49 protein-coding genes and 1 pseudogene (1 of these 50 running past the window's edge) are annotated in these 57,671 nt (G+C 58.2%); 22 read left to right on the top strand and 28 right to left on the bottom strand.

All coding sequences use genetic code 11. From position 1 onward, the window contains the following. Positions 1-215: 215 nt before the first annotated feature. From ACM110_RS14825 to ACM110_RS14835, 3 genes are all read right to left on the bottom strand, one after another. Positions 216-1,658 (bottom strand): catalase, encoded by a 1,443-nt coding sequence (locus tag ACM110_RS14825; protein WP_416128341.1) that lies wholly within the window; start codon positions 1,656-1,658, stop codon positions 216-218. Between the two features lie 99 nt (positions 1,659-1,757). Next, on the bottom strand, positions 1,758-2,132 hold the full coding sequence (locus tag ACM110_RS14830) for a response regulator transcription factor (RefSeq protein ID WP_416128342.1): 375 nt from the start codon (positions 2,130-2,132) through the stop codon (positions 1,758-1,760). A 158-nt stretch (positions 2,133-2,290) separates the two neighbouring features. Further along, positions 2,291-2,821 carry a hypothetical protein gene (locus ACM110_RS14835; protein ID WP_416128343.1) on the bottom strand — a complete coding sequence of 177 codons (531 nt, stop codon included), beginning with the start codon at positions 2,819-2,821 and terminating at the stop codon, positions 2,291-2,293. A gap of 326 nt (positions 2,822-3,147) precedes the next feature. On the opposite strand from ACM110_RS14835, the gene ACM110_RS14840 reads away from it, so the two are divergent. Next, positions 3,148-4,581: a mechanosensitive ion channel family protein gene (locus tag ACM110_RS14840; RefSeq protein ID WP_416128344.1), complete on the top strand. Its 1,434-nt coding sequence runs from the start codon at positions 3,148-3,150 to the stop codon at positions 4,579-4,581. Between the two features lie 31 nt (positions 4,582-4,612). Here ACM110_RS14840 and ACM110_RS14845 read toward each other — a convergent pair whose 3' ends face one another. From ACM110_RS14845 to ACM110_RS14875, 7 genes are all read right to left on the bottom strand, one after another. Then, complete coding sequence (locus ACM110_RS14845) at positions 4,613-5,320, bottom strand: AraC family transcriptional regulator (protein ID WP_416128345.1); 708 nt, start codon at positions 5,318-5,320, stop codon at positions 4,613-4,615. Between the two features lie 48 nt (positions 5,321-5,368). Next, complete coding sequence (locus ACM110_RS14850; RefSeq protein WP_416128346.1) at positions 5,369-6,790, bottom strand: sensor histidine kinase; 1,422 nt, start codon at positions 6,788-6,790, stop codon at positions 5,369-5,371. A 300-nt stretch (positions 6,791-7,090) separates the two neighbouring features. Then, positions 7,091-7,351, bottom strand: coding sequence for a transmembrane sensor/regulator PpyR (locus tag ACM110_RS14855; RefSeq protein ID WP_416128347.1), 261 nt, complete (start codon positions 7,349-7,351; stop codon positions 7,091-7,093). A gap of 60 nt (positions 7,352-7,411) precedes the next feature. Next, positions 7,412-8,614: an NAD(P)/FAD-dependent oxidoreductase gene (locus ACM110_RS14860; RefSeq protein ID WP_416128348.1), complete on the bottom strand. Its 1,203-nt coding sequence runs from the start codon at positions 8,612-8,614 to the stop codon at positions 7,412-7,414. 236 nt (positions 8,615-8,850) lie between these two features. Continuing rightward, positions 8,851-9,225, bottom strand: a complete 375-nt coding sequence (locus tag ACM110_RS14865) for a response regulator transcription factor (protein ID WP_416128349.1) — start codon at positions 9,223-9,225, stop codon at positions 8,851-8,853. Positions 9,226-9,324: 99 nt separating this feature from the next. Continuing rightward, positions 9,325-9,978 (bottom strand): response regulator transcription factor, encoded by a 654-nt coding sequence (locus ACM110_RS14870; protein WP_416128350.1) that lies wholly within the window; start codon positions 9,976-9,978, stop codon positions 9,325-9,327. 102 nt (positions 9,979-10,080) lie between these two features. Continuing rightward, positions 10,081-11,559 carry a sensor histidine kinase gene (locus ACM110_RS14875; protein WP_416128351.1) on the bottom strand — a complete coding sequence of 493 codons (1,479 nt, stop codon included), beginning with the start codon at positions 11,557-11,559 and terminating at the stop codon, positions 10,081-10,083. A 385-nt stretch (positions 11,560-11,944) separates the two neighbouring features. Here ACM110_RS14875 and ACM110_RS14880 point away from each other — a divergent pair, with 385 nt between their 5' ends. Then, complete coding sequence (locus ACM110_RS14880) at positions 11,945-12,919, top strand: LysR family transcriptional regulator (protein WP_416128352.1); 975 nt, start codon at positions 11,945-11,947, stop codon at positions 12,917-12,919. Here the strand turns inward: ACM110_RS14880 and ACM110_RS14885 are convergent. The 6 genes from ACM110_RS14885 to ACM110_RS14910 form a co-directional block, all read right to left on the bottom strand. Then, on the bottom strand, positions 12,895-13,323 hold the full coding sequence (locus tag ACM110_RS14885; RefSeq protein ID WP_416128353.1) for a nuclear transport factor 2 family protein: 429 nt from the start codon (positions 13,321-13,323) through the stop codon (positions 12,895-12,897). The genes ACM110_RS14880 and ACM110_RS14885 overlap by 25 nt on opposite strands. 26 nt (positions 13,324-13,349) lie before the next feature. Then, a complete protein-coding gene (locus ACM110_RS14890) occupies positions 13,350-14,081 on the bottom strand; it encodes an SGNH/GDSL hydrolase family protein (RefSeq protein ID WP_416128354.1) in 732 nt (243 codons plus the stop codon). 106 nt (positions 14,082-14,187) lie between these two features. Next, entirely contained in the window at positions 14,188-14,628 is a 441-nt protein-coding gene (locus ACM110_RS14895) for a hypothetical protein (protein WP_416128355.1), read from the bottom strand. A gap of 129 nt (positions 14,629-14,757) precedes the next feature. Beyond that, positions 14,758-15,321 (bottom strand): chorismate mutase, encoded by a 564-nt coding sequence (locus ACM110_RS14900; RefSeq protein WP_416128356.1) that lies wholly within the window; start codon positions 15,319-15,321, stop codon positions 14,758-14,760. Positions 15,322-15,402: 81 nt separating this feature from the next. Further along, the gene (locus ACM110_RS14905; RefSeq protein ID WP_416128357.1) at positions 15,403-15,696 is read right to left on the bottom strand and encodes a hypothetical protein; all 294 of its coding nucleotides are present in this window, start codon (positions 15,694-15,696) and stop codon (positions 15,403-15,405) included. A gap of 55 nt (positions 15,697-15,751) precedes the next feature. Continuing rightward, positions 15,752-16,321 carry an acyl-CoA thioesterase gene (locus tag ACM110_RS14910; protein WP_416128358.1) on the bottom strand — a complete coding sequence of 190 codons (570 nt, stop codon included), beginning with the start codon at positions 16,319-16,321 and terminating at the stop codon, positions 15,752-15,754. 105 nt (positions 16,322-16,426) lie between these two features. Here ACM110_RS14910 and ACM110_RS14915 point away from each other — a divergent pair, with 105 nt between their 5' ends. Beyond that, positions 16,427-17,383, top strand: coding sequence for a GlxA family transcriptional regulator (locus ACM110_RS14915; protein ID WP_416128359.1), 957 nt, complete (start codon positions 16,427-16,429; stop codon positions 17,381-17,383). A gap of 67 nt (positions 17,384-17,450) precedes the next feature. On the opposite strand, the gene ACM110_RS14920 is transcribed toward ACM110_RS14915, so the two are convergent. Beyond that, positions 17,451-17,858 carry a hypothetical protein gene (locus ACM110_RS14920; RefSeq protein ID WP_338581792.1) on the bottom strand — a complete coding sequence of 136 codons (408 nt, stop codon included), beginning with the start codon at positions 17,856-17,858 and terminating at the stop codon, positions 17,451-17,453. A 236-nt stretch (positions 17,859-18,094) separates the two neighbouring features. On the opposite strand from ACM110_RS14920, the gene ACM110_RS14925 reads away from it, so the two are divergent. Further along, positions 18,095-19,768 carry a hypothetical protein gene (locus ACM110_RS14925; RefSeq protein WP_416128360.1) on the top strand — a complete coding sequence of 558 codons (1,674 nt, stop codon included), beginning with the start codon at positions 18,095-18,097 and terminating at the stop codon, positions 19,766-19,768. A gap of 22 nt (positions 19,769-19,790) precedes the next feature. On the opposite strand, the gene ACM110_RS14930 is transcribed toward ACM110_RS14925, so the two are convergent. After that, positions 19,791-21,377, bottom strand: coding sequence for a winged helix-turn-helix domain-containing tetratricopeptide repeat protein (locus ACM110_RS14930; protein ID WP_416128522.1), 1,587 nt, complete (start codon positions 21,375-21,377; stop codon positions 19,791-19,793). A gap of 261 nt (positions 21,378-21,638) precedes the next feature. Here ACM110_RS14930 and ACM110_RS14935 point away from each other — a divergent pair, with 261 nt between their 5' ends. Together ACM110_RS14935 and ACM110_RS14940 are read left to right on the top strand one after the other, a co-directional pair. Continuing rightward, positions 21,639-22,391 carry an SDR family oxidoreductase gene (locus ACM110_RS14935; RefSeq protein WP_416128361.1) on the top strand — a complete coding sequence of 251 codons (753 nt, stop codon included), beginning with the start codon at positions 21,639-21,641 and terminating at the stop codon, positions 22,389-22,391. 43 nt (positions 22,392-22,434) lie between these two features. Beyond that, positions 22,435-22,848, top strand: a complete 414-nt coding sequence (locus ACM110_RS14940) for a cupin domain-containing protein (RefSeq protein ID WP_416128362.1) — start codon at positions 22,435-22,437, stop codon at positions 22,846-22,848. A 97-nt stretch (positions 22,849-22,945) separates the two neighbouring features. Here ACM110_RS14940 and ACM110_RS14945 read toward each other — a convergent pair whose 3' ends face one another. Continuing rightward, on the bottom strand, positions 22,946-23,338 hold the full coding sequence (locus ACM110_RS14945; RefSeq protein ID WP_416128363.1) for a response regulator transcription factor: 393 nt from the start codon (positions 23,336-23,338) through the stop codon (positions 22,946-22,948). Between the two features lie 281 nt (positions 23,339-23,619). Here ACM110_RS14945 and ACM110_RS14950 point away from each other — a divergent pair, with 281 nt between their 5' ends. The 4 genes and pseudogenes from ACM110_RS14950 to ACM110_RS14965 all read left to right on the top strand — a co-directional run bounded on the left by ACM110_RS14950 (position 23,620) and on the right by ACM110_RS14965 (position 33,541). Further along, positions 23,620-29,112: an AAA family ATPase gene (locus ACM110_RS14950; protein WP_416128364.1), complete on the top strand. Its 5,493-nt coding sequence runs from the start codon at positions 23,620-23,622 to the stop codon at positions 29,110-29,112. Between the two features lie 185 nt (positions 29,113-29,297). Then, a pseudogene (locus ACM110_RS14955) lies at positions 29,298-29,690 on the top strand (lecithin retinol acyltransferase family protein); the annotation flags it as partial. A gap of 109 nt (positions 29,691-29,799) precedes the next feature. Next, the gene (locus tag ACM110_RS14960; RefSeq protein WP_416128365.1) at positions 29,800-30,444 is read left to right on the top strand and encodes a response regulator transcription factor; all 645 of its coding nucleotides are present in this window, start codon (positions 29,800-29,802) and stop codon (positions 30,442-30,444) included. Positions 30,445-30,643: 199 nt separating this feature from the next. Beyond that, entirely contained in the window at positions 30,644-33,541 is a 2,898-nt protein-coding gene (locus ACM110_RS14965) for an EAL domain-containing protein (RefSeq protein WP_416128366.1), read from the top strand. Between the two features lie 9 nt (positions 33,542-33,550). Here the strand turns inward: ACM110_RS14965 and ACM110_RS14970 are convergent, their stop codons facing one another. After that, positions 33,551-34,618, bottom strand: a complete 1,068-nt coding sequence (locus tag ACM110_RS14970; RefSeq protein ID WP_416128367.1) for an NAD(P)/FAD-dependent oxidoreductase — start codon at positions 34,616-34,618, stop codon at positions 33,551-33,553. Between the two features lie 174 nt (positions 34,619-34,792). Beyond that, on the bottom strand, positions 34,793-35,194 hold the full coding sequence (locus ACM110_RS14975) for a hypothetical protein (protein WP_416128368.1): 402 nt from the start codon (positions 35,192-35,194) through the stop codon (positions 34,793-34,795). 277 nt (positions 35,195-35,471) lie between these two features. Between ACM110_RS14975 and ACM110_RS14980 the strand changes: the two genes are divergently transcribed. Both ACM110_RS14980 and ACM110_RS14985 read left to right on the top strand, forming a co-directional pair. After that, the gene (locus ACM110_RS14980; protein ID WP_416128369.1) at positions 35,472-35,966 is read left to right on the top strand and encodes a cupin domain-containing protein; all 495 of its coding nucleotides are present in this window, start codon (positions 35,472-35,474) and stop codon (positions 35,964-35,966) included. Between the two features lie 36 nt (positions 35,967-36,002). After that, a complete protein-coding gene (locus tag ACM110_RS14985; protein WP_416128370.1) occupies positions 36,003-36,461 on the top strand; it encodes a metallophosphoesterase family protein in 459 nt (152 codons plus the stop codon). A gap of 202 nt (positions 36,462-36,663) precedes the next feature. On the opposite strand, the gene ACM110_RS14990 is transcribed toward ACM110_RS14985, so the two are convergent. The 4 genes from ACM110_RS14990 to ACM110_RS15005 form a co-directional block, all read right to left on the bottom strand. Then, on the bottom strand, positions 36,664-36,999 hold the full coding sequence (locus ACM110_RS14990; RefSeq protein ID WP_416128371.1) for an antibiotic biosynthesis monooxygenase family protein: 336 nt from the start codon (positions 36,997-36,999) through the stop codon (positions 36,664-36,666). 41 nt (positions 37,000-37,040) lie between these two features. Continuing rightward, complete coding sequence (locus ACM110_RS14995) at positions 37,041-38,015, bottom strand: zinc-dependent alcohol dehydrogenase family protein (protein ID WP_416128372.1); 975 nt, start codon at positions 38,013-38,015, stop codon at positions 37,041-37,043. A 62-nt stretch (positions 38,016-38,077) separates the two neighbouring features. Next, positions 38,078-38,380: an ArsR/SmtB family transcription factor gene (locus ACM110_RS15000; RefSeq protein WP_217873097.1), complete on the bottom strand. Its 303-nt coding sequence runs from the start codon at positions 38,378-38,380 to the stop codon at positions 38,078-38,080. Positions 38,381-38,734: 354 nt separating this feature from the next. Continuing rightward, positions 38,735-39,439, bottom strand: coding sequence for a TIGR02594 family protein (locus tag ACM110_RS15005; RefSeq protein ID WP_416128373.1), 705 nt, complete (start codon positions 39,437-39,439; stop codon positions 38,735-38,737). Between the two features lie 367 nt (positions 39,440-39,806). On the opposite strand from ACM110_RS15005, the gene ACM110_RS15010 reads away from it, so the two are divergent. Together ACM110_RS15010 and ACM110_RS15015 are read left to right on the top strand one after the other, a co-directional pair. Beyond that, positions 39,807-41,708 carry a S8/S53 family peptidase gene (locus ACM110_RS15010; protein WP_416128374.1) on the top strand — a complete coding sequence of 634 codons (1,902 nt, stop codon included), beginning with the start codon at positions 39,807-39,809 and terminating at the stop codon, positions 41,706-41,708. Between the two features lie 13 nt (positions 41,709-41,721). Then, positions 41,722-42,543 (top strand): hypothetical protein, encoded by an 822-nt coding sequence (locus tag ACM110_RS15015; protein WP_416128375.1) that lies wholly within the window; start codon positions 41,722-41,724, stop codon positions 42,541-42,543. Positions 42,544-42,927: 384 nt separating this feature from the next. On the opposite strand, the gene ACM110_RS15020 is transcribed toward ACM110_RS15015, so the two are convergent. After that, the gene (locus tag ACM110_RS15020; RefSeq protein ID WP_416128376.1) at positions 42,928-44,361 is read right to left on the bottom strand and encodes an IS1182 family transposase; all 1,434 of its coding nucleotides are present in this window, start codon (positions 44,359-44,361) and stop codon (positions 42,928-42,930) included. A gap of 119 nt (positions 44,362-44,480) precedes the next feature. Between ACM110_RS15020 and ACM110_RS15025 the strand changes: the two genes are divergently transcribed. Further along, entirely contained in the window at positions 44,481-44,714 is a 234-nt protein-coding gene (locus ACM110_RS15025; protein WP_416128377.1) for a hypothetical protein, read from the top strand. Between the two features lie 247 nt (positions 44,715-44,961). On the opposite strand, the gene ACM110_RS15030 is transcribed toward ACM110_RS15025, so the two are convergent. Further along, positions 44,962-45,234, bottom strand: a complete 273-nt coding sequence (locus ACM110_RS15030; protein ID WP_416128378.1) for a hypothetical protein — start codon at positions 45,232-45,234, stop codon at positions 44,962-44,964. A 442-nt stretch (positions 45,235-45,676) separates the two neighbouring features. Between ACM110_RS15030 and ACM110_RS15035 the strand changes: the two genes are divergently transcribed. From ACM110_RS15035 to ACM110_RS15050, 4 genes are all read left to right on the top strand, one after another. After that, positions 45,677-47,038, top strand: a complete 1,362-nt coding sequence (locus tag ACM110_RS15035; RefSeq protein WP_416128379.1) for an MATE family efflux transporter — start codon at positions 45,677-45,679, stop codon at positions 47,036-47,038. A gap of 209 nt (positions 47,039-47,247) precedes the next feature. Continuing rightward, positions 47,248-47,916, top strand: a complete 669-nt coding sequence (locus tag ACM110_RS15040; RefSeq protein WP_416128380.1) for a phosphoribosyltransferase — start codon at positions 47,248-47,250, stop codon at positions 47,914-47,916. Between the two features lie 166 nt (positions 47,917-48,082). After that, positions 48,083-48,652, top strand: a complete 570-nt coding sequence (locus ACM110_RS15045; RefSeq protein WP_416128381.1) for a YceI family protein — start codon at positions 48,083-48,085, stop codon at positions 48,650-48,652. Between the two features lie 39 nt (positions 48,653-48,691). Further along, positions 48,692-49,744, top strand: a complete 1,053-nt coding sequence (locus tag ACM110_RS15050; protein ID WP_416128382.1) for a DUF2235 domain-containing protein — start codon at positions 48,692-48,694, stop codon at positions 49,742-49,744. Positions 49,745-49,893: 149 nt separating this feature from the next. Here the strand turns inward: ACM110_RS15050 and ACM110_RS15055 are convergent, their stop codons facing one another. Continuing rightward, on the bottom strand, positions 49,894-53,268 hold the full coding sequence (locus tag ACM110_RS15055; RefSeq protein WP_416128523.1) for an Ig-like domain-containing protein: 3,375 nt from the start codon (positions 53,266-53,268) through the stop codon (positions 49,894-49,896). Positions 53,269-53,629: 361 nt separating this feature from the next. On the opposite strand from ACM110_RS15055, the gene ACM110_RS15060 reads away from it, so the two are divergent. The 3 genes from ACM110_RS15060 to ACM110_RS15070 form a co-directional block, all read left to right on the top strand. Beyond that, positions 53,630-54,139 (top strand): sigma-70 family RNA polymerase sigma factor, encoded by a 510-nt coding sequence (locus ACM110_RS15060; protein WP_338581764.1) that lies wholly within the window; start codon positions 53,630-53,632, stop codon positions 54,137-54,139. 3 nt (positions 54,140-54,142) lie between these two features. Continuing rightward, positions 54,143-55,096 (top strand): FecR domain-containing protein, encoded by a 954-nt coding sequence (locus tag ACM110_RS15065; protein ID WP_416128383.1) that lies wholly within the window; start codon positions 54,143-54,145, stop codon positions 55,094-55,096. A gap of 119 nt (positions 55,097-55,215) precedes the next feature. Next, positions 55,216-57,671 carry the 5' portion of a TonB-dependent siderophore receptor gene (locus ACM110_RS15070; RefSeq protein WP_416128384.1) on the top strand. Its footprint extends 31 nt past the window's final position, so only the first 2,456 of its 2,487 coding nucleotides appear in the window; the start codon lies at positions 55,216-55,218; the stop codon falls past the right edge of the window.

Here is a 57,671-nt window from a genome sequence, read left to right on the forward strand (position 1 = left end):
TGCATTCTTTATCGGCGCTTGGGTGAAAGGAGGAGGGGCGAAATCTCCCACGGATCTGTACTGCGCTAACAGTCAGAATCGAGCCTTGTCCCTCCTCCTCCCTTCAAGTCCTAGCATACAAGCGAGCTTGCTCGCGATGACGGTGTACCAGTCGCCATTGAAGGTGACTGATACTCCGCTATCGCGAGCAAGCTCGCTCCCACAGGGTTTTGGGTTTACCGGGCGAGTTCGGCCAACGCTCTCGCAACCCCAGCCCCATAAAACGGATCGGCCTGAGTGCAGTGAGCAACATGCCGCTGCTGCACTTCCTGCGATACGCCACTGAGCGAACGCGCGGTGTTTTCGAACAGCGCCTGCTTCTGCGATTCCGACATCAGGCGGAACAGATTGCCCGGCTGTTCGAAGTGGTCCTCATCCACCCGATGATCCCAATGCCCGGCAGCGCCGGAAATCTTCAGTGGCGGCTCACGCCAGTCCGGCTGGTCGGCCCATTGGTCATCGCTGTTGGGCACGTACGCCAACTGGCCACCGTAGTTGCCATCCACGCGCATGGCGCCGTCACGATGGAAGCTGTGCACCGGGCAGCGGGCGGCGTTGACCGGGATCTGATGGTGATTGACGCCGAGCCGATAACGCGCCGCGTCGCCATAAGCGAACAGGCGCGCTTGCAGCATCCGGTCCGGTGAGAAGCCGATACCGGGCACGACGTTCGATGGCGAAAATGCCGCTTGTTCGACTTCGGCGAAGACGTTTTCCGGATTGCGGTTGAGTTCGAAATAACCCACTTCGATCAACGGGTAATCCTTGTGTGACCAGACCTTGGTCAGGTCGAACGGATTGACTTCGTGGTCGTGGGCCTGGTCTTCGGTCATGACCTGGATATAGAACGTCCAGCGCGGAAAGTCGCCGGCTTCGATGCTGTCGAACAGATCCCGATGATGACTTTCCCGGTCGCGGCCAATGAGATTTTGCGCTTCCTCATCGCTGAGGTTTTGCACGCCTTGCTGGCTCTTGAAGGTGAACTTGACCCAGTGCCGCTCGTTGTTGGCGTTGATCAGGCTGAAGGTGTGGCTGCCGAAACCGTGCATGTGCCGATAGCTGCGCGGAATGCCGCGCTGACTCATGACGATGGTCACTTGATGCAATGCTTCGGGCAGTGACGTCCAGAAATCCCAGTTGCTTTGCGCGTTGCGCATGCCGGTGCGCGGGTCCCGTTTGACCGCGTGGTTGAGGTCCGGGAAACGCAATGGATCGCGAAAGAAAAACACCGGGGTGTTGTTGCCCACCAAATCCCAGTTGCCTTGCTCGGTGTAGAACTTCAAGGCAAAACCACGAATATCACGCTCGGCATCGGCGGCACCGCGCTCGCCGGCAACGGTGGAGAAACGGGTGAAGATCGGCGTTTGCTTGCCCACCTCCGAGAACAGGCGGGCCTTGGTGTAGCGCGTCACATCGTGGGTCACGGTGAAGGTGCCGTAGGCGCCGGAACCTTTGGCATGCATGCGCCGCTCGGGAATGACTTCGCGGTCGAAGTGAGCGAGTTTTTCCAGCAGCCAGATATCCTGCAGCAGTGCCGGGCCACGAGGGCCGGCGGTCTGGATATTGAAGTTGTCGACGACGGGAGCGCCGTTGATTGAGGTCAGTTTGTTTTTGGGCATGGCACAGTTTCTTTAAGTTGATGTTTTAGTTGAGTGGGGATCGTGAAAGTCTTAACTAATCGAAAATGGATAAAGAAAAGGTAAGTTGTTTAATCAATATCAAGCCCGGCGCTTCAAGGCCCGTTCTATGCACGCCAGCAGCGCATCGGTATTAAAAGGTTTGGAAAAGTAACCTTCAGGTTTTCGCACACTGGCGCTGAACTGCGGCGGCAGCCCCGGTTTACCGGTAATGAACAGCGTGGGGATATGGGTATTCCTGGCCGCCAGCGCTTCGTACATCTTTACCCCGCACATGCCGGGCATCTGAATATCCGAGATCAGGCAGTGGGTCTGCTCCGGTCCGTTGGACTCAAGAAACGCATAGGCGCTGTTGTAGGTCTTTACCGTGTAGCCGTAAGAGCGCAATAAACTGTCCAGTGAGACAAGAATAAGTTCGTCATCATCAACAACTGAAATAATAGCTGAGTTGAACATGTAGAAACCTTGCGTCATTGCGAGTGGCGCTAAGTGGCGCCCGCCATACTTGCAAGATACGCGCTCCAAAAAAGCGGAATAGTATACTTGTGTATGTTTGGTTGGTTTTTCGCCTTAGTTGCGACGGGTTATCAATATCAAGTCTTGAGATAGAGCCTTCACCATGGTTGTTCATGGCTGAGGTTATCCTCGATCAACAACAGAAACCGCGCGGTGTGGCGCGTGCATTCTTCGAAAAAACGTTTGCTGGCATTGTCCTTGTTGGCGATGGCGCATTCCCGGTAATCACGCAGCAAGGCATCGAAAGCCCGCAGGCGGCGCGTTCCCTGGCAAATGCCTGTCAGGCAATCGGCAAAACACTGTGCCTCGTTTGTGTCATTCAGGGCGTAAAGCGATGCGCTTTCGACATATCCGCCCAGGTCAGTGATGCCGGTGACGAGGAATTCGGCATAGTCGGTATTGGTGCGCACCAGCCGGTGGAACAGCTGTTGAACCGGCAGGAAGCTGACGTTGTGCAGTTTCTGCTGACCCCGTTTGAGCTGAGCGAGAATGCCCAGCGTGGTGCTCAGCGTTTGCGTCAATGCGTCGATGATCTCGACGCGCTCGGCGATGGACAGGAACGTGTGCGCACCATAACGGCTGATGCGCATCGGATGACTGACGATGTACAGCTTTTGCAGTGCGTTCATGACAACCGTCCTCAGGCCAGCGCATCGGCGCGATGAGTTGATTCATTCGAGGTGACCAGCGTAAATCGACAGGGTCCGGATAACACTCCTACCTCAAGACAGCGCGCTAGCACATGGGGGTCAGCCTCGTCATACCTGGGTATGAACGGTTAGCACTGAGGTAGGAGTGCCTGGCGCATTCGGGCAACTTACAGTGCCTGAACATTCCGATGCACAAGGCTGGCCGCCAGCCTTCGCGGTGTTTTCTCCCATCGGCGCTAATCTGTTTTTGACGGCAATCGCCCGCAGGTTCCTGACTGCTGAAAAGGGCAGTGGAGAAATCATTGATGTTCACGTTCCTGCAAATTCACCCCTTGATCTGCGGTGTCATCCTGGTCGTGATCGACCTGGCGCTCTGGCAACTGATCGGCGCGACGCGGCACAACCTGCGCCTGTGCGTTCGCATCGGTATTTTTGTGGCGTTCAGCTGGGTCATGACCTTGGCCGGCATCAGCCCGTTGCAACCGCCACTGTGGCCGGACGACGCCGTCCTCAACCTGATGGGCACGGTGCTGGGCATTGGCTGGTGGTTGTTCGCGGCCCGCACCGTGACCATCATCGTTGGCTATGGCCTGACGTCCCGGGCCGGTCACAGCGCGCGTTTGCTGTACGACCTGCTCGGCGCCGTGATTTTCCTGATCGGCATCGTCGGCGCCGCCGCCTACGTTTTGCAGTTGCCGGTCAAGGGCTTACTGGCGACGTCCGGAGCGATGGCGATCATTGTCGGCCTTGCGTTGCAAAGCACCTTGAGCGACGTGTTTTCCGGCATCGTGCTCAACACCACCAAGCCTTACCAACTCGATGACAGCATCTCCATCGACGGCACCCAGGGCAAAGTGGTCGAAATCGATTGGCGCTCGACCCACTTGATGACCGATATGGGTGGCATTGCGGTAGTGCCCAACTCGGTGGCGGCAAAGGCGCGGATTATCAATTTCAGTCGGCCGGGTGATGTGCATGGGGTCAGTGTGATCATCGCCGTGCCCAGCAGTGTGCGCCCGCGCCGGGCCATCGATGCCCTGGAAAAAACCTTGCGCGGCACCCGCGCGCTATTGCCGGCGCGCACGGCCAAAGTCACGGTCAAAGCCTCGCACCTGGATTACACCGAGTACGAGCTCAAGGGCTTCATCGCCTCGGCCAAAAGCAAAAATGAAATCTGCAACCTGATGTTCGACCTGGCCCATCGTCACCTTGAAGCCGCGGGTGTCAGCTGGGGCCACGGCCAGGACGAGCAGCACTGGAACCGTCAGCGTCGGTTGCTGGAGGACGTGCGGATATTCCGCTCGCTGAGCAATGATGAGCGTGATCGCCTGGCCGATGAAATGAGCCCCGTGGACTATCAGGCCGACGAGGTGATTCTGGCATTCGGCGAGGTTGCCGATTGCCTGATGATCATCAGCACCGGTGTGGTATCGGTGGCGATTCATGACGACGAAAAACTGGTGGAAGTCGGGCGCATGGGGCCGGGTGAAGTCTTGGGCGAGGAGGGCATTCTTGCCGATAAACCTTCGCGAGGGGAGTTCCGCAGCATCACCAGCGGACGTCTGTTTCGTATCGAGAAAAATCTGTTCGGCAGCCAGTTGGAGCATCTCGCTGAATTGAAAACCGCCCTGAGTAATTTGCAGGATCAGCGTCAGGAAATCCGTCAGACCCTGGTCATGCAAAAAACGGTGGAGGTCAAGAAAACCGGTTTGCTGCAGTGGCTGCTGCAAAGAAAGTGAACGCGGCCTTGCCCGATGCAAGGCCTGCGGATCAGGCGGCCGGATATTGCGACTGCAACAGCGGGCTCCATTGCTCCTGATTGTCCGGGCGACGGTAGTACACCACCATGCGCCTTGCGACCTGCATCGCCACTTCACGACCGTTGTCGGCCTCGACCATCGCCAGCGCCAGATCGATCCCGGCACTGACCCCGGCGGATGTCCACACCGAGCCTTGCTGGACGAAAATCGCCTCGCGGTCGAGCTCCACCTGCGGGAACATCCGCTCGAACATGTCGGCCATCAGCCAGTGAGTCGCCACACGCAGGCCATCGAGCAAACCGGCGCGGGCCAGGAAAAACGAACCGCTGCACACCGATGTGGTGCGCCTGGCCGTGCCGGCAGCGATGCGTAGCCAGTCCACCAGCGGCGCGCTCTCGGCCATGACCTGGCGCATGTGTGGCGAGCCGGGAACGATCAACGTATCAGGTGGGCTATCGGCCAGTTCACTCAGGCGCCGGGTTTCCACCACCAGACCTTCACCGGTGCGGATCGGCCCGCCGTCCAGACTGGCCGTGTGCAAGGCATAACCAGGCAAACCGAGCTCAGCCAGGCTGCGGGTCGCCGCCCAGAAAACGGTCTGGGCACCAGTCAAATCGAGCAAACCCATTTGCGGATACGCCACGAAGATGACGGTGCGCGGTTGCGCGTGCGCAGGGTTTTGGTGTTCAGAGCGGTGGTTCATTTCATCGATGGACACTGCTTGATCTCCGTGTCGCCGCGTAGCGGCATCAGGTGTGGATGAGGGTTATTCATCGTGTCTCAGGGTGGTCAGCGGAATTGCAAGCAGGAACTGCGTGCCGACTCCCACGGTGCTACTGACCCAGATGCGCCCGCCGTGGAACTCGATGATCGAGCGACAGATCGAGAGCCCCATCCCCAGGCCGGTGGGTTTGGTGGTGAAGAACGGATCGAAGAGCGATGGGAGAATGTCTTGGTCGATGCCGGTGCCGGAGTCGGCGATTTCGAGCACTGCCTCGTTGTCCTGCACGGAGGTCTGAATCCGTAGCGTTCGAGTGCGGTCATGCACGTTGGCCATGGCCTGGCAGGCATTGATGATCAGGTTGATGATGACTTGTTGCAGTTGAATCCGGTCGCCCTTGATATGCGCGCCGGGAGCGCCCAGTTGTGAGTGTGGGCGGACCTGGTGGTTGCCTATGTCATGTTGCATGAGCGTCAGTGAGTCACTGACGATGTCGTCGAACGCTTCTGCCTTGCGCTGCACTTCACTTTGACGCGACAGCGCCCTGATACAGGCGATGACATCGGAAACCCTGGCCGAATTTTGAATGATCCGGTCCAGTGAACGGCGTGCTTCTTCGAGGTTCGGTTCGGGACGGTTGATCCAGCGTTTACAGGATTCCCCGCTAGTGATCACCGCCGCTAGAGGTTGATTGATTTCATGGGCGATGGACGCCGCCAGTTCGCCCATGGACGTCACCCGCGTCACGTGCGCGAGCTTGGCCTGGGAGTGAAACAGTGCTTCTTCGGATTGTCTGGAGGCCGTCACGTCCATCAACGCGCCAACGTATTCAATGCGCCGTCCATGATGAAACAACGGGTTGGCGATCATCTGCACGTACTTGATCCGGCCATCCGGCATGACCAGCCGATGTTCCACTTCGATCAGGCTTTGCTGGCGCGCGGCCTGCTCCAGCACGCTATCGAAAATGGCCCGGTCATCGGGGTGAGTGCGCCCCCGGACCATCGCCAGCGTCGGTGTCTCGTCCAGCGGGTATTCGAAAATGCGCGAAGCTTCGTCCGACCACGAAACGATGATCTCGTCATTGATGGTGAAGCCGATACTGCCGGTGTGACTGAGTTTTTGTGCGCCCAGGAAGAACGCCTCTTTGCGGCGCAACGTGTTGGTCGCGCGTTTGCTGCGCAGGGCCAGCAGGGTAATGGTGGTCAAGGCGATCAGGCAGCGCACGAATCCGGCAATCAACCGGTGATCACGATAGCCTGCGTCGGCAATAAAAGTGGCGGTCAGAATGGCTACGCAACCCAGGGCGACGGCAAGGAAGACAGGAACAGGAAAGAAGTTCGCCGACATGAACACCAGGGTGATGTAAAACAGCGTCGGAGCCACATCGAGGTCGAGATAGGCGTTGGTCATGAAGATCATGCATCCGGCTGCAATGGCGGCCAGCCAGGCGACGGCATCTGACATAAAAAGTTTCTTGCAACGTTTAATGATAGACATTTGTTCTTCCGGATTTGCTATCGAACGGCAACTCGCAAGGCATCGGTAATGCCGGGCAAACTCTTTGTGAGGGGTGTTGGTGTTGTGGTGCAAAAGCGCTGCTGAAACGGGCTGGTCATCCATCCTTTGGAGCAAATGTTTAGCGCGATGTGGGGGCGATTTGACTTGAGAAAAAACGCCCGCCAGAAAAACCAGTGGCGGGCGCTTGGGAAATGTCCCGGGCCAGCAAGGAGTGGGCTGGCCGGGATACAGGCGTTGAGCTTCACATCACCTGGCAAGGCCGGGCGAATCGATGCTTTGCTGGCGCCGCAGGCGATGCAGCGTCAGCAGGCGCATCACATAACCGAACTTGATGGCCGTCGGGCCAAGAATCGTCATGGCATGGGCCATCACCACGCTGGGCAGCGACAGGTATTGATCCAGGCCGTAGGCCAGAATCGCCCCGACCACTAACGCGATCAGTCCACCGATGAGCATGGCGTGGGACAACTTCAAAACCTGATACGGATGCTCAAAAAAACCATACATTTCGATCACCTCCGTTTTGAAGTGTCACGGCCGTGGCAATCACGGCCGCATCCGTCGTCTTCAGGCCACCGGAATCAGCGGGTCGGCTGCCGCCAGTGCAGTGGCACGATCAGCCGCCGGCGGATAGATCCAAACGGTGTTGATCTGCGTCTTGAGGTCCTTGGCTTCCTTTTTTACCAGTTTCACCTGGCGATCCCAACCTTCGGTGAACACCGCGCCCCAAGTGCCCAGGTCCAGGCAGGTGACGTACTTGGGTTGGCTGTAAGCCATCGGCTCGACGCCCAACAGCTCCGCGGCGACGTTGTTACCGGCATAGCGGCCCAGCGCAATCGCATGCTGGCAGGACATCGCCGCGAAGTTGCCCAGGTCATCGGTCGCGGCGTAAGCCACGTCGCCTGAGGCGTAGACATCGGCGTGACCGCGTACTTTCAGGTTCTGATCGACATGCAGGCGACCCTGATGATCGCGGGTGCCTTGCACTTGCTCGGTCAGCGAGTTGGCGCGGAAACCGACGGTCCAGATCACGGTGTTGGATTCAATGCGACGACCGTCGGCGAGGGTGACGCCGTTGGCATCGACCGAGGCAACGGTGGCGCCGACAACCCACTCGATGCCCAGATATTCCGAAGCCTCGACGATGGATGGACTGATGCCTTCGCCCAGGGCTGAACCGATTTTTGGCGAGCGTTCGACCACGATCACACGGATGTCGGCGTTTTCACCGAGCACGGCACGCAGGCGTGCCGGCATTTCGGTGGCGGTTTCGATGCCGGTGAAACCACCGCCGGCCACTACCACGGTGTTGCGGGCGGTGCTGTCCGGTTTGTCTTTCAGCGATTTGATGTGCGCTTCCAGGCGGCTGGCAGATTCGATTTCGTCGACATCGAACGCATGTTCCAGCATGCCTTCAACGGGTGGACGCTGCAGCTTGCTGCCGGCGGCCAGCACCAGGCGATCGTAGCTCAGCTTGCCCTCGATGCCCGCGGCGTTGGTGTAGCTGACGGTTTTGCTTTTCTCGTCGATGGTCTCGGCCGAGCCTTTGACGAATTTCACGCCCACCGCGTCGAACAAATCGTTCAGTGGTGCCTTCATGGTGTGCACGTCAGGCTCGTAGAAGCGCGGGCGGATGCGCAGTTCGGCCTGAGGAGCCAACACGGTGATCTCGACGTCATTTCGATCGTGCTTGTCCAGCAGACGGGCGGCGCTCAATGCGCTCCATACCCCACCGAACCCTGCACCAATAATCAAAATTTGCTGTTTCATTGTTTAGCTCCTGAAGAACAATCGAGGGCGTAAAAAAGAATGTGCGATGTAAGCGCCATCGCGGCGGTTGACCATTTGCGACGCAAGAAGGCATCACTCAACAGTCGGGTTCGGCTTGATCTGGAACAGATGTTATTCGAGGGGTCTGGATCTGACACTGCTACATAGGGTCAGCCGAAGTATGACTAGGTATTAACGGGCTATACCAAGGTGTTAGTTGCTTGAATCGGCAGGTGTTAGTTGCGTCGGTCAAGGACCGTTTCGATGCAGGCGAGCAACTTGTCGGTGGGAAAAGGCTTGGGGAAAAAGGCAATGGGTTTCATGGCACCGGTGCGCGGCGTGCGTTGTGCGTAGGGGTTGCCGGTGATGAAAATCACCGGGATATGAATGCCTTTGGCCGCCAGCTCTTCATACATGGTGATGCCGTCCATTTCCGGCATTTGTATGTCGGAAATCAAACAGGACGTATTAACCGGGCCATCGGAGAAGAGAAACTCATGCGCGCCCTCGTAGGTTCGCACCGTATAACCATAGGATCGCAATAAACTGTCCAGCGCCATTCGAACGGATTCATCGTTATCGACAACGGCAATCATTGCCTTATTGCACATAGTGGTGTCCTGCCTGGTAGCACAGAGCAATAAGTTGGCTCTGCGCCATCCTTGCAAGATACGCTGTCCTGAAAGGGCGCACAGTATACGTGGGTATAGTCACCTGATTGCTGGCTGGGCCGAGATCACCTCTGACATGCGCACCAGATCGGCAAACGAACGCGCGCCCATTTTGCGCATGGCCTGTCCGCGATGGATTTTTACGGTGATTTCGCTCAAGCCGATTTCACCGGCAATCTGTTTGTTCATCAAACCCGAGGCGGCCAGGGCCATGACGGTTTGTTCCCGCGCGCTCAGCGTCTGGTGACGTGAGCGCAATTCATCGGCGTGGCGTTCTGACTCGCGTCGCTGTTTGTCCCGGCTATGGGCGGCGCACACCGCGTCGATCAGGTCCTGTTCGCGAAAGGGCTTGGTCAGGAAGTCCACGGCGCCGGCTTTCATCGCTCGCACGGTCATGGCGATGTCGCCGTGGCCGGTGATGAACACGATGGGCACGTTGATGCCGGCGGCGGCCAGTTCGTTTTGAAAGTCCAGGCCACTGCTGCCTTGCAACCTCACATCCAGCACCAGGCAACTGATCGTGTCCGGACGCGGGTACTTCATGAACTCGGCGACCGAACCAAACAACTCGACCCGCAGGCCGATGGAACGCAACAGGCTGCCGAGGGATTCGCGCAGCGGCGCATCGTCATCAACGATGAAAACCATGGACTCGTTTTGGGTGATTTTGTTGAGTGGGTTCTGTTCGTTCATTGCGGGTTCCCAAGGGTTGGACGTGCAACCGCCCTCGCTTTATTCCTGGCGAGGGGCGCTACATTAATTGTCAGCCGGGCAGGCGGCACTCATACCTGTGTATTAAATGGCCGCTGCGTAACCTTGATCGTTGGCAACACGTATCGGCAGGGCAAACAGAAACGAGCTGCCCTGGCCGTTTGTGCTGGTGGCCCAGATCCGCCCCTCGTGGAAATCGATGATCGAGCGGCAAATGGAAAGGCCCATGCCGAGACCGTTTGCCTTGGTGGTGAAAAATGGCGTGAACAATTGCGGCAAGACTTCGGCGGGAATGCCGGGGCCTTGATCGGCCACTTCGAGAACTGCTTCGTTGTCCTTCACCCTGGTGCGGATGCACAGCGCCCGCTCGCCAGGGCTGACCGCGTCCATGGCCTGGCAGGCATTGATGATCAGGTTGATGATCACTTGCTGCAATTGCACGCGGTCGGCGCTGACCTGGCCGCCGAACGCGGTCAGCTCGATTTTCGGGGTGATCTTGTGATGCGCCAACTCATAGCGGACCAGGCTCAGGGTCTCGCTGACGATATCGTTGAGTGATTGGTTCTGGCGCAGCGGGCCGCATTTGCGCGACAAGGCCCTGACGCGGTGGGTGATTTCGCTGGCCCGGTTGGAACTGGCGATGATCCGATCAAGTGACTGACGTACTTCGGATACATCGGGTTGCGCGTGGCCGAGCCAATTGCGGCAGGCTTCGGCACTGCTGGTGATCGCCGCCAGCGGTTGATTGACTTCATGGGCGATGGAGGCGGCCAGTTCGCCCAACGTCGTCACGCGGGTGACATGGGCCAATTGGGTCTGGGCGCGACACAGTGCTTCTTCGGCCAGTTTGCTGGCGGTCACGTCCATCAATGCGCCCAGGTACTCAAAGCTGCCGAGCGGTGTGGCGAACATGTGCAAATACTTGATGCGCCCGTCAGGCATCAGCAACCGGTGTTTGACCTCGATCAAGGTTGCATGGCGTGCGGCCTTGTCAAAACCGGCACGTACCAGCGGCAGGTCATCAGGGTGGGTTCGCGCCAGGAACAAGTCCACCGAGGAAGGTGCGCCCGCCGGGTATTCAAGTATCCGTGCCGCCTGTTCCGACCAGCCCATTTTCCCAAGGTCTGCACGAAAGCCGAAGCACGCGGTCTGGGTCAAGCGCTGGGCACCGACCATGTAGACTTCCTTGTGGCGCAGGTTGTCGGAGACCCGTTTGCTGCGCAGCGCCAGAAAAATGATTGCCGCCAACACGGTCAAGCTGCGCAGCAAGTCCGTGACCGAGTCCCAGCGGTTAAATCCACCGTGATACAGGCACATCGACGTCAGCACCAACATGCAGAACAACGCGACCACGATCACCGCGTTGATCGACAACAGGTTGATCGCCATCAGCAACAACGCGATGTAGAGCGTGGTGGCAGTGAGGTCGGACTGGGTTTCGGTGTTGATCAGGATCCCGCATGCCACGACCAATCCCATCAGCCACACCAACAGGTTTTCCACCGGCTTGAGGTTGAGGCCGAGCAAGTGACGAGAGGCCCTTTGACCTGAGTTGTACAGCATCTTGCTGTAGGTTCCTTTTGCGGAGGCGGGCGCGCTGCGTGCGTTGGCAGGTTTTTTTGTTGGGATTTCGATCATGCGCGCCTCGGTGGTTTGTTCGGGCTGGGGGCGGAGAATCGGTTCAGTATCCTAGAAGCACGGGCTCGCACCCCGTTAGGACAAAAAACCCGAAAAAACTGCCATGGCGGCGAATCGCGCGTCAGTGGAAAATCGCGGAAGTGCTTCATTGGATTAAGTTTTTTTTGCGGGGGTTATACGGAAGTATCAACGCACTCACCTAATGCATGATCGCGCTGTCCGCAGGTACGACAGACCTTTTGCACCCGCCGCCATACCCTGTTCAGGCACCTTCCCGAACTCAATGGCCGCGTGCCGGGTAGCGAACCTCATGAACAGAAATGAACTGCGTCGTGCCGATATCAACCTGCTGGTGGTTTTCGAGACGATGATGCATGAGCGAAATGTCAGCCGCGTCGGCGAAAAGCTGTTTCTGGGGCAGCCCACCATCAGCGGTGCCCTGGGCCGGTTGCGTGTGTTGTTCGATGATCCGTTGTTCATACGTTGCGGGCGATTGATGGAGCCGACCGCACGGGCCGAGGAAATCTTCGCCAACCTGGCTCCGGCGCTGGACGGCATTGCCGCCGCGTTGAGCCGTTGCCAATCGTTCGATCCGCGCACCAGCGAAGCGACGTTTCATGTCGGACTTTCCGATGATGTCGAGTACGCGTTGCTGCCACGATTGTTACGGCAACTGCGGGTCGAGGCGCCGAACATCAAATTGATTGTGCATCGGGTCGATCAGCAGCAGATGTCGCAAAGACTGGTCAACGGCGATATCTCAGTAGGCATCAGCCATACCCTCGACCTGCCGGCGAATGCCCGACGCAAAGGCTTGCGGCCGATCCGGCCAATGCTACTGCGGTTTGACAGCCGGCCCGGGCCGTTGGGCCTGGACGAGTTCTGTCGGCGCCCGCATGTGGTGGTGTCGTCCGTGGGCAGCGCCTCGGATGACACCGACCATGCCTTGAACCTGCTGGGCCGGCAACGCAAAGTGGTGCTGACCGTCCCGCAGTTCAGTGCATTGCCAGGGTTGCTGGCGCAAAGCGACATGCTCGCCATCGTGCCGGATTACGTGGCCAAGGCAATGGCGTCTGCGCCGGGAATGAGAGCCGAGCCGGCGCCGTTGCAACTGCCGGCACCGGAGCTTTCGATGGTCTGGCGCGCAGCTGTGCACGATGACTCTGGCCAGCGCTGGTTACGTTCGCGCTGCAGTGCGTTGCTTTGTGAGCCGGTCGAGCTGCAGGTCGTGCCGAAATCTCGACCGGTGTTGCACAACAATCAGGCTTTGCTGGCAGCCAGGTAAGCGCCGAGACGTCGACCCATTTCTTCGCCCAAGGCCTGCAAACCACTCATTGGCCGGACCATGACCTCGAAGTCGACGATTTTTCCCTGTTCGTTGAAGCGGATCATGTCGATGCCCTTGAGTTGTTTACCATCAACCTTGGCGCTGAATTCGAGGACCACATTCAGGCCGTCGGCGGTCGCCAGTTCACGGTGGTAGGTGAAGTCCTCGAACACCTCGAACACCGTGTTGAGAATCATCGATACCACCGGCGCGCCCGGATACGGCGTGTGCGCCATTGGCGAGCGGAACACCGCTTGCGCGTCCAGCAACGCAGGCAAGGACTTCAAGTCGCCGGTGCGGATCATCGCGTGCCACAGGTTCAAGGACTCTGCGGCTTTGGGGTGCAATTGCAGTTCAGACATATTCAACTCCTGTTTTTTGTTGTTGTTCAAAGCGTGCCTGATGCGGTGTGACCAAACTGTCGGGCGATGACCTGCGCGGCGTCGTCAGCCCACACACTGTAGATGGCCGGGCCCGGATGAAAGCCGTCTCGCGCCATCGCCCCGGCCACGGGGGCCAAATGGGTCGTCAGCATCCTACAGCGATCCCGACGATCCGCCAGTCTCTCAAGATGTGCATTGAAACGCGCCGCGCGGTTACCGAGATACCAGCGCAGCGGTTGCGGTAGCGCGGGAAACAGGTGCATCGGCGGAAGAGGGGAGATGACGACCAGCTTGACCCCGAACTTGTCGAGCAGCACGTCCAGCAACTGCTGTTGCCGGGCGATCCACTGCGTATCGGTGATCGTGCTGGTGACATCGTTGACGCCGATGGACAGCAGCGCCACATCGAAGGGTTGCGCGGCGTGTTGTTCGAGCAGTTCCAGCAGCGCTTGCGAATCCAGACCCGACCGCGCCCAGAGCGTCCAGCCAACCTGATAATCCTTGGCCAGACGACTGACCACCTGGCCGCTCAGCGCTTCAGCCTGAGTCGACGCCCCGACACCCGCCGCCGCACTGTCCCCGAGAACCAGCAAACGCAGGGCCTCGCCATTGCCGACCAGCCCTTGGCGCTCGCCCTCGGCCTCCGGCAATTTCGGCGTGACGCGCCGCGTGTACATGCCCTGCATCAGCAACACGGGGCCGAGCATGATTTTGGTCAGGGCTTCGGTTTTGCTCATGCGCAGGTTTCCGGAAAGGGGAGCCTAGATTCGCTTAAATTCCGCCCACGAAAAAGCCCGGCTGATCAGGCCGGGCTTTTCGTGGTATTGCGGTGAAGCATTTCGTTTAGGCGACGGTGTTGCCTTGCAGGCGATCCGAGCCATCAGCGGCGACGGTGTTGCCTTGCAGGCGATCCGAGCCATCGGCGGCGACGGTGTTGCCTTGCAGACGATCTGAGCCATCGGCGGCAACGGTGTTGCCTTGCAGGCGGTCCGAGCCATCGGCGGCAACGGTGTTGCCTTGCAGGCGGTCCGAGCCATCGGCGGCAACGGTGTTGCCTTGCAGGCGGTCCGAGCCATCAGCGGCGACGCGGTTTTCGTTCAGGCGATCAGAACCGCCCTCAGCTACACGATTCTGGATCAGACGATCCGAACCACCTTCAGCCACACGGCTTTCAATCAGTCGATCCGCGCCGCCTTCAGCGACGACAGGTTGAGCAGAAGTAGCGGCGAAAGCGTTAACTGCGAAGATCGAGAAAGCGATGCTGAGGATGGTTTGGCGTTTCATGATCGTGTGCTCCGGGGTGTTGTTGGTTGGTATGGAGCTGATGTTACGCCCTGGAGTTTTTAAGAGAACTTCATTGAGTTAATGGTGACTATTGACGCAGTCAATGGTTGCCCTGCGCCGTATTCGTGGTCATTGATCGGTGACGCACAATTCTCCGGTAGCGCGGATCAGGGCCTGGCCGTGCAGAGCATCCTTGATCAGGGCGGAGCGCTGTTCGGCCAGCCACGCCGGGCATTCCGGGTCGACGCGGTAGGGCACGAAATCGGCGTACTCCTGCAACAGACGGGTTTGCAGTTCATCGAGTTTGGGGCGGATCTGATTGAGGTCTGGTCGTGGTACATCGGGCGCCTTGTGCGCCGCCTGCCACTGCGCGATCAAACCGTACTGCACCAGTTTGTTGGCTTCGATCTGCGCGGCGATCAATTCTGCGGCTTCGTCCGGGTCCACTTTGCGCTCGACGGCCTGCTTTTTGGCGTTGGCAATCACCAAGGCTTCCCGGGCGGTATCCTGGATCGGTTTGCCACTGTCCCACTTGGTCAATGCCACCTGATCAGCAATGTTCAGGCGCTCGTTGATCGTGTTCAGCAGCGGTTGCAGGGTTTCGGGTGCAGCGGTAGCGGCCTGGGTGCCGTTGGCGAGCAAGCCGAGCAGGGCACAGCTCAGCAATTGCGGCAGGCGTGGGCAGTGGAACATAAGCAAACCTCTTGGGCATGGGATGCGCATCAGGTCTTATGTATCACAGCTGAGCCCGAGGCATGAAACACGACAGTGTATTCAACCCGTTACAGTGGCGGCCAAAAGCCGTTCAATCTGCGCCAGCTCCCACGTGCTGAGCAAGCTCACCGGGTCGGTGCCGAAGCGCTGTCCGCCGTTGAATTCGCGACCGTCCGGGCTCTGGCAATGCAGGCAGTGGTGCAGGTGTGTGCCGTCGACATCGAGGCTAAAACGCCAATACTCGATGTCGACCTGCACCGTACCGGATTGATCTTCAAGGCGCTTGAACGGGCGCAAGTCCAGGGCTGCATCGCGCAATTGCTGGTAAACCTCGCGGGCGGTCAGGGGCGGCACGGGCGTCTCCGGGCGGTGGGTGAAGGCGACAGGATAGAGCGTGCCCCTGAGGCTGTCATTCGACGGTCTGTGCTTGCCGGTTACGCGGTGCCTCTTCGTCCCGCAGCTGAAGGCTCATGTCATCGCAGCTTTGCGACCAGTCTGTCAGCCACTGTGGCATTTCCATAGATTGCTCCGACAACCCCAGTTCGCGAGCAAATTCGCCGGGCGGCACCGTGCCTTTCGCTGCACGGAACAGGCCGCGCATCACCACCACGCCGACCACTCGGCCATTGCTCACGAAACGGTGCTCCATGAAGCTCCACTTGTGATCCCAGCCGAGCATCCGCGTGTGAATTTCAAACGCTTCGAACAGCTTTAATTCGCGACGAAACTTGCCCCAGGTATCGCCGACGATGGGCACCGCCTTGTTGCGCAGCGCCACACGAAAGGCGCCACTGCGCAGCACGTAATCCATGCGCCCGATGTCGGCCAGGGTGAAATAGCGTCCATTGGTGACGTGCCGGTTGAGGTCCAGATCCAGCGGCCACACCCGCATGTGCACGACTGTGGTGGTTAAGGCATCCACGGGCTTGCGCCACGGACGACGAAACAGCATGAGGAACAGTCGGAACCAGAGATTCATAAGTACGCCGATGATTAAGTGATGGCTGCACTTTAGGCGTCGGGAATCGGCTAAGGTAGGTGCGCAAATGACTTTTTCCATGCGAAAAGCGCAACAGGGGTTTTTATGCACATCACCTTGCTTCTGGCCGATCAATGTTCCGCCGCCAGCGCGACCCTGGCCCTGGAAGTGCTCAGCGCCGCGAACCTGTTCGCCGACGATTCACCGTTCGAGGTGGTGAGTGCATCGCTGGAAGGTGCGCAAGTCGCCGCGTGGGGAGGCCAGACGTTACGCGCAGACCGGTCCATCGCCGAGATCCCGCGAACCGATCTGGTGCTGATCCCCGGATTCCTTTTCACCCTGAAAGACGCCTTGCCGACCTTCGCCGCGTATGGCCCATGGCTGCGTCAACAACACGCGCAGGGCGCGGTGGTGGCGTCGATGTGCACGGCGGCCTTCATGTTGGGCGAAGCGGGGTTGCTGGATGGCGTTCGCAGCACCACGCACTGGGCGTTTGCCGACCTCTTTCGTCGCCGCTACAGCGCGGCGTGTCTTGAGGAAACGCAGATCATCTGCGAAGACCAGCGCGTGATCACCAGCGGCGGCGCGAGTGCCGCCATGGACCTGCTGCTGCATCTGGTGCGTCGCTTTGCTTCACTGGAACTGGCGCAGAAGTGCGGCAAGTATCTGCTGGTCGACTCGGTGCGCAGCGAGCAGTCGGTGTATGTGATGTGGTCATTGCCGAAAAACCATGGCGATGGTGAAGTGCTGCGGGCGCAAAACTGGCTTGAGGCTCATTTTGACCAGCCGTTGCTGATCGATGACATTGCCCAGCAATTCGGTTTCGGCGTGCGCAACTTCAAGCGGCGCTTCAAGGACGCGACGGGCTACACGCCAATTACCTACCTGCAAACCCTGCGTCTGGAGAAAGCCAAGCAGCTGCTGGAATCCACCCGCATGACCCTGGACAGCATCACTTACGCGGTGGGATACGAAGACGGTAACTCGTTCCGCAGGCTTTTCCGTCAGCGTGTGGGATTGTTGCCGGCGGCGTACCGCAAGAAGTTTCAAGCGGTCGCATGATGTCGAACACGAAAAAGCCCGGCTGATCAGGCCGGGCTTTTTGCGGGTGAAGCGGTGAAGCAAGGTGTTATGCAGCGCGGTACTTGATCAGGCGATCGGCACCGCCTTCAGCGACAAGGTTGCGCAGCAGACGGTCGGAGCCATCGGCGGCCACTTCGTTACCTTTCAGGCGATCCGAGCCATCGGCCGCTACGGTGTTGCCTTGCAGACGATCCGAGCCATCGGCAGCCACTTCATTACCTTTCAAACGATCCGAACCATCAGCCGCTACGGCGTTACGCTTTTCCAGCAGGCGATCCGAACCACCTTCAGCGACACGATTCTGAATCAGACGATCCGAACCACCTTCAGCCACACGACTTTCGATCAGTCGATCCGAGCCGCCTTCAGCGACCACAGGTTGAGCAGAAGTTGCGGCGAAAGCGTTAACTGCGAAAAGCGAGAAAGCGATGCTGAGGATGGTTTGGCGTTTCATGATCGTGTGCTCCGGGGTGTAATGGGTTGGTATGGAGCAGATGTTACGCGGTGGATTTTTTAAGAGAACTTCATTGAAGTGATGGTGAACATCGACAACATTGATAGGGTAAACGACATACCCCTTGTGGGCGTGATGATGCGGCGTAGCCTGTCGTCGGCTGCACGGCCCGGCCAGTAGCGCGGGGGTATGCTGGTTCTTCGCAGGTTTCATGCTCTGATCGAGAGGATAAACCGATGCACGACTACTACGATTTGGGCGCCTACAGTCGCCCGGTGACAACGAGTTCGCCGCAAGCCCAGCTCTGGTTCGATCGTGGCCTGCTGTGGTGCTACGGCTACAACCACGACGAATCCATCCGCTGTTTCCAGAAAGCCCTCGAACACGATCGCAATTGCGCGATGGCCTACTGGGGCATCGCCTACGCCTCGGGTCCCAACTACAACAAACGCTGGGACGCCTTCATCGAACAAGAGCTGAAGGAAGCCGTGGCCCGGGCCCGACTGGCGACGCAAATCGCGCTGGTGCATCTCGACGGCGCAACGCCGGTGGAGCAGGCGTTGATCCGCGCGCTTCCGCAACGCTATCAGGCCGAACAGACCAACAGCGTTGACGAACTCTTCAGCTGGAACGATGCCTACGCGGCGGCCATGCGCGATGTTTACCAGTCCTTCCCCGATGACCCCGACGTGGTGGCGCTGTTCGCCGAAGCGCTGATCGACCGCACGCCGTGGCAGTTATGGGATCTGAAAACCGGCGAACCGGCAGTGGGTGCCGACACCGTTGAAACGGTGGTCGTGCTCGAACGAGCGTTGCAACGCATGGAGCAAAACGGCGACGCGCCGCACCCCGGCGTGCTGCACATGTATGTTCACACCATGGAAATGTCGCCGTACCCGGAGCGGGCATTACGCTCCGGCGATGTCCTGCGCGACCTGGTGCCGGACGCCGGGCACTTGCGCCACATGCCGTCGCACATCGACGTGCTCTGCGGCGACTACCGTGGCGCCATGATCACCAATCACCGGGCGATCCAGGCCGACAGCCAATACCTGGCACAGGAAGGGCCAATCAACTTCTACACGCTGTACCGCAGCCACAATTACCACTTCAAACTCTACTCGGCGATGTTCCTCGGCCAATACCAACCGGCCCTGGAAGCTGCCGAGCAACTGAGCGAAACCATCAAGGAAGAACTGCTGCGCGTCGATCAACCGCCCATGGCCGACTGGCTGGAAAGCTTCGTGTCGATGAAGGTCCACGTGCAGATCCGCTTCGGCAAATGGCAAGACATCCTCGCCACACCGCTACCGGATGACCAAGCGCTGTACTGCGTGACCACCGCCATGTTGCACTACGCCAAAGGCGTGGCCCATGCGGCTTGCGGCCAAGTTGACTCCGCCGAAACCGAGCATCATCTGTTTCTCGAAGCGTGGGCTCGGGTGCCGGGCACGCGCTACCTGTTCAACAACCAATGCAACGACATCCTCGCCGTGGCCGCCGGCATGCTGCGCGGTGAAATCGAATACCGCAAAGGCAACTTCGACGAAGCCTTCGCCCACCTGCGCGAAGCGCAATCACTGGACGACCACTTGCCCTACGACGAACCCTGGGGCTGGATGCAACCGGTGCGCCACGCACTCGGTGCGCTGCTGCTGGAGCAGGGCAGAGTCGAAGAAGCGTTGCACGCCTACAGCGCCGACCTCGGCCTGGACAACACCCTCAGCCGCGCGTCGTGGCATTTGGATAATGTATGGAGCTTGCACGGCTATGTGGAATGTCTGAAACGACTTGGCCGCGATGCCGAAGCGGCGGCTGCGCAGGTGCGGCTCAACCTGGCCATGGCGCGGGCGGATGTGGAGATCAAGGCGTCGTGTTTTTGCCGGACCGAAAAGCGTTGTTGCCAGTAGCCCAGGGACCAGCCAGCCGCGCTTACTCCGGCAACCCCGCCAACCGCAGCCCATCGGCAAACCGGGCGAAGTCTTCGGGACGCTGGATCGGCAGCCAGTCTTTCAAGTTGGAAATGCGCAAAGAGGGATCCAGTTCGTGCAGGCGCTGCATCGCCACTTTCGCTTTATCCATGCGCCCGCTGAGTGCATGACAGGCCGCCACCAGCGCCACCGGGGGCAGCAGGCTGGGTAGATTTCCCAGCGCCTTTTCCGCCCAATCCGTAGCGGCATCAAAGTGTCCGGCGAAAAAGTGCGCCAGCGCCATGCCGATCTGCATCCTGAACATTTCCGGGTCCAGCGGACTCAAGCGAACGGCATGGTTCAAGTCCTTGATGGCCGCGTCCGTTTCACCGTGCAGCGCGCGCAAGATGCCGCCGAGGAACCAGGCGGGCGCGAAGTTGGGGTTGAGCAGGCGCGCCCGGTCGAGCAGGGCAATGCCGCCGTCGACCTCGCCGGCGAGGTGGCTCAGTGCATGCCCGCCGCGCGTCAATGCGACCGCATCATCGCGGCCAAGCGTCACCGCCAGGCGTGCCAGCCGAATTCCCTCAGCGATCTCGGCAGGTCGATCGATCATCCAGCCATTGAGCTTGCGCCAGAAGTGACACCAGGCGGCCATGCCGTGGGCCGAGGCAAATTCCGCATCGAGTTCGATGGCCGTGTAGAACATCGGCAGCGCTTCCTCGATGGCTTCCCGATTGCCGCTGTGCAATTTGGCCATGCCACGCAGGTAATAATCGTAGGCGTCGAGACTGTCCGTCGGTTTGCGTTTGGCGCGTTCGATTTCTGCCCGTTCGAGTTGCGGCGCGATGGCGCCCACCACGCTTTCGGCGATCTGGTCCTGCAGCTCGAAGATATCGTCGAGCAGGCCTTCGAAACGCTCCGCCCAGATGTGCATGCCGTTCGTTGCGTCGATCAATTGCCCGGTGATGCGCACCTTGTTCCCGCACTTTCGCACGCTGCCTTCCAGCACGTAACGAACGCCCAATTCCTGGCCAACGCCTCTGGCGTCCACAGCCCGGCCCTTGAACGTGAAGCTCGAATTGCGCGCAATGACGAACAGCCAACGGATGCGCGACAGGGCGGCGATGATGTCCTCCACCACGCCGTCGGCGAAATACTCCTGTTCCGGATCACCACTGAGGTTGTGGAAGGGCAAAACGGTAATCGAGGGCTTGTCCGGAAGAACCAGCGCAGAGGAGGGCGTTTGCCTGGAAGACATCGCGTGTTCGTTGAGGTCGGGCTGGCGCTGTTGCCCGTTATTTTCCACATTGACTTGCCCGACAAAGCGGTAACCCTTGCGGGCGACCGTGCGCACCAGACGCTGTTCTTCGCCGGTATCACCGACGGCCTTGCGCACCGCATTGATGTGGCTGGTGATCGTTGATTCGGAGACGATCCGGCCGCTCCAGACGGCCTCGAGCAAGTCGTCCTTGCTGACCACGCGATCGGGGTTGCTGACGAACAGCAGCAACAGATCGAAGACCTGCGGGCCGACGGCCACGACTTGCCCGCGCAAAGTCAGCTCCCGGCGATCCTGATCGAGCACGAAGTCATCAAATGCGAATTGCAAAGTGAGCATCCCCTGACGAAGCGCCCTCAACTCCGTGTCCCAGGCGACTGGCGATTGGTAACTGACGCTGATGATACGGCAGGTCGAACGCCGCTGCACCGTCAGCGGCAATGGCGGCTGGACGATCAAGAATTTCTTTGGACGTAAATCCAAGCGTTCGCCAAGGCAAACCCAAGTCCGGCGCAAGGACTCGCCGCGCGCGTGCAGGCAATCTTGCTTCACACCGACGCAATGATTGCCGTCGACAAGTGGAGAAAACCCATGAAGATTGTCGTAATCGGAGGCTCCGGCCTCATTGGATCGAAACTTGTGAACACCTTGCGCGGGCGCGGCCATGACGCGTTCGCCGCCAGCCCCAGCACGGGCGTGAACAGCATCACCCGCGAAGGCCTCGCCGAAGCGATGGATGGCGCTGATGTGGTGGTCGATGTAGCCAACGCGCCGTCGTGGGAGGACCAGGCCGTCCTCGATTTCTTCGAAACGGCGAGCCGCAACCTGCTGGCTGCCGAAGCCGCTGCCGGGGTTCGCCATCACGTTGCCCTGTCGATTGTCGGGACCGAGCGTCTGCCTGAAAACGGTTACTTCCGGGCCAAAGTCGCGCAGGAAAACATCATCAAGGCATCCGGCATTCCTTACACCCTGTTGCGTGCCACACAGTTCTTCGAATTTGTCGGGGGCATTGTCCAGTCGTTCACCGTCGGTGAGGAGGTTCGCGCTTCGCCGGCGCTGATCCAGCCGATAGCTTCCGACGACGTGGTGGCGGCGCTCGCCGATGTCGTGCTGGCTGCGCCGGTCAATGGCACGGTCGAAGTCGCCGGTCCCGAAGCCCTGCCGATCGACGAACTGGTCAGGCGCTTTATGCAGGCAACCGGGGATAACCGCAAAGTCGTGCCGGACGTGAACGCCCGCTACTTCGGCGCCGTGCTCGACGACCAATCGCTGACCGCCGGCAAGAGCGCGCGTCTGGGCGCGATCCGCTTCGAAGACTGGTTTGCCCTGTCGGCGAACCGCTGACAATTCGCCCCATCACATCCCCACCCACGTAGGAGCAAATGCCATGGTTACTCGCATCCTGTTGGCCGCTGTTTTCGCAGTGCTTTCGATCGGCGCGGCGACGGCCGCTGAGCCGCCTCCCGGCAAGGTGACGGTGGTATTCGACCGTCCTATTCCCAATATTCCTGGCAAGAGCATGAAAGGCGTGGTCGTCGAGTATGGGCCCGGCGCCGCGTCGCCGGCGCACACCCATCCGAAAACGGCCTTCATCTATGCAACGGTCCTGGAAGGTTCGTTTCGCATCAAAATCAAAGGCGAGCCGGAAAAGGTCTACCACGTCGGCGAAAACTTCGTGGAGGAGCCGGGCTCCGTGCACGAGGTCAGCGCCAACGCCAGCGACAGTCAACCAGCACGCTTGTTGGCGGTGTTCGTCGTCGACAGCGATGACATGCCGCTGGTGACTCCTCTCAAAAAGTGAGCCGGACTCATCGAAGCTCAACAGCCGGGTGGCAGGTGACTGCCGCCCAGTGGCTGCTGGAGAGCTGCAAAACAGGTAACGCAGAGAGGGATTCGGATCAGTGGCGCTGGAGCAGTGCGGCTTCAATGCAGTTCAGCAACCTGTCGCCGTCGCAGGGTTTTGGCAGACAGGCAACCAACTCCGGGGAATGAGCGCCCAGAGGGGGAGCGGCAGCAGGATAGGCGGTGATGAATATCGTGGGAATGTGAAAGCCCGCCGCGACGAGCTGTTCAAACATCTCGACACCGCTCATGCCCGGCATCTGGATATCGGAAATCAGGCAATGGGTTTCGGTGGAAGCGTTAGCGTCGAGAAACTCCAGGGCGCTGCAATAGGTCCGGGTTTTATAACCGCCGGACCGCACCAGACTATTCAGGGCACCGCGAACGGAATCGTCATCATCGACAATTGCAATAATTGTTGCGCTGCGGGTCTGGGGGGATTGCGTCATGTGATGGGCTCGTGACTACGCCGGTTGTACCTACAAGATACGCGGTCTTCAAGGTGGGAAAAGTATATCTATGTATAGGTCGCTAAGATCTAAGTGTTGATGTAGCGCAGGCCGTTCAATGACATCGTGGGCGGTGCTCAATCGTACACGTCGCGATGATGTTCACTTGGCGTGTGGCGATAAGGAGCTAATCTGAAACGTCGCGACCGTTTCGGATGGCCGACCTGACGGCTAACGGCAGACAAGACACGACTTTTGATCCCTCTCCGATGGATAACAGCATGCAGATATTATGGGACGATGGTGAGCGTATCTTCTGCCGGGAAGTACGCTCGGGCGCGGGCAGTGACTGCAGTGTGCTGGTGGCGCGACCTGCTGTCGCACAGCCGCTTCCGGCCTGCCTTGGCCGTCTCACCCACGAATTTGCACTGAAGGACGAACTGGACGGCAGCTGGGCGGTTCGACCGCTTGAGATGGTGCGTGAAGGTGGGCAGATGCAGTTGGTGCTCGAAGATCCCGGTGGCGAACCGCTCGTGCAGTGGCTGGTGGCGCCCATGGAAATCAGCGCTTTTCTGCATCACGCCATCAGCGTCGCGGTGGTCCTGGGCAAGCTCCACCAACGTGGACTTGTCCATAAAGACATCAAGCCCAGTCATATCCTGGTGAACTGCGCTGACGGACAGGCGCGGCTGACCGGATTCGGCCTGGCCTCACGGCTGCTGCGCGAACGACAGGCGCCGGAGACCATCGCCGGCACGCTCGCCTACATGGCACCCGAGCAGACCGGCCGGATGAACCGCTCGGTCGATTCACGCAGCGATCTCTATTCCTTCGGCGTCACCCTGTATCAGATGCTGACCGGCTCGCTGCCCTTTACCGCAACCGACCCCATAGAGTGGGTGCATTGCCATATCGCGAAAAAGCCGCAACCACCGAATTCACGGGTCGAAACCATTCCCGAAGCGCTCTCCGACATTGTCATGAAACTATTGGCCAAAACCGCCGAGGAGCGCTATCAGACGGCTGCGGGGGTAGAGCATGACCTGCGCCGATGCCTGGCGGATTGGCAGAACCTGGGCCGGATCAACGACTTTACGCTGAGTGAGCACGGCACTTCCGATCGGCTGCTGGTGCCCGAGAAACTCTACGGGCGCGAGCGCGAGGTCGAAACGCTGGTGGCCGCCTTCGGGCGAATCGTGGAAAACGGTGCACCGGAGCTGGTGTTGGTCACCGGTTATTCCGGTATAGGCAAGTCGTCGGTGGTCAATGAACTGCACAAAGTGCTGGTGCCGCCGCGCGGAATCTTCGCCTCCGGCAAGTTCGATCAATACCGGCGTGACATTCCCTATTCGACGCTGGTCCAGGCTTTTCAAAGCCTTGTGCGCACGCTGCTCGGCAAGAACGACACGGAGCTGGCGCACTGGCGTGACGCGTTGCAGCAGGCGCTGGATGCCAATGCGCGGCTGATGACCGACCTCATTCCGGAACTCAAACTCATCATCGGCGAACCACCAGCGGTTCCGGCCCTTGACCCGCAGCAGGCTCAACGGCGTTTCCTTCTGGTGTTCCGGCGCTTTATCGGTGTCTTTGCCCGGGCCGAGCATCCGCTGGCCTTGTTTCTCGACGATTTGCAGTGGCTCGACGCGGCAACGCTCGACCTGCTGGAGGATCTGCTGACCAGCCCGGACATGCGCCACCTGATGCTGGTGGGCGCCTATCGCAGCAACGAAGTGGATGTCACGCACCCGCTGTCGAGCAAACTCAAGGCCATTCGCACTGCGGGCGGCAAGGTCGATGAAGTCACGCTGGCACCCCTGGCCAAGGCGCACATCGAGCAGTTGATCGCCGAGGCGCTGCATGACGAGATTGCGCATATCGAACCGCTGGCGCAGTTGGTGCTGGACAAGACAGCGGGCAATCCATTTTTTGTGATTCAGTTCCTGCACGCGCTCGCCGAGGAGCAACTGCTGACGTTCGATCACGATGCACGCCGATGGTGCTGGGACCCGGATCGCATCCATGCCAAGGGCTACACCGACAACATCGTCGACCTGATGGTCGACAAACTGACTCGCTTGTCGGCCGAGACTCAGCAGGCATTGCAGCAACTTGCCTGTCTGGGAAACGTTGCGACTATCACTGCGCTTTCAACCGCCATGGGCATGCCCAAGGCGCAAGTCCGCACGGTGTTGTGGGAGGCGATTCGCCAGGAACTGGTCGAGCGGCTGGATGGCGCGTATGGCTTTGTCCATGACCGCATCCATGAGGCCGCGTACTCACTGATCCCCAAGGATTTCCGCGCCCAGGCTCATCTGCGCATCGGCCGGCTGCTGGCAGCGCAGACATCTTCGGCAGACCTGGAAACGGCGATCTTTGAAATCGTCGGCCAGCTCAATCGCGGTGCCGCGCTGCTCACCAAGCAGAGCGAGCGGGTGCAACTGGCCGGGTTCAACCTGATGGCCGGCCAGCGCGCCAAGTCGTCAACGGCTTACGCTTCCGCGCTCAACTATCTCAGCACCGGTGCGCAGCTATTGGATGAAGACGGCTGGGCGCATCGCCATGAGCTGATGTTCGCACTGGAGTTGAACCGGGCCGAATGCGAATTCCTGACCGGGCAGCTATCGGTCGCGGACGAGCGCCTGACGGCACTGTCCAAACGCGCCGCGACCACGATCGAACGCGCCGACGTCGCCTGTCTGCAAATGGACGTTTACCTGCTGCTCGATCGCAGCGATGGCGCGGTCGCCGTTTGCCTCGACTATTTGCGACACGTGGGCATCGAGTGGTCAGCCCATCCGAATGACGATGAAGTGCGCCGCGAATATGAACAAATCGGCTCGTTGCTAGGGGATCGAGCCATCGAAGATCTCATCGATCTACCGCTGATGAAGGATGCGACATCACTGGTAACCGTCAACGCGCTGGGCAAGCTTTTCGCGCCAGCCTTGCAGACTGATTTCAATCTGTCGTGCCTGTCGATCTGCAAGGCGATCAGTCTCAGCCTCGAGTGGGGCAACTGCGATGCCTCCTGCGTGCTTTACGCCAATTTATTCAGGGTCGCGGGCCGGCGTTTTGGTGACTACCAGGTGGGGTTCCGCTTCGGTCAGCTCGGCTGCGAACTCATTGAACGACGTGGGCTTACGCGATTCGAGGCCAGTACCTACCTGTGTTTCTCGTGTTTTGCTGTGCGCTGGATGAGGCCCGTGGTCGAATGTCGCGAGCTGCTGCGCCGTTCGTTTGCGGCGGCGAACCGCATCGGCGACCTGCCATACGGCGCTTACGCGGGCAACAATCTGACGGCTGACCTGCTATTTGCCGGCGAGGTGTTACCCGACGTGCAAATCGAAGCCGAACGCGGCCTCGATTACGCAAAGACGGTGCGCTTCGGGCTGGTCGTCGACTTCATCAACACCCAACTGGCACTGATCCGCATGCTCCGAGGCCTGACGACCACTTTTGGGCGTCTCGACGACGGCGAGTTGAACGAGCCCGACACCGAAGCCCACTTATCCAGCAACCCGGATCTGGTGCTGGCCGAGTGTCTTTACTGGGTTCGCAAATTACAGGCCCGCTACATGGCCGACGATCTCGGGGCGGCCATGGCTGCTGCCGCCAAGGCGCAGCAGTTACTTTGGGTGTGCCAGTCGTTTTTCGAGGAAGCCGAGTTTTACTTCTATGACGCATTAGCCCGGGCCGCCTGGTGTGACAGCATTTCGGCGGACGAATACGGTCCGCACCTGGGCGCCATGATGGACAGTCACCGGCAATTACAGACCTGGGCGCAACAGTGTCCAGATAATTTTGCCAGCAGGGCGGCATTGGTCGCTGCCGAAATCGCTCGGGTTGAAGGGCGTGTCGTTGAGGCAGAGCTGCTTTACGAACAAGCCATCGACATGGCGCAGAAAAGCGGCTTCATCCAGATCGAAGCGCTTGCCAACGAACTCGCGTCTCGCTTCTACGCCGCGCGTGGCCTGGGCAAGATTGCCCGGGTGTATTTACAGGACGCCCGTTATGGCTACCTGCGTTGGGGCGCCGATGGCAAGGTTCGGCAGCTCGACGCGAAGTATCCATCGCTGCGTACCGAAGAACATCCGCTAGGCTCGACTACCACCATGGCCACGGCGGTCGAACACCTCGACCTGGCCACCGTACTAAAAGTCTCCCAGGCCCTGTCGGGCGAAATCGTTCTGGAAAAACTGATCGATACAGTCATGTTCACGGCCATCGAGCAGGCCGGTGCCGAACGGGGCTTGTTGATTCTCTCGACCTGCGCGGAACACCGGATCGCCGCGCAAGTGACTACCGGCGACAACGCAACGCAATTGCGCGATATCCCGGTCAGTTCTCAGGTGCTACCGGAGTCGGTTCTCTATCAAGTCCTGCGCACCCGCGAGAGCGTTGTGCTCGACGATGCCGTGACCGAAGCGGCATTTTCTACAGACCCTTACATCCGTCAGCATCGCGCGCGTTCGATCCTCTGCCTGCCGTTGATGAACCAGGCCAAGCTGGTAGGCGCGCTCTATCTGGAAAACAATCTGACCGCCGGGGTGTTCAGCCCGGACCGGATCGCTGTGCTCAAACTGGTGGCGTCACAGGCTGCCATTTCGCTGGAAAATGCCCGTTTGTATCGCGAGGTCGCGCAGCGCGAAGCGAAGATCCAGCGTCTTGTGGATGCCAACATTATCGGGATCGTCGTGTGGAATGCCGAGGGGGATATCGTCGAGGCCAATGATGCGTTTTTGCACATGCTGGGTTTCACTCGCGAGGATCTTGTCTCGGGCCTCCTGCGCTGGCGCGAGCTGACGGCGCCGGAGTATCGCGAGCTCAGTGAGCGTTCCATGATGCAGGCGGTGCAAACCGGCCACGCTCAACCTTTCGAGAAGGAGTATTTCAAGAAGGATGGCAGCCGCCTGCCGGTGATCCTCGGCTTGGCCATGTTCGAGGCCAACAGCAAGGAAGGTGTCGCGTTTGTGCTGGACCTGAGCGAGCGCAAACAGGCGGAAGAAAAAATCCGCGAAAGCGAACGGCGCTATCGCGAGGTGCAGACCGAGTTGTCCCACGCCAACCGCGTCGCGACCATGGGCCAGCTCGTGGCGTCGATCGCCCACGAGGTCAACCAGCCGATTGCCGCCGCCATCCTCAATGCCAATGCCGCCCAGCGCTGGCTGAACACCCAGCCACCCGAGCTCGATGAGGTGCGTCATGTGCTCAGTCGGCTCATCCTCGATGCCAACCGTGCAGCGGACGTGCTGGGGCGCATTCGTCAGCACATCCGCAAGGCGCCGCGACAGAAGGGGCCGGTGGACATCAACGCCGCGATCGGCGAAATGATCGAATTTACCCGTAGCCAGATCATGAAGAATGGCGTCGCATTGCAAACCCAACTCATGGACGGTTTGCCCCTCATCGAAGGCGATCGTGTCGAACTGCAACAGGTGTTGCTCAACCTGATCATGAATGCGCTTGAGGCCATGAGCGGGACCGCCCAGGGCGAGCGGCAGTTGCAGATCAGCGTGGCGCCGGGCGAAGCGGGCTACCTGCGGGTGAGCGTCAGCGATTCAGGGCCGGGATTTCTCGTGGATAACACCGATCAGGTTTTCACCTCGTTCTACACCACCAAACCCACGGGGCTGGGATTGGGGTTGTCGATCTGTCGTTCGATCATCGAGGCCCATGGCGGTCGTTTGTGGGCGGGCGCAAACCAGCCATGCGGTGCCACGGTTCAGTTCACGCTTGCGGTTATACAAGAGGGTGAACTGTTTATCAGTGCCTGACTTAATACTTAGGTTTAAGAGGGGCATATCAATGGGTCGAATGAAGTAATCGGATGTACAAATGAAGCTCCGCAACCCCAGCGATACATTAAGCATCAAGGGTTGCGGAGATCTTTATCGTGAAAAGCTCAATAGCCGAAGTGATAGAAAAGTTTTCAGGGATACGTGTCGGCCAGACACTTACTGACTCGCCGGTTGGCTCGCATCTGATCAGTCCGCGCCGGTTTTACGTTCATCACGGCATTCACCTCGGCGGCGGTCGCGTCGCCCACTACGCCGGATACAGCGGCTCGATCAAGCCGGGGCCGATCGAGGTCACGGACCTGGAAGGTTTCGCCAATGGCAGGCCGGTCTGGATACTTCAGGAACAGTGCGAATACTCCAGTGATGAAGTGGTCAGTCGCGCGTATTCGAGAATGGGCGAACGGGATTACAGAATCTTCTCCAACAATTGCGAACACTTTTGCAGTTGGTGCACCCGCGGGAAAAGTTACAGCCTCCAGGTCGAAGCGCTCCTGCATTCTCCACGACGTTTCTTCTCGATGATTTCGGCGTTGCAACTCTGCTTCATAGCCTAGCGCCAGCGAGGGCCGCGATGCCGCTACGGCGGCTCCCTAAGAGCATTCCAGGCAAATTTAGATGCTGTGCTACACTTTTTTTTCCGTCATTTTTTCAAGAGTGCCGTGCATGAACGCACCATCTTGTGAGCCGCAAAGCCATGGTTCGATCGTGTTCGTGGTGGATGACGATGCCTCCATACGCGACGCACTGAGCAACCTTTTGCGCTCTGCCGGCATCCGCGTCGAAACCTTCGCCTCCACCGCGGAATTTCTTCGTCAGCCGAAGACCGACAGCGCCAGTTGTCTGGTCCTGGATGTACGCCTTCAAGGCAACAGTGGCCTGGATTTCCAGCGTCAACTGGTTGAGTCCAACACGACCATTCCGATTATTTTCATCACCGGCCATGGCGACATCGAGATGTCCGTCAAGGCGATGAAGGCCGGTGCGGTGGACTTTCTGGCGAAGCCGTTTCGTGAACAGGACCTGCTGGACGCGGTGTCCACCGCGCTGCAAACCGATATCAAGCGACGGGAAGTCGAACGGCAATCTTCGAACCTGCATGCCGACTATCAATCGCTGACGGCGCGTGAGCGAGAGGTCATGGCGCTTGCCGTCAAAGGCCTGATGAACAAGCAGATCGCCGGGCAGATGAACCTCAGCGAAATCACCATCAAGATTCACCGCTCCCATGCCATGAAAAAAATGCACGCCAGGTCCTTTGCGGATCTGGTGCGCATGGCGGAGGCGTTGGGAGTTGGGCATAGTCACTAAGCTGCGTCGGCTGGTTGGCGCCGATGACGATTGCCGCGCACGGAACGACAAATCGCCTATAAGTTGCTGCTCGTCTCATAGTTGGCACTCAAGCGAACAAAATTATTGAAATAAATAACAACAAGCTTTAAATGAGAAGCTCACTGGCACATTGCTAGCAGTCGGTGAGTATCGCCAGTTTCTGGCTCAGGGAGCGCTGATGAGTTTTCGTACACGGACCGACTCCCCACGGCAATCGACCGATTGCGCAGTAGCGTCACTTCAACATAAAGATTACCCGGCTACTGTCGGCATGGATTGCGTAGGCAGCGCGGGCACGATCGAACAATTGCTGGACTCAGCGCGCATCTGGCGCCATACCACCGCGTGGGTGTTTTACCGCGCAGGTGAACAAATGCATTGCGTCGGGCAAGGCGACCCACGGACGCAGTGGCCTTTAAACATCGACAATGAAGCATTTGAAGCCTTTTGCCGGGCCCGGCGCTTGCACCGCTGGCCGACCGGTAGGGGCGAAAGTGTGCTGGGCTGGCTACTCGCGCCAGAAGACGAGGCCGCGGAACCGGCGCTCGCCGAATTTGCCCTGCACCTGGGTGTTGAGCTACAGACCAACACCCTGGCACGTGCGCAGATTACTCAACGTGTGCTGTATGAAATCACCTACCTGGCCAGTTCAACCCGCGACCGTGCCGTGTTTCTGGTGGGGGTTCACCGGTTGCTGGCCAGCCTGATTGACGCCGAGAACTTCTATCTGGCGCTGTACGACCCGCACACCGGCAAGATCGACTACCCGTATTACGTCGACATCATCGACGTTGATGCGCTGGAGTCCGAGAACTACGAATACCTTGTCCCTTCGCGCCTGTCATTGACCGGCCAGGTGTTGACCACCGGCCAGCCGCTGCTGATCGACGCCGCCGGTATTCTCGCGGCTCAAGCGGAGGGGCGTTTCTATTGCGTGGGTGATCGTCCCGAGTTCTGGATGGGCGCGCCGTTGAAAAACGCTTCGGATGAAGTGTTCGGCATGCTGGCGATGCAGGTCTATGACGTTGCGCGTATTTACAGCGCTGAAGACCGCGCGTTGTTTCTGGTAGTGGCGCGCCATGTGGCCATGGCGCTGGGCCGGATTCTGCACCGAGAGGAACTGGAGCAAATGGTGATGCGCCGCACCCTGGAGCTTTCGGCACTCAACGATGCGCTGAGGCAGGAAGTGGCGGACCGCGAGCGCGCCGAGCATCTGCAAAGCGCGCTGTTCCAGATTGCCGAACTGTCGAGCCAGTCTGGCGACATGGCTGAGCTATTTCAAACCTTGCATGGCATCGTCGGTGATCTGCTGTTCGCGCAGAACTTCTACATTGCGCTGTTCGACGACGCGACCAGTGAAGTGACTTTTCCCTATTACGTGGATGAGCGGCAGACCATCTGCCCGCCAGCGCGGCGTGGGCGTCGGGGGCTGACCGAGTTCGTGATCCGCCAGCGCCGACCTTGCCTGATTGACGTCGGCGAGGCAGAACGATTGTCTGCAAACGGTGAAATCGAACTGGCTCAGGAGTCGGTCCGGTCCTTCTCCTGGCTGGGCATTCCCTTGTTCGATGGCGACATGGTGCGAGGCGTGCTGGCGGTGCAAAGCTATACCTCGCACGTGTGGTACACGCTGCGGGACCAGGAACTGTTGACGTTCGTGTCGCGGCACATCGACACCGCGTTGTCGCGCCGTACCGCCGCCGAAGCGATCCATATCGCCAACCTCAAGCTAGAAGCCCGGGTGCAGAGTCGCACCCGTGAACTCGATCACGCCAATGCCAAGTTGCAGCATGAAAACACTCACGATGCGCTGACCGGGCTGCCGAATCGCACCTACCTGCAACAGCGGCTCAATCTGGCCTGGTCACGCTTTGGCAGCCACGGCGGGCACCTGGCGGTGATGTTCATCGATCTCGACCGTTTCAAGATGGTCAACGACAGCCTCGGCCACCATTTCGGCGACCTGCTGTTGATGCAGGCCGCCCACCGCTTACGCGGTTGCTTGCGCGAAACCGACATGCTGGCGCGCCTGGGCGGCGACGAGTTTTCGGTGCTCGCCCCAGAAGCATCGCTGGACGTGGTCATCGAAATCGCCGAACGAATCCTGGCGGCGTTCGACCTGCCGTTTTTCATCAATGGCTATGAAGTTTTTTCGTCTTGCAGCATCGGGGTTGTCAGCGCCGACAGCCAGTTCCATCACGAGCCGGCCGATTTGCTGCGCGATGCCGATGCGGCGATGTACCGGGTCAAGAGTGCCGGGCGCGACAGCTATGCGGTGTTCAACCAGGAAGTGCGCCGCGAAGTCTCGGACCAGGTCGAGCGGGAAGGGGCCTTGCGCAATGCGCTCAAGCGTACCGACGAACTGCTGCCGTATTTCCAGCCGATTGTCAGTGTGGAAACTGGCGAGCTGTTAGCACTCGAAGCGCTGATCCGCTGGCATTCGCCGGACGGCCGGGTGATCGCGCCGGGCGAGTTCCTGCCGGATGTCGAGGGTTTGCGCCTGATCGGCCGACTGGACTTGTACATGCTGGCCAGCATCGCCGCGATCCTCGCACAACCGCAACACGCCAACTGGCCTGCGGTGCACGTCAATTGCTCCAGCTACAGCATGACCCGTCCGGACTTCGCCAGTGATGTGCTGGCGTTATTGGCGCAACACGGCGTCGAGCCGTCGCGGATCTGCCTGGAGTTGACCGAAGGTGCGCTGGTGGCTGAGCCGGCGATTGCCAAGCAGACCATGCAGCAACTGGCCGACAACGGCATGTCGGTGGTGCTCGATGACTTCGGCGCAGGGTTTTCATCCCTGAGCTACGTGCATCAATACCAATTCAGCGGCTTGAAAATCGACAAGTCGTTCATCCTCGAACTGACCACCAGCGCCCGCAGTCGCGCAATCGTCCGGGCCATCGTGCGCATGGCCGAGTCGCTGGACCTGAGCGTGGTGGCCGAAGGTGTCGAGGATCAAGCGACGCTGGACCTGCTGCGCGAGATGGGCGCAGGGCAGGCCCAGGGTTATTACTTTGCCAAGCCGATGGGGTTGGCGGCGTTGTTGGCGAGTTCGGTGATGGGTGGCTGATGGCGTCTCCTACGTATGGAAAAAACGTTTGGGACGGCATGGGGCTAGGGCAGGAGATATCTTGTTGTCGATTATTTCCTCGCTGGCAAGACGGCCCACTACCGCCGCCAGAGTGACGCCAGGGTGCATCGTGCAAACGTATACGCCACCGATATCGGGTAGGTAGCCGACGATGGGAATACCATCGCCAGGCATGGGTCTGAGTCCGACGCAAGCCACTTCCGGCTCGATGGAAACAACCCCATGGAGTTCGTTCTGGATGGCCCGAGCGGTGCGCAGCGCGATCGCCATGAGTTGGTTTTCGCAAGCGTCTCCCAAATAATCTTCTGCCGCCAGCAGCGTGCCCTCCGGGCCTTGCCTTACCTCCATTTCGGGGCTGGAAATGATGGTGTTCACGAGATTGGATTGTGTCTTGTAGCGGATGAAAACCGCTGGGGAGGCCTCGATGGGAAGAAGGATTTTCAGCGTCTGGGTAAGCTGTGTGATACCGGTCCCTGCGGCCAGTACGACAATATCGGCCTCGATGATGCCGGTTACCGTTTTGACTCCCGTCACCCCTGCATCACGGGTTGTAAAACCCACCACCTGAGTATGCGTCAGAACCTTCGCACCATGCGCTTCAGCACCCGCGATCAAAACCTGTGTTGCCTGCACTGCCTCGAGGGCGCCTTCTTCGGCGACATACACGGCATGCTGAGGGGGATTCTTGAGGTTCGGCTCAAGACCCAGAATCCGCGAGCGGGATATCAGGTTGGCCGATGATTGGATATCCGGGGGCCCTTCATCCAGGTTTGCGCTGTAGGACAGAGAACCTGTCCAGCGTATCGCCAAGTCGGGCAATTCGGTTTCGAGTCGGTGGTATTCCTGAATGGCTGCACCGCGCAATTGCGCAATGGGATCAGGTCCGCTGTGTGAGGCATTGATCCATGCGAATGAGGTTCCCGTCACCCCGGACGCGATGTCTTCAGCCTCGACCAAGGTGACATTCGCACCTTTGCCAGCCAGGTGATACGCCAAGGAAGCGCCCACGATGCCAGCGCCGATGACAATGACCCGTTTGCCTGCGCCAATTCCCATATCAGACTCCATTCTGTTGAGCCGATAACGGTACTACATTCCAAGAGTCAGAATGACCTTCACTGAGTGGTGTACTAACCAGTTGCCTGGAGCCAAAAGCACATTTGTTACGCCCACAAAAAACCCGGCTGATCGGGCCGGGTTTTTTGTGGGTATTGCGTTGTCGCGATGTGTTCAGGCGACGGTGTTGCCTTGCAGGCGATCGGAGCCATCAGCGGCGACAGTGTTGCCTTGCAGACGGTCGGAGCCATCGGCAGCGACGGTGTTGCCTTGCAGACGATCGGAGCCATCAGCGGCAACGGTGTTGCCTTGCAGGCGGTCGGAACCATCAGCAGCCACTTCGTTACCTTTCAAACGGTCCGAACCATCGGCAGCGACGCGGTTTTCGATCAGGCGATCAGAACCGCCTTCAGCCACACGATTCTGGATCAGACGATCCGAACCACCTTCAGCCACACGGCTTTCAATCAGTCGATCCGAGCCGCCTTCAGCGACGACAGGTTGAGCAGAAGTTGCGGCGAAAGCGTTAACTGCGAAGATCGAGAAAGCGATGCTGAGGATGGTTTGGCGTTTCATGATCGTGTGCTCCGGGGTGTTGTTGGTTGGTATGGAGCTGATGTTACGCCGCGGATTTTTTAAGAGAACTTCATTGAAGTGATTGTGAACATCGACGGCATTGATAGGGCGAGCGGAACACCGCTGGTAGGCGTGATGATGCGGAGCCGGGATTGCGCCAGTACATTGATTACATTGCGGATCAACTGTAATGCGCCACCGCGTCATTATCAGCAGCGCCGATCACAAATAGAGTCAGCCCGACGATTTTGTCTACTGCATCGCTAAGGTGTCTCTCATGATTCAGAGCATTTTCAAAACGGCTGGTTTGGCGGCACTTCTTGTTGCAGGTGCAGCCGTGCCGTTTGCCCAGGCACAACCCTTGCCCCTCGATAAAGTCGGCGCTTTACACAACGAAGACGTGGAATGGCGCAGCTTTCCCGCGTTCCCGAAAGAAGTGAAACTGGCCGTAATCGCCGGCGATCCGAGCAAGCCTGCACCCTATGTCGTGCGAGTCAAAGTGCCCAACGGCACCAAATTAATGCCCCATACCCATCCAGAAAATCGTATCTATACCGTCATGTCCGGCGTTTTCTACATTGGGTTTGGCAAGGTCTTTGATCCGGACAAACTGGTTGCTTATGGGCCGGGTAGCGTCGTGATACTGCCGGCCAATACGCCGCACTTTCACTGGGCGAAATCCGGGGAGTACGTCTCACAGGTTTACGGCACGGGGCCGTTGGGGCTTGAATACATTGATAGCCATGATGATCCTCGGAATGCGTCCAAGTAGGAGACGCTCAATATTGAATCTGGCCTGGAGCCTTGCATGAAAGTTGGCGTGATCTCCGATACCCACGGCCTGCTGCGCCCCGAAGCCTTCGCGGCGTTGCAGGGTTGTGAACGGATTATTCACGCAGGCGACATCGGTAAACCGGAGATCCTTGAACAACTGGCGGCGATTGCGCCGTTGTATGTCGTGCGCGGGAATAACGACCAGACGGCCCCGTGGGCAGAACTCGTCGTTGATCACTTGAGTTTCGACCTCAACGGTTGGCAAACCTTGCTGGTGCATGACATTGCCGATGTGCCCGCGCTGCTTGATGCGGGCACGAGGCTGGTGATTACCGGACATTCCCATAAGCCACGCATTGAGTGGCGCGGGGAACGACTATTCCTCAACCCGGGCAGCGCGGGGCCGCGGCGGTTCAAATTGCCGGTGACGTTGGCGTTGCTGGAAGTGGAGGAGGGGGCGATTGAGCCGAGGTTGGTTTCGTTGGTGGAGTGAGTGTTATCTGATGGAGACCGCCTCCGACCGCGCTGCCGCTACGCAGTCGATGTAGCAGCTGGCGAAGCCTGCGTTCGGCTGCGCAGCAGTCGTAAAACCTGAGAGTGAAGTCATCCTGAAGGACCGCACTGCCTGATTTTGCATCTGCTTCGCAGCCGAACGCAGGCTGCGCCAGCTGCTACGGGCTGGGTTGCGGACTAAGTCAGGTAAATCTGTCCTCCTTCGTCTCTTTGACATCGCCAGCAAAAAAAGCTGCCCCTTCAATGTGGTAGACGCTCGGTTCTTCCGAAAAATATTCCTCCAAACCCATCATGAACATCCGATGGTCTTCACTCTCTTCGAAGCCCGGCGTGTGATCCTCAAGTGAAGCCCAGCGCACTATCAGGTTGAATCGCTCAGGGGTTTCAATCCCTTGCGCAAGCAAGTGGCCGCCGTAACCCTTTGCGCGGGTGAGCAAAGGCGCGACCTCGGCAAATGCACGTCTGAACATTTCAACGCGTTCTTTGTGGACGGGGAGCAGGGCGATTTCATAAATCATGGCGTTCCTCTGATATGACTTGAACGGTTAAAAGTACGCACTTACGGGATGAGCGAAGGCTCGACCGCAATCACGATTTTTCCTTGAAGGCCGTTGTTGGGACTCTCCAACCGGGCATGGGCGAGCGCAAGATCGGCAAGCGAATAGACGGCGCCGACGTGTGGCCGAAGCTGACCGCGCGCTATCAACGTGCTCAACTCATCCAGCTTGCCGCGGTTCTGTCGTGTGAACACGAAGTGATAACTGGCGTTCTTGCCCCAGGCCTGAACGAGGTTTTGTGGCTGGGCAATGTCCACAATCGAGACCACGCGGCCCAGTTGGGCGAGCACGTCGGGGCTACGCGTCAGTGTGTTGCCGCCGATGGTGTCGAACACGACATCGACTCCGAGGCCACCCGTTTCGCGGAGGGTGGCGTCGACGTAATCCTCCTTTTCGTAGTCGATGACCACATCGGCACCCATGCTTCGTGCGAACTCAAAGTTGGCTTCGCGCACAGTCGTGAAGACTCGCGCTCCAATGGCTTTTGCCACCTGAATGGCTACATGACCGACGCCCCCCGCGCCGCCGTGGATCAGAATGCTTTCCCCCACTCTGAGCGCTGCACGCTCGATCAGTGCTTCCCATACCGTGCCGCCAACCAAGGTCAGGCTTGCCGCCTCAAGATGGCTCAGGGATGGTGGCTTCTTCCCGATAATGCTTTCGTCCGCAACGTGGTACTCGGCATAACTTCCTGGCCCGTCAAATATTTGCGGGGTGTACCAGACTTCGTCACCCGGAGCGAAGGCCGTCACACCCAGCCCAACTTCTTCGACAACGCCCGATACGTCGTGTCCGGTAATGGCCGGCAGAGGCACCAGGTCGGCATAGTCACCACGTCGAACCTGATAATCCAAGGGGTTGATGGAGGTGGCGTGTACCCGCACCAGGACTTGTCCCGCACGCGGCACAGGCTTGGGCACGTCGCAGAGTTCGAACGATTCCGGGCCGCCAAATGATTTAAGCATCATCGCTTTCATTGAAAATCCTCGTATCGATAAAAAGGGATATCGAGATATCTCGATATCGTGGGGCAAAAAAATTACAGATCTGTCCCTATGATCTCGGCCAGCGCACTGATGGCCGCTTCATTGCGCTTGTAGTAGGTCCACTGACCGATGCGCCTGACTTCGACCAGGCCCACGCGTTGCAGCGTCGCAAGATAACCAGACACCGTTGACTGCGACAGCCCGATACCTTCCTGAATACTGCTGACGCAAACCCCCACCGTGAGAACGTCCCCTTCATCCTGCGGAGGGAAGTTCTTAACGGGGTCCTTCAAGCCTTTCAAGATTTGAAGGCGTGTAGGGTTTGAGAGGGCTTTGAATATTTCGAGTAGGTCCATGAGCGCAGGATATCGAGATTTATCGATATGTCAATGTGTGAAGCGACGGAGGGCGAGATTCGTAGGATGGTGGTTTTACAGAGGGGGCTTTATGGCGATAGGTGAAGGTGCCAGCCGACGGCTCCACCGATCGTTCTTGGGCGTTTTTAGTCGGGCGCGACAGGCAGAAAACGGCCAGAAGCTGCCGCTCAATGGTGTCTATCAAACCAGGGGCGATTCAGTTTCACACAGCTTGGGTCGGATAGCGACGGTCTAGCGTCGACCGTCGCATTGGGTTATCAGACTTCCATCTGTTCCGCCATTTCCAGGACTTCATCGATCTTCGACTAAAAGTCGGCATTGGATCGGTAAAAACTAGGCCTCATTACTAGAAAGATCTTGTGCTCGGTTCATTTTAACTATCGCCTGTCCTCCACCTAGAGATGCGGCCGTCCTAGGCCATCGTGCTTTTAAAAACCGGTCTTTACTAATCCAAGTGAAGCAAACCTTATCGGACTGGTTACCTCCTAATATCCGGAAGGCAGTTTCATCCTCGCCAGTGTAGAAGCCCACATGCCCGAAGCCGCTAGTCTTCGATATCCGCCAAAACACCATAATCGCTCCGAGACGCGGCTCGATGGGATCACCAAATTTTTCCCACTGACGTGCTCCTAATGGATTGGAAGGCAGTACCTCATCGACCATTGTCGCAGCAACACAATGACCGACAAATAGACCACACCAAGGCACTTCGTCTCCAGAATAATGTATATCCAGATCGTCTGCCCAGTCTAAAATTACCGGATTGTTACGCTTGCCTAACACCTCTTTAGTACCAAGGAGCTGTTGCGCTTCCGACAACCATGGAAGCAACGGCCCCCCAGGCAAGGATTTATTTTCGCCAAACAAAGCTATTATCGTATTAGGACCTACGATTCCATCCACCTCCAGCCCCATCTTTTTTTGGAACTCCTTGGTCGCTGCGATGGTTCTACGTCCCCAGATACCGTCTACTTCTCCTGGGAGAAAACCTTTCGCAATCAATGCATTCTGAATAGCTCTGATTCGTTCGCTGGCCATGCGCACCTCCTCAATTTGCTAGAAATGTTGCTATGAACAAATATTCAGGATCAATTTTGAAACAGCTTGCCCACCTAAATTTCGCCGACAGAAAAATCAAGTACATAGAGCGGTACTCGAGGAGTAGGCGTACTAGAATTCAACATTTTGAAGATTAGCCTAGATTTATAAAATAAAGAAAAACTCGTTGGCCTTCCTGAAACTCAGCACAGTACGTCCTTGCCAATCACCGACCTGTACAGTCGTTGTATGCCAGTTTTACTATGATGGCCAATTGGTGTGGCAGCGCTTGCGTTCTAGTCGAGATCAACTAATGTGTCCTAACTACGCATGCCATAAAGAAAACACCTTTAGCAAGGTCAAGCTTATGAGCAATCTCAATCGACATGAACCTTCCATATATCTATTCGGCATAGTGCTTACATCGATAATTGCTTGTTTGATCGCGACATCATCTGTCGCAGCAAACGATCAACCACCAGATGACTTTGTCCTTGTTAGGCGGGTAATCGATGCAAGGTATTTCAAAAACGATAGTTTCACCCCTCGGCATGAGGCAGGCGAGCCGCATGGCATCAACACAAAGTGGATTGACAAGGAACTACGTCCCTCCCAGAATCTCGGAGAGGCACTTGAGTCAAATATCGCTCGAGAGGTAACTGTTTCAAAGAACGAAGTATTATCGAAAGTGGTACTAAGGGAATATGGCTTTGGACAAAAAAACTCTCCGCGAGCTTACTCGGCAGTTGAGGGGAAAATACTTGAACTAAACAGTCTAAATGCTCCGGAAGCCTTGCAGGCTGGTGCCACCATCAAAATACCCGCACTACCGCGCATGGCGCTTCAAAAGCCCAATGTAGTAAATGGAAGTAATCCGATACCGAAAAGCAGCGTATACCCAAATCTAAGAAAGGTTTCATCTTACGAAGCCTTTAGCCTTGATACCCAGGCATTTACCGAGAAGCCAGTCGTATCGAAGGTTGGGCGTGATGGATCTCCATTAGTTATGCAATATTTGTGGTTGCCGAGCGACTATAAGGAGACCCTTGGGAGCTTTGGCATAAATCTACCATATGAAGAGGTTCAATCCCAAGCTATCTCAGTAGAAATGGAGTCAATAAACACCACCGAGAATGCGGCGGTTACACCCTTTCCTTCGCCTCGTGAAGGCCAAATAATAAAAGCCCAGCTTGCGGAGCCCCCGAAATTACAACCAGTGTTGATCATTCTTGATGACGGATGGCCAAATGACGAAGCGTTTGTGCGCTCAAATGATTTTGTAGCGGATGCACTAGAGATAATTAAGAGAAAATTCAATTACCCGGTGTATTTGCAAAGGCCGCCTATTCAGTCTACCGAATACCCTAAGTCAATATTTCATGCCCGATCTATAGACATGGCACTAAGCTCCCTGATTGCATTAGAGCCGAGTAGAGATTGGAAAGGGCAGAGAGTGAAAGTAGTCTATATTCCACTTTCAACAGCTCAAAAGGGCTCAAAAAAAATCCTTGAAGAATTAGTAACTCTTAGGCTAATTGATGACTTTATGCTAGACGCGAGAGGCGACCCTGTTCCCCCGGGTGAGGTAGAAATCAGACGGGAAATTGCCAAGGATATTGTTGATAGACTGAAGCAAGAAATAGGCGTGGCTAATCTTAATACAGACAAAGCAATTATTGAGTCGGTTCTTGCATTTGCGGATTTGTACTCGATTGCAAGTGGAAATCCGTATGTTGTAAATTTTTCGTGGACGACCCCCAAAAGAAAATACAAGTTCACTAACTTTGACTTTAACGAAGGGATTCTTGTTTCCGCAGCTGGGAACTCCTCATCAAGCGACTGCAAAAAATGTCTTCCAAATCTTGCTTATAGCCCGGAATGTATATGCGCAGACAATGCAGCGGCACAAGAAAGATGGTTCGCTGTTAGATCTGTAAGTAATCAGGATGTGGTGGCGGTCATGAATACAACGCACGATGGTAATCTCCAGTGTCGCTCCAGCATTGTTGGATCTAAGGAGGTGGATCCGCTGGCCATTTCATTCGATGGATATGTAAGTAGAGACATATGCGGGACAAGTTTCGCAGCACCTAGGGTTGCTTGGCTTCTTGCAGCAAAGTTGGCATATATTTCTCCAAGTATGTTGTCTGATCTTGACGCTCCAGATAGAGGTCACAAGTTAAGAGAAATGATAAGAGCAACAAGGCAAGGCGGTAATGATAGTGGTGGCAAGTATAATTTGGATATTAATAAGCTTTTTACTGATTGAGGCGATATTAATTATGAGACTTCATAAAGCGATTGCGACATTAGCAGTCCTGCCACTTCTGGTTGCGGCTTCCGGCTGCAAGCACGACTCAAAGAGTGCTTGGGCTGATGTAGCTAAGAATTGTGCTTATAGCGATTTGAATGAAAATAAGTTGCTATTTTTTGGCGCGTCAAATTCGATTGGCCCGGGTTCGATTTGGCGCTTAGTTCCAGATGGTGGAGGGTACAGATTAAGATGGGATTCAAATAAAGTTCCAGGCGATTGGATTAAGCCCGGCCAGGAATTTGATTGTCAAGGAAGCGAGTCAACAAAGCTTACAGGTGGTGCAACCGTAGACTTCGCTTCAGGTATTGCCCCGCTTTCGGCGAGTTTAAAGTCAGAACTTTCCAAAGCCAAAAGCGTGGAGGTTAAAGTCTCAAAACTGAAAACAATATTGATTGAAGAGGGTGAGTTTGAACAAGCAATCATTGCTCTTCCACAATCATCTCCCTTAAAGCAGGATCTAACAAGGCCGGGGCGTTTAATTATGTATCAAGCCGTTCTTGTATCTGGCCTTGAAGCCAAACTCGTATTTGATACAGCAGTTGGGGCAGAGGTGGGCGCCAAACTTAAAGATGGTGTTGTGCAATCAATTAATGGAGATTTAGGCGCCGGATTAAACGTAAAGTGGATTAGCAAAAATGAGCTAGTGCTATCCAGCCAAAACCCATTTTACATTGCAGGGGAACTGGCCAAGTTCGACACTGGAGGGGGATTTGCTTCCGCGAACAAATCCCAATCGTGGGAGACTGTCGAGATTCAGGAAAAACACAGCATAGGAGTCGAAACTAATTAGTTGCATGCTCAAATGAAAGTATAAGATGCATGACTAATCTCAGGACTCCAGCAACATGTCATAGGGTTCTGCCTGAGGGGTTCGTCTGTCCGAGAATCTTTGACCATACGCATGGTGGCCCTATTTAGAGCGGAGGACGTCAAAATCTTGTGGCGTCCATTCGCTGAGCTGTCATATGGGTGATGAGCGGTCGAATGTCTGCTATAGGGCCAGGATGTGTGAAAACGCGCTAAATACCTCGAAAAGTGATAGGCGCGAGGGTTGCCTATGGAATCAGCGGGCGGAAGCGCGAATTACCTTCGTCAGTGACATAGACGTTCGTAATGCCGTTTAGGCCGCGTCAGCGGCCCAAACGGCCGCTCACGGACAATCATGCGGCTGGATTCATGCTCTGATTGCTTCAAGCAGTCCTGTGATGCCGAAGATGCTGATCATTCGTTTGAGGTTGTAAGCGAGCACATGAAGGCTCATCTCAGTGCTCACCCTCGGCAGGGTTTTGGTCAGGAAGTGGGTGGCTCCCATCCAATATTTGAGCGCTCCAAAAGGATGTTCAACGGTCTGTCGACGCACCCTCATCATCGTTGGATCATGTTCTAGCCGAACCTGCATCGCGTCGACTACCGCCTCATGTTCCCAGCGCTTCACCCGGCGCTCCTTACCGGTCGTACATTGCTTGTGCATTGCGCAGGACTGGCAGCCCGAGAAGTAGTAACAATGCAAAAACATGCCGTCTTCCACCGACGAATGCCGCCTGGTCAGTAACTGCCCCGCAGGGCATCGATACTCGTCCGATGCAGCAACGTAGATGAAGTCCTGCTTACCAAATCGGCCTTCGGCTTTGCTGCCAGATGTCAGGGGTTTCGGTACGAAGGTAGTGATGCCGGCTTGCTCGCAAGCAAGGATTTCCAGACCTTTGTAATAGCCTCGGTCGGCCACCACCGTTAGCGATTCAGCCTCGATTTCTTCACGCGCTTGGTTCGCCATATTGCTCAGTTGCCCACGATCATTACCAACGTTCGTCACCTCGTGGGCAATGATCAGGTGGTGTTTGTCGTCGACAGCTGTTTGTACGTTGTAGCCAACCGTTCCGGTGCCTCGACCGCTCGTGGCCATTGAGCGTGCATCTGGATCGGTAAGAGAGATTTGCTGGTCTGGACTGTCGTGAAGCTGCGCCTCGATTTCCTTGAGTTTGTGCATCTGCTTTTTCAGTGTTTCGATCTTTTCCTTAAGCCGCTCGGCTTTGGCCTCGGCCACTTCGGGCGTTGCCCGATCCGCCGAATCCATTGCCGCCAGATATCGATCGATGCTCTGCTCGATCTGCTGCATGCGTGCCTTCACTTTGCCCTGGGTGAAGTTACGGTCGCGATTATTGACGGCTTTGAATTTGCTGCCGATGGCGATGATCGATTGGGAGAAGAGATTGAGGTTGCGGCAAAGCACTACGAACTGGCGGCATACGCTGCGAATGGCTTTGCCGTTGTCTTTGCGAAAGTCGGCAATGGTTTTGAAGTCCGGAGCCAAACGCCCCGTTAGCCACATCAACTCGACGTTGCGCTCGGTCTCACGCTCAAGCCGGCGGCTGGACTGAATCCGATTGAGGTAGCCGTAGATATAGATCTTCAGCAAGACCGCTGGGTGGTAGGCCGGACGACCCGTTGCAGTAGGATCGGCGCCCTCAAAACCAAGTGCGCCCAGGTCGAGTTCATCGACGAAAACATCGACCACGCGCACTGGATTTTCTTCGGCTACGTAATCGTCCAGACACTCCGGCAACAAGGTGACTTGCGTCCGAGCCTCGCCTTCAATAAATCGCTTCATGATCGCCCCCGCTACGATCTCGACGATCAGAAGATTAGACAATTGCGGGTGTTTTCACACAGCCTGGACCCGAAGCGGACATTCGATAAGCAACTTCTGTGAATTGGGAAGGAGATGATATGGACGAAAAAATATTCCAGTTCAGTGACATGGAGATATGGGCTCGCGGAGGTCGGCTTTTCGTAAGGTACGACGCTGGATCACATCAGGTTGTTATGCGTGAGGACGAGATTTCTGAAAAGGAGGCCAGAGAAGGTTCAATGAGTGAAGATGCCGCCATAAAAATGTTGTTCGCTTTACAAAATCGCTTGATACAGGCCGGCATCAATCCTTATGCATCGAACGCTAAGTAGCGTTTGACAAGACAAATGATGGTGGGTGTTGAGGCTTTCCAGCGATAACTCCTGCATGCAGAAGTCAGCAGTACGCTGGATCCCCATAGTAGCAAAGTCCCCCAGCTTTGAGTGACCGCTTCTGGCCGATTGCTGCCCTCCACGAAGGATAGCTTTGGGTCGAAGGCCCACGAAATTATGCACGCGCAATAAACTTAATGGCTTGTTTCGCCAGAAAAAAACGGGCGCCTTCAGCGCCCGTTTCCCTTCACTCCGCCGCCTGCGCCCGCAACCGTCGCCCAATCACATCCATCAAATCACACCCATCCCGCAACGGAATGGCCAGCAGCTTGGAAAAGTCCGACAACACCACCGTGTCGCAGCCAATCTCTGCGCGAAAGGCAATGTTTTCCAACACCTGCGTAACCGTACGAATTCGGTAATCCGCCATGGCTTGCAGCACATCGAGTGGTGCTTCGGTATCAATGAGCAGGGAGGCTGGAATCAGGTCGATTCCGGTGAGGGGCATGTATCGATTCATTGTGAAGATCTCTGTTTGATTGGCTTGAGGCCGTCACTCAGTCGTCGCCAAACGATCGGGTGGCAGCTGTGCGCAGGTTGGCGAACCGGCAACAGAGAAAACCGGCAGACCCGTAGGTCTCCCGCGCACAGCCGCCATAACAGCGGCTTTGCGGGTGCGATGATACCTGCAATGAAGCGGATAGCCTTCGCATTCTCTGAAGTCAGGTCGCCAAACCCGAATCGCCATTAGGGCGACGGCTGACTATAAGCCGCCCAATATCAGCACGGTAGGTGAGACATTCCGAGCTTCATGTAGGACCAATCACACTGAAATCTCAGACCTTTCACCTCACTTCCCTGCAAAACTAAACACAACCCCGAAATGTTCATTGCCCCTCGCTCCTAACTCACCGAAGCTATCCTCTATTAGCCCTCACGTCGTCGAGATGGACCTCCACCCCATGCAAACCCCCACCGCACCCCAACGCCCCCTCTGGAAAATCTACCTGCTTTTCCTCGCCCCGATGGTCCTGTCGAACTTCCTGCAATCCATGTCCGGCACCGTCAACAGTATCTACATCGGCCAGATGCTCGGCACTCAAGCCCTGGCGGCCGTGTCCGGCATGTTTCCCATCGTGTTTTTCTTCATCGCGCTGGTCATCGGCCTGGGCGCTGGCGCGGGTGTGTTGATCGGGCAGGCGTGGGGCGCTCGGGAGACGCATTTGGTGAAGGCGATTGCCGGGGCGACGTTGTTTTTGGGGCTGTTGATCGGGTTAGTGGCGGCGGTGGTGGGGAGTGTGTTTGCGCGGTCTTCGCTGGTGGGGTTGGGGACGCCGGTTGATGTGCTGGACGATGCGGTCGCGTATGCCCATGTGATGTTGTGGTTCATGCCGTCGCTGTTGGTGTTTGTATTGTTCACGCAGTTGCTGCGCGGGGTGAGCGACACGCTGTCGCCGTTGTTGGCGCTGGTGGTGTCGACGGTTATCGGTTTGGCGCTGACGCCGGCGTTGATTCGCGGGTGGTTGGGGTTGCCGCCGATGGGGATTCAGAGTGCGGCGTTTGCCGGGTTGGCGGGCAATCTGGTGGCGATGGGGTGGCTGGCGTGGCGGTTGATTCGTCGCGGGCATCCGTTGGCGCCGGACCGCGAGTTTTTTGCGGCGATGAAGCTGGATTGGGCGATCCTCGGCAAGGTGTTGCGCATCGGTTTGCCCACCGGGTTGCAGATGGTGGTGTTGTCGCTGTCGGAGCTGGTGATTCTGGCACTGGTGAACCAGCACGGGTCCCAGGCGACGGCGGCGTATGGCGCGGTGACGCAGATCGTCAATTACGTGCAGTTCCCGGCGTTGTCGATTGCGATCACGGCATCGATCCTCGGCGCGCAGGCGATCGGGGCAGGGCGCATTGAGCGCATCGGGCCAATCTTGAAGACCGGGTTGATGATCAACGTGTGCCTGACCGGTGGGTTGATTGTGCTCGGCTACTTGTTGTCGAGCTGGTTGCTGGCGTCGTTTCTCACAGAAGAGGCGACGTTGAATATGGCTGAGCACCTGTTGCACATCATGCTCTGGAGCCTGTTGGTGTTCGGCTTCCAGGCGATCATCGGCGGGATCATGCGCGCCAGCGGCACGGTGATGGTGCCGGTGGCGATCTCGATTGTTTGCGTGGTGTGCGTGCAGTTGCCGGTGGCTTATTTGCTGGATGCGCGGTTCGGGTTGCAAGGGGTATGGATGGCGTTTCCGGTGGCGTATCTGGGGATGCTGGCGTTACAGACGTTGTATTACAAACTGGTGTGGCAGCATCAGAAGATTGAGCGGTTGGTTTAGGTAGTGATGTTTGTTTGCTCGCGAAGGTGGTGTCAGTTGAGGTAGATGTTGATTGGGCTGACGTCTTCGCGGGCAAGCCCGCTCCCACAGGGATTGTGTGGAACGGGGCTGTGGTGTTCGCATGCCCGACTTGATGTTGGGGGCTGTCGAACCGACAATCCATCGGGGGAGGTTAACCATCAGGCGTAATCGCCTGGGGAGGTTTTCATATGGGTCCCTCATCGCAAACCATCCTGCAAAACCGCGCCGCCGCCGGGCGGCGGCTGGTGGAGCCGCTGCTCCAATACGCCCATCGATCTGACGTTATCGTGCTGGCCTTGCCCCGTGGCGGGGTGCCGGTGGCTTATGAGGTGGCCACGGCGCTTGGGGTGCGCCTGGACTTGATGCTGGTGCGCAAGCTCGGGGTGCCGTCGCATCAGGAGTTCGCCATGGGCGCGATTGCCAGTGGCGGCATCCAGATTCTCAATGAGCAGGCGCTAAAGGCACACCCCATTGTTAAAGCCGCGTTCGATGCCGTGGTCGACCGGGAAAGCAAGGAATTGCTGCGCCGTGAGCAGGTGTATCGCGGCAATCGGCCGCCGCTGCAACTCAAGGATCAGGTAGTGATTCTGGTCGACGATGGCATGGCGACCGGCGCCTCGATGATGGCGGCGATCAAGGCTGCGCGGGTGCATGCGCCCTCGCGCATCGTCGTTGCCGTGCCCGTGGCGCCGATTGAAACCGCCGAGGCGTTGCGCAGCGAAGTGGATGAGCTGGTCTGCCCGCTGATGCCTGACTGGATGATGTCGATCGGTTATTGGTACATGGATTTTTCCCAGACGTCGGATAGGGAAGTCATGGATCTGTTGCAACGGGCGTGGGGCAAAGAGGGCGGCTGATTGTCACCGAGCCGCCTAGAGTATGTCGCCGTGTCGACAACGCCGAACAGGACCGCATCAGGGAAGCCATCGTGCTGAAGCGGCTGGCACAAACCGCCAATTTTTGCTTTAGTCCACGGTGCGTTCGACACCTCAATCCCTGAGGGGCTTCGGCCCGGAGAGTCGCATGAGCTCTCGATTTCTTCAATTCACTGTATTGGTAGCCGTGCTTGCGATTGGCGGTTTATCCAGCGCCTGCGCGGTCGAGTACGCGGATGTGAATCCGACCGCCAGCAAGATCAGCTTCACATACGATCAGATGGGCGCGCGGGTGTATGGCACGTTCAGCAAGTTCGAGGGGACCCTCGATTTCGATACCGCGCGTCCCGAAGAAGCTCACGCCGCGCTGACCATCGACCTTGCCAGCATCGACGTCGACAGCGATGACGCCAGGACCGAACTGCCCAAGCCCGCCTGGTTCGATACGGCGGCTTATCCGCAGGCAAACTTTGAGTCGACTCGAATCAAAGACCTCGCCAATAACCGCTATTTGATCACCGGCAACCTCACGCTGCGCGGGCTGACCCACGAAGTGGATGTGCCGGTTTTGCTCAAGGCCGAGGGCGGTATCGGTATTTTCGTCGGCGAGCTGACGCTCAAGCGCAACGACTTCAAGATCGGAGAGGGTGAGTGGGCCGACAGCGTTGTTTCCAACGAGATCAATATCCAGTTTCGGATGGTTGCGCCGCAGCGCTAGCGGGCGTGCATGGGCAGTCACATTTGAAGGGAGATGAACATGCCAAAGAAAATCATCGTCGCATTCGACGGCACCTGGAACTTGCCTGATCAGGCGCCGGAGATCGATGGCGACGCCAGCACCAATGTGGTCAAGCTCCATGACGCGATCCTGTCCAGTCAGAAGGACGGGACGGTGCAGAAGAAAATCTATGTCTCCGGCGTGGGCACCGACTGGTACGACAAACTCGAGGGTGGGGCATTCGGGGTTGGCCTGTCGAAGAAAATCAAGGAAGGCTACGTCGCGTTGGCCAAAAGCTACGAAGAGGGCGATCAGGTTTTCATTTTCGGTTTCAGTCGCGGGGCCTATTCCGCGCGAAGCCTGGTGGGGCTGATCCGCAATGTCGGGCTGCTGACAAAAAAACACATCGACCGTATCGATGAGGCCTACACCTTGTACCGCACCCGCGATTCAAGCGCGGATACGGAGAACGCCCGGTTCTTCCGCCAGAGTTACTCCCGGGAAATCGACATCCACTTTCTGGGTGTCTGGGACACGGTCGGTGCGCTGGGTGTGCCGTTCAAATCGGCTGAGTGGTTCAATCACAAGTATTACGAATTTCACGACACCGAACTCAGCGGGATCGTACGCAATGCCTTCCATGCCATCGCCATTGATGAACATCGGGCCAATTACGAATGCACACTGTGGGACCCGATTGCCAAGCCGAATCAGGTGATGGAGCAGGTCTGGTTTTGCGGAGCGCATGCCAACGTGGGGGGCGGTTACGCCGATAACAATCTGTCGGATGTTCCGCTGCGGTGGATGGCCAATAAAGCCATGGATTGCGGGCTGGAACTGAACCCGAAGAAGCTCCCCCGACAGTCAAATGCATTGTCCGATATCACTGACTCTTACAAAGACTTCCTCGGTGGTACTTACCGATTGTTGAACGCGCGCTATTTCCGGCCTATCGGCAAGACGCCATTCGGCCAGGAGTGTTTCGATGACAGCGTGCAGCAACGGGTGGTCGCTTCAGGAACGTATCGGCCGAAAAATCATGTGGATGTGTATTTGGCGGGGACTTACAGGCCTGTGAACAAAATTGGTTGATCCCACAGGGATCTGCTGTGGACACATGATCTGTGGATGACATCAAACCAATGTGTGCGAGCGTGCGCTCAATGGCGGCTAAACAGTCAACAAGGAACGACCAACGCCCGGTCCACATTGCCTGAACCGGGCGTCAATCATTTACCCCATCACTTCGCCGTTATCGGCACTGTCACCGCCTGCCCGAAGGCCGAGCGTATGGTCGCGGTCGGGCTCGGTGTCGGGCCGGCGCCGGTGGTGCTGACCGACACTCTCCAGCGCGCTCCGGTGCCGGTTGGCGTGAGGATTGCGTTGCCGAGGCTGAGCGGGCCGGCGGTGGTGGACACGGTCACGGTCAGCGTATTGCCGGTGCCGCGCGAGGTGGTACCCGCCAGGTCCCAGGTGTAACGGCTGTTGCTGCGGGACGTGACAGAGGCGCTGGTGACCACCAGATCTTCGTCGACCGCCGCCCCTGTGACCGCCACGGAGACCGTTGCCGGTTCCGAGACCGCGTTCTTGGCGTCGCTGGCCTGATAGGTGAAGGTCGCCGTGAACGGCGCCGTGACGGTGGCCGGTGGCGTGTAGATCACCCGCACACCATCGGTGCTGACCGTGCCCTGGCCGGAATCCGGTTGCGCCAGTCCCACCACTTTCAACGGCACGTTGCCATCCGGATCGGTGTCGTTGGCCAAGACGTTGATGGTCACCGGCTGGCCATTGTTGCTGGCGGCACTGTCGGCGTTGGCAATCGGTTTCTTGTTCTGGCCTTCGTTGTCGTCATCGTCGTCATCACTACCGTTGCCATCGCCATTGCGGAAGGTTGGCAGTGCGGCGGAGTTGACGTAGGTGACACCGTCCCAACCCGGCAGCGGCGTTGGCATCAGCTGGAACTGACCTGGATGCTCGATATCCCAACGCAGCAGCATCGAAGAGTCCTCGTGCTGAGTGTTGTGGCAGTGCTCCATGTAGGTCCCGGCGAACTCGCGGAAGTGAATCGCCATTTCCACATCGACCGAACTGTCGATGCCTTCGCCGATGCGATACACGTCCTTGCGTGCCCATTTTTCCCATTCCGGTGGCGCCTTGCCGTCGCGGCTGAGGACGATGCCCTCCTCGAAATGCACATGCACCGGGTGGTTCCAGCCATTGCCGCCGTTCTTGATTTTCCACACTTCCAGCGTACCGTCGCCGACGTAGCCGCCATCGGTCGGGCCGTTGGCCAGTTGCGGTGCTGCGTTGAGCCGGCGAGGGTCCATGCTGTAGCCGAAACCGCCGTCGGTCTTGATGGTCCACGGCGCTTCATCAGTGCCGTCGGAGCGACCGAAAATGAACTCGCGGTGCCGCGCCAGTTTGAGCTTGGCCTGGACCTGCGGATCGTCACGATTGAGGGTCAGCGGGATCATGGTTTTGCCGGCGGCTTTTCCCGGTTTGGCGGGTTCGTAGTCGGCGGGGTTCATGCTGACATCCGTACCGGAGTAAGGCTGCACAATCATTTGCATGAACTTGCCGACCACCGGGTCGCCTTTGTCCCATTCCGGGCCTTTGCTGCCTTGCTTGATCACCGCTTTGTACTTCTCGGACAGCACGTCAGCCAGGCTCAGGCCGTTCTTCTCCGGACCCTTGCCGGTCTTGTGTTCCATCAGGTTGACGAAGTACAGCTTGTCGCCGGTCTTGATCCCGTTTTTCGCGAAGTTGACGATGATGTCGTAGCGTTCGGCGATGCCTTGGGTTGGCAGGATCGCGTTGTGGTTCTGCTTATCGCCGTCGCCGTCCAGGTCCATGCTGCCGTCGAATGGTATGGCGTGTTCCATGAGGTTGCCGTCGTTGCCGATCATGTGGAAAGGCACGCGGGTATAGGACACGTTGGAGCCGGCCGGCCCTGGATATTCGCCACCGTTGCCGGCGATTTCACGTACCAGTGCGATCCGGAAGTAGCGCGACACCGAGCCGTTGAGAATGCGGAAACGATAACTGCGCGCCCGAACTTTCAGGCGCGGCTCGTACTGCCAGTTGACCAGGATCTGGTCGCCGAGAAAGCCGTCGGTGTTGAACGGGTTGAACCACAGTTGACCATTGCCGTCCCAGGCCTTGTCGGCCACCACCAGGTTCACATCGTAGTCGCGGTTACCCCAAGGCAGCGCCGAACCGCTGGGCAGGCGCAGGTTGACGCCGTCTTCCAGCGCTTCGTTGCCACGGTCGAGGGCGCTGTAGTAGTTCATCATCACCGCGTTGCCCTTGTAGACGTTTTGCGCGGTGAAATCGAGCATGTGGTCGTGGAACCAGTGGGTGCTCATCGTTTCACGCCAGTCGCCACGGATCTTGATGCTGCCGTTGTCGCAGGTCTTGAGGCCCGGGTTGGCATCGTTGACGAACAGGGTTTCGCCCGGTGCGCAGGGGAACGCCGCGCGCGGGTCATGGGCGTCGGTGTTGATGGTGTCGTAACCGGCGAGTTGCAGCGGCCAGCGATAGTCGTAGTACTGACCCGGAAAGAAGAACGCGTTGGTGTAGCCGTCGCTTTCAGCCGGGGAGTGGCCGTTGTGTTCGTGGGTGCTGATGGTGTGCAGGCCGAAACCGGCGTTGGCGGCCGGGTCGATTGGCAGGGCGTTGTAGTGACGCATCAGTACCGGTTGGCCGTAGCGCACCATCAACAGTTTTGGCGGAAAGGTGCCGTCGAAGGTCCACAGTGATTTGTGATTCTGTATCGGAAAGTTGGGGTGGAAACGGGTGTCGATACCTTTGGTTGTGCCCGTTGTGGTCGGGATGTCCGAGGTCTGGTAGTACAGCCCGCCAGGCCCGAATTCACCGACGGCATAGTTGTGAAGTTGCCGCCGATCGCGCATGCCGCCATTGAGTTTGGCGCCCGCTTGCACGGTCTTGAAGGCGACCTGCGGGTAGAACTCGTTCCAGCGTTGATGCGACCAACCCTTTCCTGGTGGACGCCCCTCGGCCGGGGAGCCGACCGGATGGCGGTTGAGGAAAGCTTCGATCTGCGCTTTCCACGGGTTGCGGTCCAGTACGTTGGAGAACTGTGACGGGAACGGGTACAAACCCGGTTGGCGCATGAAGGCTTCCAGCGCCGTGGCGGATGGCCCGCTGCGGGCGACGTTGTCCGGATCCTGTTGCGGCAACGGACCGACTGAGGGCACCGGGAATGTCAGTGGCGGTGCCGGAAGGGTAGGGTCGAGTTTTTCCGTACCGAATTCTTCGAACAACAACAGTTGCTGGGTGTACGGCAGCGCCCCGAACAACGGGCTGGGTTTGCCGTTGGTGGGGTAATTGAACGAGGTCTGCAGACTCGGCGGCAGCACGTTCTCGGCGCGCGGTGAATTGCGGTCGCCGTACACGCCGTTGGGATAGGCAATCGCGCCCTCGTTGGCTTCGGGCATACCTTTCAATGCCTCGAGCGCGGCTGCGGCAGCTACCGGATCAGCGGGCAGCGGGTAGTAGGCCGAGGGGTCCGTCGGTGGCGGTTCGCTGACATCGTCGAGTGGTGCGGCATTGGCCGTTGCCAATGTCATCAGCATCGCTGAGGCGAGCCCGGACATGCGCCAATAGCTGGGTGAACTGAGTTGTGGTGTTTCACGCTTCATTTTTTTCCCCTCGCGTCATGCCAAATCGGCGAAACCCGCCATCCCGTTCTGGAACGACAGCTGCTGCGGTAGTGGGTGAAGTGCAACTGTTGGGCCATCACTTGGGCCGGGAGAAAAAGTGCTAATGAATTAGTAAGTTGTTTCAGAGTGTTTCTGCTCGCTTACAGAAACGGGTGGGGCATATTCCGCGCTTACGGGGGAAATCCCCTTATTTCATTGGGTTACTTTCACCAATGGTGGGGTGGTCTTGCCAAAGTATGTTGGCTTGGAAGAAAATGAGAGTCATTATCAAATAAATTTGTTTCGGGCCTTTTCCATGTCCTCCGCCGACCTCTCGCTGCAACACGCCGTGCACACGCTTTACGAGGAACACCACAGTTGGTTGTGTGGCTGGCTGCGCAAACGGCTGGGTTGCAATCACAACGCAGCGGATCTGGCCCAGGACACTTTTATTCGCGTCCTCACTCAACGCAAGGTTCAGGAATTGCGCGAACCGCGCGCCTACCTCAGCACCATCGCCCGCAGCCTGATGATCGACATGTTCCGCCGACGAGCGCTGGAGCAGGCCTATCTGGAAACCTTGGCCAACGCTCCGGAGCCGGTGGCTGTCTCGCCGGAAACCCGTTCGCTGATCATCGAAACCCTGATGGAAATCGATCGTTTGCTGGACGGCCTGGGTGAGCGAACCCGCGAGATTTTCCTGTTGGCCCAGCTCGATGGCCTGAGCTATGTCGAGATCGGCCGACGCCTGAATGTCTCGGTGACCACGGTCAAGAAGCATGCGGTGCGCGCCCTGACGCACTGCCTGTTGCTGATCGAGGACTGAGCCGTGGCCCAAGCGCAACCGCTCGATTACGCGACCCTTGAAGCCGCCGCACGCTGGTACGTCGACTTGCGCGGCGAGGTGCCGGACGAGGCCGTTCGCGAAGCGCATCGGCGTTGGCTGGAACGCGACCCTCGACATGTACAGGCATGGGAGCGTCTGTCGCGCTTGCAGGACAAACTCGGGCAAGTCACTCCCGCCGTCGCCCGTCCGACCCTGGCCAGTGCCCGCGCCAAACGCCGCGATGTGCTCAAGGTCTTGTCGATTCTGTTGATGGCGGGCGGAGCAGGGACATTGGCCTGGAACACTACGTCACTGCCAACGTTGATGGCCGACCAGCGCACCGGCACTGGCGAGCGTCGCCGTGTGCGGCTCGACGATGGCAGCCAGTTGCAACTCAACACGGCAACGGCGGTGGACATTCGCTACAGCGATACCCTGCGCGAAATCCGTTTGCTCGAAGGCGAAATCCAGATTGAAACGGCGCCCGACGCGTTGGCGCGACCCTTTGTGGTCCACACCGCCGAAGGCAGCATCCGCGCCCTGGGCACCCGTTTTGTCGTGCGGCGTGATGCGGAGCAAAGCCTGGTCAGCGTGCAGGAGCATGCGGTCGAGGTGCGCTGCGCCGATCTGTCCGGGTCTGCGGTGCGCGTCGACGCCGGCCAGCAATTGAGCTTTCGCCGCGACGCCATCGACGCGGTGCAGCGAGCCACTCCGCAGTTGGATGCCTGGACCCGGGACATGCTGGTGGTCAATGACTGGCGCCTGGGTGATTTTGTCCGCGAACTTCAGCGTTATCGTCCCGGCCATCTGGGGTGTGAGCCGGCGGTGGCGGCGCTACGGATTTCCGGCGCGTTTCATTTGGGCAGCACCGACACGGTCCTCGACAACCTGACCTCGACCTTGCCTGTGCGCATACGTCGTTTCAGCCGTTTTTGGACCCGCGTGGAGCCGGTCTGAGTGATCGATCGAAAAAAATCTTCTTGGGGGTTATTGATTTCGATTCTCGTTCGACTTGGTAGTTAGAGGCGCACATAGACGCCGCCATTTACTGCCACTAACGGGCGAAAGGACACCGCATGACCCCTCGCAATTCCCAACTGAACATTTCTACCCAGCCATCCGTCAGACCCTTGAGCCGTGCCGTGCATGCCGCACTGCTCGGTATGGCGCTGGCCGCCCCGTTGGGCATGGCGGTGGTGGCGCAACCGGCCTGGGCGCAAACCACGGGCGAAACCGAATTCGACATTCCGGCCGGTCCGCTGGGTTCGGCATTGACCCAATTCGCCGGCACCGCCGGCGTCACCGTTTCCTTCGAACCGACCTCTGCCAACGGCCAGCAAACGGCGGGATTGCGGGGTCGTTATTCGGTGGATGCCGGCCTGCGCCAGCTACTGGCCGGGAGCAAGCTCGAAGCGGTGCGTCACGACAATGGCAGTTATTCACTGTTGCCGATCGTTGGGGCGGGCGCGGCGATCCAGTTGGGCGCCACCAGCATTTCGGGGGTTGCCGTGGAGTCGGCCTACGGTCCGGTGGACGGTTACGTTGCGACCCGCAGCGCCACCGGCACCAAGACCGATACGCCGATTCTGGAAATCCCGCAGACCATCAACGTGGTCACTGCCGACCAGGTCGAAGCCCAAGGCGCGCGCAACCTGACCCAGGCCCTGCGTTACACACCGGGGCTGAACACCAGCGGCTACACCGACCGCAACTCGATTGCCGATGAAATCACCAGCCGTGGTTTCGCGCCGACGCCGCTGTATCTCGATGGCGCCTACATTCCCTACGCAGGCAGCCTCGGCGGCGCGCCGCAAATCGACCCGTACACCCTGGAGCGCATCGAAGTGCTCAAGGGGCCGTCGTCGGTACTCTACGGGCAGAACCAGCCGGGCGGCCTGATCAACATGGTCTCCAAGCGCCCGACCACCGAACAGCGCAGCCAGATCAAACTGGGGGCGGGCAGTTACGACCGGGTCAACGGCGCCTTCGACACCAGCGGCCCGATCGACGAACAGAAACAGTTCACCTATCGCCTCATCGGCGTCGCCGACAAGGGTGGTGAGCAAGTCGAGCACAACAGCAGCGAACGCATGCTGCTGGCGCCGAGCCTGACCTGGGCGCCGACCGAGGACACCTTCCTGACCCTGTTGGCACAAGTCCAGCGCGATGACGGCATACCGGATTATCAGTCGCTGCCAAGAATCGGCTCGCTGGATCGTGGTCCCAACGGCGAACGAATCAACCGCGACTTCTTTTCCGGCGATACCAACTTCAACGATTACAAACGTGACCAGTACGTCTTCGGCTACGACTTCAGCCACAACATCTCCGATGACTTGAAGTACCGCTCCACCGCGCGTTACACCGACGTACGCGACCGCTACAAAGGCTTCTACCTGCGCAGCTTCGTCACCGATGATGCCGGCGTGACCGATTTCACCCGGGCCAACCGCGCCAAGGTCGACTGGCGCCAGCACAACATCGCCTACACCATCGATAACAACCTGGAATACAAATTCAACACCGGCGCCCTGGAGCACACCACGCTGGCGGGCGTGGACTATCGGCATTTCTCTCGCAAGTACGACGGCTACAACGCCAGCAACGTGTTGCCGGTCGACCTGTACGGCAAGAACAACTACGACACCAGCAGCGTGATGCCGACACTGACCACCAAGTGGGACAACACCCTGCGCCAGACCGGCGTGTACCTGCAGGACCAGATCAAACTGGACCAGTGGATCCTGACCATCGGCGGTCGTCAGGACTGGGCGGAAATCGACAACAAGGACTTGCTGGCGTCGACCCGTGAATCCAAGCGCGACAACAAGTTCACCGGGCGAGTGGGCCTGACTTACGTCACCGATTTCGGCCTGGCGCCGTATGTCAGCTACTCGGAATCTTTCCTGCCGACGCTGGGCACCGCCGCTCCTGAGCGTGGCGGCAAGGCCTTCGAGCCGACCGAGGGTCAGCAGTACGAAGTGGGCGTGAAGTACCAGCCGTTCGAGAAAACCCTGATCACCGCGTCGGTGTATGAGATCAAGCAGAAGAACGTATTGACCGGCGATGATGACTATCCGGAGTACATGTCCCAGGGCGGTGAAGTGCGTTCGCGCGGCGTCGAACTGGAAGTCAAATCCAGCATCGACAACGTCGACATCCTGGCCGCCGCCAGCTACATGGACTCGTTCTACACCAAGGACAGCTGGGGCAACGAAGACAATCGCAACGAAGCGCAGTCGCCAGTTTCGGCGTCGTTGTGGGTCGACTACCACTTCACCCAGGCCACGCTCAATGGCCTGACGTTCGGTGCCGGAGCGCGCTACACCGGACGCAAACCGGGTGATGCGGCCAACTCGTTCGACGTGCCATCGTGGGTCGTCTACGACGCCACCGTCAGCTACGACATGGGCAAACTCGACCCGAGCCTGCGCGGTTTGCAGACTCGCCTGAACGTGCAGAATATCTTCGATCGTGAGTACGTGTCGGACTGCAACTACTCGTTCGGTTGCTACTACGGGCAGGAGCGGGT

This window comes from Pseudomonas sp. NFX98 (assembly GCF_047784845.1).
Lineage (GTDB): Bacteria > Pseudomonadota > Gammaproteobacteria > Pseudomonadales > Pseudomonadaceae > Aquipseudomonas.

Bases quoted from the DNA above. Each gene is read 5' to 3' on its own strand.
- ACM110_RS15045 (WP_416128381.1), top strand. From the start codon at position 48,083: ATGAGCTCTCGATTTCTTCAATTCACTGTATTGGTAGCCGTGCTTGCG.
- ACM110_RS14910 (WP_416128358.1), bottom strand. From the start codon at position 16,321: ATGAATCTCTGGTTCCGACTGTTCCTCATGCTGTTTCGTCGTCCGTGG.
- ACM110_RS14870 (WP_416128350.1), bottom strand. From the start codon at position 9,978: ATGAACGAACAGAACCCACTCAACAAAATCACCCAAAACGAGTCCATG.
- ACM110_RS15025 (WP_416128377.1), top strand. From the start codon at position 44,481: ATGGACGAAAAAATATTCCAGTTCAGTGACATGGAGATATGGGCTCGC.
- ACM110_RS14895 (WP_416128355.1), bottom strand. From the start codon at position 14,628: ATGAAACGCCAAACCATCCTCAGCATCGCTTTCTCGATCTTCGCAGTT.
- ACM110_RS14865 (WP_416128349.1), bottom strand. From the start codon at position 9,225: ATGTGCAATAAGGCAATGATTGCCGTTGTCGATAACGATGAATCCGTT.
- ACM110_RS14855 (WP_416128347.1), bottom strand. From the start codon at position 7,351: ATGTATGGTTTTTTTGAGCATCCGTATCAGGTTTTGAAGTTGTCCCAC.
- ACM110_RS14840 (WP_416128344.1), top strand. From the start codon at position 3,148: ATGTTCACGTTCCTGCAAATTCACCCCTTGATCTGCGGTGTCATCCTG.
- ACM110_RS14965 (WP_416128366.1), top strand. From the start codon at position 30,644: ATGAGTTTTCGTACACGGACCGACTCCCCACGGCAATCGACCGATTGC.
- ACM110_RS14920 (WP_338581792.1), bottom strand. From the start codon at position 17,858: ATGAAACGCCAAACCATCCTCAGCATCGCTTTCTCGCTTTTCGCAGTT.
- ACM110_RS15035 (WP_416128379.1), top strand. From the start codon at position 45,677: ATGCAAACCCCCACCGCACCCCAACGCCCCCTCTGGAAAATCTACCTG.
- ACM110_RS14970 (WP_416128367.1), bottom strand. From the start codon at position 34,618: ATGGGAATTGGCGCAGGCAAACGGGTCATTGTCATCGGCGCTGGCATC.
- ACM110_RS15050 (WP_416128382.1), top strand. From the start codon at position 48,692: ATGCCAAAGAAAATCATCGTCGCATTCGACGGCACCTGGAACTTGCCT.
- ACM110_RS14835 (WP_416128343.1), bottom strand. From the start codon at position 2,821: ATGAACGCACTGCAAAAGCTGTACATCGTCAGTCATCCGATGCGCATC.
- ACM110_RS14885 (WP_416128353.1), bottom strand. From the start codon at position 13,323: ATGTCTGAACTGCAATTGCACCCCAAAGCCGCAGAGTCCTTGAACCTG.
- ACM110_RS14990 (WP_416128371.1), bottom strand. From the start codon at position 36,999: ATGATTTATGAAATCGCCCTGCTCCCCGTCCACAAAGAACGCGTTGAA.
- ACM110_RS15010 (WP_416128374.1), top strand. From the start codon at position 39,807: ATGAGCAATCTCAATCGACATGAACCTTCCATATATCTATTCGGCATA.
- ACM110_RS14850 (WP_416128346.1), bottom strand. From the start codon at position 6,790: ATGTCAGATGCCGTCGCCTGGCTGGCCGCCATTGCAGCCGGATGCATG.
- ACM110_RS14995 (WP_416128372.1), bottom strand. From the start codon at position 38,015: ATGAAAGCGATGATGCTTAAATCATTTGGCGGCCCGGAATCGTTCGAA.
- ACM110_RS15020 (WP_416128376.1), bottom strand. From the start codon at position 44,361: ATGAAGCGATTTATTGAAGGCGAGGCTCGGACGCAAGTCACCTTGTTG.
- ACM110_RS14890 (WP_416128354.1), bottom strand. From the start codon at position 14,081: ATGAGCAAAACCGAAGCCCTGACCAAAATCATGCTCGGCCCCGTGTTG.
- ACM110_RS15005 (WP_416128373.1), bottom strand. From the start codon at position 39,439: ATGGCCAGCGAACGAATCAGAGCTATTCAGAATGCATTGATTGCGAAA.
- ACM110_RS14975 (WP_416128368.1), bottom strand. From the start codon at position 35,194: ATGAAACGCCAAACCATCCTCAGCATCGCTTTCTCGATCTTCGCAGTT.
- ACM110_RS15015 (WP_416128375.1), top strand. From the start codon at position 41,722: ATGAGACTTCATAAAGCGATTGCGACATTAGCAGTCCTGCCACTTCTG.
- ACM110_RS14900 (WP_416128356.1), bottom strand. From the start codon at position 15,321: ATGTTCCACTGCCCACGCCTGCCGCAATTGCTGAGCTGTGCCCTGCTC.
- ACM110_RS14880 (WP_416128352.1), top strand. From the start codon at position 11,945: ATGAACAGAAATGAACTGCGTCGTGCCGATATCAACCTGCTGGTGGTT.
- ACM110_RS14830 (WP_416128342.1), bottom strand. From the start codon at position 2,132: ATGTTCAACTCAGCTATTATTTCAGTTGTTGATGATGACGAACTTATT.
- ACM110_RS14950 (WP_416128364.1), top strand. From the start codon at position 23,620: ATGCAGATATTATGGGACGATGGTGAGCGTATCTTCTGCCGGGAAGTA.
- ACM110_RS14825 (WP_416128341.1), bottom strand. From the start codon at position 1,658: ATGCCCAAAAACAAACTGACCTCAATCAACGGCGCTCCCGTCGTCGAC.
- ACM110_RS15060 (WP_338581764.1), top strand. From the start codon at position 53,630: ATGTCCTCCGCCGACCTCTCGCTGCAACACGCCGTGCACACGCTTTAC.
- ACM110_RS14915 (WP_416128359.1), top strand. From the start codon at position 16,427: ATGCACATCACCTTGCTTCTGGCCGATCAATGTTCCGCCGCCAGCGCG.
- ACM110_RS14945 (WP_416128363.1), bottom strand. From the start codon at position 23,338: ATGACGCAATCCCCCCAGACCCGCAGCGCAACAATTATTGCAATTGTC.
- ACM110_RS14860 (WP_416128348.1), bottom strand. From the start codon at position 8,614: ATGAAACAGCAAATTTTGATTATTGGTGCAGGGTTCGGTGGGGTATGG.
- ACM110_RS14875 (WP_416128351.1), bottom strand. From the start codon at position 11,559: ATGCTGTACAACTCAGGTCAAAGGGCCTCTCGTCACTTGCTCGGCCTC.
- ACM110_RS14960 (WP_416128365.1), top strand. From the start codon at position 29,800: ATGAACGCACCATCTTGTGAGCCGCAAAGCCATGGTTCGATCGTGTTC.
- ACM110_RS15055 (WP_416128523.1), bottom strand. From the start codon at position 53,268: ATGTCCGGGCTCGCCTCAGCGATGCTGATGACATTGGCAACGGCCAAT.
- ACM110_RS14980 (WP_416128369.1), top strand. From the start codon at position 35,472: ATGATTCAGAGCATTTTCAAAACGGCTGGTTTGGCGGCACTTCTTGTT.
- ACM110_RS14935 (WP_416128361.1), top strand. From the start codon at position 21,639: ATGAAGATTGTCGTAATCGGAGGCTCCGGCCTCATTGGATCGAAACTT.
- ACM110_RS14940 (WP_416128362.1), top strand. From the start codon at position 22,435: ATGGTTACTCGCATCCTGTTGGCCGCTGTTTTCGCAGTGCTTTCGATC.
- ACM110_RS15030 (WP_416128378.1), bottom strand. From the start codon at position 45,234: ATGAATCGATACATGCCCCTCACCGGAATCGACCTGATTCCAGCCTCC.
- ACM110_RS14925 (WP_416128360.1), top strand. From the start codon at position 18,095: ATGCACGACTACTACGATTTGGGCGCCTACAGTCGCCCGGTGACAACG.
- ACM110_RS15000 (WP_217873097.1), bottom strand. From the start codon at position 38,380: ATGGACCTACTCGAAATATTCAAAGCCCTCTCAAACCCTACACGCCTT.
- ACM110_RS14985 (WP_416128370.1), top strand. From the start codon at position 36,003: ATGAAAGTTGGCGTGATCTCCGATACCCACGGCCTGCTGCGCCCCGAA.
- ACM110_RS15040 (WP_416128380.1), top strand. From the start codon at position 47,248: ATGGGTCCCTCATCGCAAACCATCCTGCAAAACCGCGCCGCCGCCGGG.